The 55,542-nt window shown below is 73.0% G+C and carries 52 protein-coding genes and 3 pseudogenes (1 of these 55 running past the window's edge); 14 read left to right on the plus strand and 41 right to left on the minus strand.

The annotated features are described in order from the left end of the window. Positions 1-174, minus strand: the 5' end (the start) of a protein-coding gene (locus EES41_RS19210) for a CbtA family protein (protein WP_123079637.1). 576 nt of this gene lie to the left of the window's left edge; only the first 174 of its 750 coding nucleotides appear in the window; its start codon is at positions 172-174; the stop codon falls past the left edge of the window. A gap of 56 nt (positions 175-230) precedes the next feature. After that, the gene (locus EES41_RS19215; RefSeq protein WP_037792220.1) at positions 231-446 is read right to left on the minus strand and encodes a CbtB-domain containing protein; all 216 of its coding nucleotides are present in this window, start codon (positions 444-446) and stop codon (positions 231-233) included. 252 nt (positions 447-698) lie between these two features. On the opposite strand from EES41_RS19215, the gene EES41_RS19220 reads away from it, so the two are divergent. Beyond that, positions 699-1,169: a histidine phosphatase family protein gene (locus EES41_RS19220; RefSeq protein WP_123079638.1), complete on the plus strand. Its 471-nt coding sequence runs from the start codon at positions 699-701 to the stop codon at positions 1,167-1,169. A gap of 39 nt (positions 1,170-1,208) precedes the next feature. On the opposite strand, the gene pucL is transcribed toward EES41_RS19220, so the two are convergent. The 5 genes from pucL to EES41_RS19245 form a co-directional block, all read right to left on the minus strand. Further along, positions 1,209-2,126 carry a factor-independent urate hydroxylase gene (pucL, locus tag EES41_RS19225; RefSeq protein ID WP_123079639.1) on the minus strand — a complete coding sequence of 306 codons (918 nt, stop codon included), beginning with the start codon at positions 2,124-2,126 and terminating at the stop codon, positions 1,209-1,211. Between the two features lie 263 nt (positions 2,127-2,389). Further along, positions 2,390-3,742: an aspartate aminotransferase family protein gene (locus tag EES41_RS19230; RefSeq protein WP_123079640.1), complete on the minus strand. Its 1,353-nt coding sequence runs from the start codon at positions 3,740-3,742 to the stop codon at positions 2,390-2,392. An 82-nt stretch (positions 3,743-3,824) separates the two neighbouring features. Continuing rightward, positions 3,825-4,721 (minus strand): SigB/SigF/SigG family RNA polymerase sigma factor, encoded by an 897-nt coding sequence (locus EES41_RS19235; RefSeq protein ID WP_254211501.1) that lies wholly within the window; start codon positions 4,719-4,721, stop codon positions 3,825-3,827. 208 nt (positions 4,722-4,929) lie between these two features. Beyond that, positions 4,930-5,856, minus strand: coding sequence for a PaaX family transcriptional regulator C-terminal domain-containing protein (locus EES41_RS19240; protein WP_254211772.1), 927 nt, complete (start codon positions 5,854-5,856; stop codon positions 4,930-4,932). Between the two features lie 5 nt (positions 5,857-5,861). After that, positions 5,862-6,455 (minus strand): N-acetyltransferase, encoded by a 594-nt coding sequence (locus EES41_RS19245; RefSeq protein ID WP_123079642.1) that lies wholly within the window; start codon positions 6,453-6,455, stop codon positions 5,862-5,864. 65 nt (positions 6,456-6,520) lie between these two features. On the opposite strand from EES41_RS19245, the gene EES41_RS19250 reads away from it, so the two are divergent. Further along, on the plus strand, positions 6,521-7,522 hold the full coding sequence (locus tag EES41_RS19250; protein ID WP_123079643.1) for a S9 family peptidase: 1,002 nt from the start codon (positions 6,521-6,523) through the stop codon (positions 7,520-7,522). Between the two features lie 131 nt (positions 7,523-7,653). Beyond that, positions 7,654-8,061 (plus strand): SHOCT domain-containing protein, encoded by a 408-nt coding sequence (locus EES41_RS19255; RefSeq protein WP_123079644.1) that lies wholly within the window; start codon positions 7,654-7,656, stop codon positions 8,059-8,061. 89 nt (positions 8,062-8,150) lie between these two features. Here EES41_RS19255 and EES41_RS19260 read toward each other — a convergent pair whose 3' ends face one another. The 13 genes and pseudogenes from EES41_RS19260 to EES41_RS19315 form a co-directional block, all read right to left on the minus strand. Next, complete coding sequence (locus tag EES41_RS19260; protein WP_123079645.1) at positions 8,151-9,227, minus strand: CE1758 family FMN-dependent luciferase-like monooxygenase; 1,077 nt, start codon at positions 9,225-9,227, stop codon at positions 8,151-8,153. Positions 9,228-9,286: 59 nt separating this feature from the next. Further along, positions 9,287-9,706 carry a type II 3-dehydroquinate dehydratase gene (gene aroQ, locus EES41_RS42345; RefSeq protein ID WP_214346152.1) on the minus strand — a complete coding sequence of 140 codons (420 nt, stop codon included), beginning with the start codon at positions 9,704-9,706 and terminating at the stop codon, positions 9,287-9,289. A gap of 39 nt (positions 9,707-9,745) precedes the next feature. Further along, a pseudogene (gene aroB / locus EES41_RS19265) lies at positions 9,746-10,855 on the minus strand (3-dehydroquinate synthase); the annotation flags it as partial. Beyond that, complete coding sequence (locus EES41_RS19270; protein WP_174261703.1) at positions 10,852-11,385, minus strand: shikimate kinase; 534 nt, start codon at positions 11,383-11,385, stop codon at positions 10,852-10,854. The pseudogene aroB and the gene EES41_RS19270, both read right to left, overlap by 4 nt. After that, a complete protein-coding gene (aroC, locus tag EES41_RS19275) occupies positions 11,382-12,566 on the minus strand; it encodes a chorismate synthase (RefSeq protein WP_123082565.1) in 1,185 nt (394 codons plus the stop codon). The genes EES41_RS19270 and aroC overlap by 4 nt, the downstream gene beginning before the upstream one ends. A 22-nt stretch (positions 12,567-12,588) precedes the next feature. Then, entirely contained in the window at positions 12,589-13,266 is a 678-nt protein-coding gene (locus EES41_RS19280) for an SDR family NAD(P)-dependent oxidoreductase (RefSeq protein ID WP_164495881.1), read from the minus strand. Beyond that, a complete protein-coding gene (locus EES41_RS19285; protein WP_123079648.1) occupies positions 13,263-14,444 on the minus strand; it encodes a 3-hydroxybenzoate 6-monooxygenase in 1,182 nt (393 codons plus the stop codon). The genes EES41_RS19280 and EES41_RS19285 overlap by 4 nt, the downstream gene beginning before the upstream one ends. Before the next feature lie 6 nt (positions 14,445-14,450). Further along, the gene (aroA, locus tag EES41_RS19290) at positions 14,451-15,734 is read right to left on the minus strand and encodes a 3-phosphoshikimate 1-carboxyvinyltransferase (RefSeq protein ID WP_123082567.1); all 1,284 of its coding nucleotides are present in this window, start codon (positions 15,732-15,734) and stop codon (positions 14,451-14,453) included. 244 nt (positions 15,735-15,978) lie between these two features. After that, positions 15,979-16,326: a hypothetical protein gene (locus EES41_RS19295; RefSeq protein ID WP_123079649.1), complete on the minus strand. Its 348-nt coding sequence runs from the start codon at positions 16,324-16,326 to the stop codon at positions 15,979-15,981. Further along, positions 16,323-18,212, minus strand: a complete 1,890-nt coding sequence (locus tag EES41_RS19300; RefSeq protein ID WP_123079650.1) for an anthranilate synthase family protein — start codon at positions 18,210-18,212, stop codon at positions 16,323-16,325. Before EES41_RS19300 ends, EES41_RS19295 begins: the two co-directional genes overlap by 4 nt. Continuing rightward, positions 18,209-18,853, minus strand: a complete 645-nt coding sequence (locus tag EES41_RS19305; protein WP_123079651.1) for an isochorismatase family protein — start codon at positions 18,851-18,853, stop codon at positions 18,209-18,211. The genes EES41_RS19300 and EES41_RS19305 overlap by 4 nt, the downstream gene beginning before the upstream one ends. A gap of 46 nt (positions 18,854-18,899) precedes the next feature. Next, positions 18,900-19,670, minus strand: a complete 771-nt coding sequence (locus EES41_RS19310) for a 2,3-dihydro-2,3-dihydroxybenzoate dehydrogenase (RefSeq protein WP_123079652.1) — start codon at positions 19,668-19,670, stop codon at positions 18,900-18,902. 17 nt (positions 19,671-19,687) lie between these two features. Beyond that, complete coding sequence (locus EES41_RS19315) at positions 19,688-20,854, minus strand: 3-deoxy-7-phosphoheptulonate synthase (protein WP_164495882.1); 1,167 nt, start codon at positions 20,852-20,854, stop codon at positions 19,688-19,690. Positions 20,855-21,089: 235 nt separating this feature from the next. On the opposite strand from EES41_RS19315, the gene EES41_RS19320 reads away from it, so the two are divergent. Next, positions 21,090-22,061, plus strand: a complete 972-nt coding sequence (locus EES41_RS19320; RefSeq protein ID WP_164495883.1) for a transaldolase family protein — start codon at positions 21,090-21,092, stop codon at positions 22,059-22,061. A gap of 89 nt (positions 22,062-22,150) precedes the next feature. Here EES41_RS19320 and pabB read toward each other — a convergent pair whose 3' ends face one another. Together pabB and EES41_RS19330 are read right to left on the minus strand one after the other, a co-directional pair. Further along, positions 22,151-24,367, minus strand: coding sequence for an aminodeoxychorismate synthase component I (gene pabB / locus EES41_RS19325; protein WP_123079655.1), 2,217 nt, complete (start codon positions 24,365-24,367; stop codon positions 22,151-22,153). A 27-nt stretch (positions 24,368-24,394) separates the two neighbouring features. Continuing rightward, a complete protein-coding gene (locus EES41_RS19330) occupies positions 24,395-25,075 on the minus strand; it encodes a methyltransferase domain-containing protein (RefSeq protein ID WP_254211502.1) in 681 nt (226 codons plus the stop codon). 330 nt (positions 25,076-25,405) lie between these two features. Between EES41_RS19330 and EES41_RS19335 the strand changes: the two genes are divergently transcribed. Beyond that, positions 25,406-27,319 (plus strand): helix-turn-helix domain-containing protein, encoded by a 1,914-nt coding sequence (locus EES41_RS19335; RefSeq protein WP_123079657.1) that lies wholly within the window; start codon positions 25,406-25,408, stop codon positions 27,317-27,319. Here the strand turns inward: EES41_RS19335 and EES41_RS19340 are convergent. Continuing rightward, complete coding sequence (locus EES41_RS19340) at positions 27,295-28,470, minus strand: transposase (protein WP_254211503.1); 1,176 nt, start codon at positions 28,468-28,470, stop codon at positions 27,295-27,297. The genes EES41_RS19335 and EES41_RS19340 overlap by 25 nt on opposite strands. Before the next feature lie 437 nt (positions 28,471-28,907). On the opposite strand from EES41_RS19340, the gene EES41_RS19345 reads away from it, so the two are divergent. Beyond that, positions 28,908-30,416, plus strand: coding sequence for an alpha/beta hydrolase (locus tag EES41_RS19345; protein ID WP_123079658.1), 1,509 nt, complete (start codon positions 28,908-28,910; stop codon positions 30,414-30,416). 676 nt (positions 30,417-31,092) lie between these two features. Next, positions 31,093-31,698 (plus strand): annotated as a pseudogene (locus EES41_RS44210) (sensor histidine kinase); the annotation flags it as partial. An 11-nt stretch (positions 31,699-31,709) separates the two neighbouring features. On the opposite strand, the gene EES41_RS19355 reads toward EES41_RS44210, so the two are convergent. The 12 genes from EES41_RS19355 to EES41_RS19410 all read right to left on the minus strand — a co-directional run bounded on the left by EES41_RS19355 (position 31,710) and on the right by EES41_RS19410 (position 45,188). Then, the gene (locus EES41_RS19355) at positions 31,710-32,471 is read right to left on the minus strand and encodes a bifunctional 2-polyprenyl-6-hydroxyphenol methylase/3-demethylubiquinol 3-O-methyltransferase UbiG (RefSeq protein ID WP_123079660.1); all 762 of its coding nucleotides are present in this window, start codon (positions 32,469-32,471) and stop codon (positions 31,710-31,712) included. 102 nt (positions 32,472-32,573) lie between these two features. Further along, entirely contained in the window at positions 32,574-33,404 is an 831-nt protein-coding gene (locus tag EES41_RS19360) for a response regulator transcription factor (protein ID WP_250568341.1), read from the minus strand. Between the two features lie 149 nt (positions 33,405-33,553). After that, positions 33,554-33,955: a hypothetical protein gene (locus EES41_RS19365; RefSeq protein ID WP_123079661.1), complete on the minus strand. Its 402-nt coding sequence runs from the start codon at positions 33,953-33,955 to the stop codon at positions 33,554-33,556. Between the two features lie 83 nt (positions 33,956-34,038). Next, positions 34,039-35,115, minus strand: a complete 1,077-nt coding sequence (locus tag EES41_RS19370; RefSeq protein WP_254211504.1) for an LLM class flavin-dependent oxidoreductase — start codon at positions 35,113-35,115, stop codon at positions 34,039-34,041. Then, positions 35,112-36,995, minus strand: coding sequence for an ABC transporter ATP-binding protein (locus tag EES41_RS19375; protein ID WP_123079662.1), 1,884 nt, complete (start codon positions 36,993-36,995; stop codon positions 35,112-35,114). Before EES41_RS19375 ends, EES41_RS19370 begins: the two co-directional genes overlap by 4 nt. Beyond that, complete coding sequence (locus EES41_RS19380; protein WP_164495885.1) at positions 36,992-40,321, minus strand: lantibiotic dehydratase; 3,330 nt, start codon at positions 40,319-40,321, stop codon at positions 36,992-36,994. The genes EES41_RS19375 and EES41_RS19380 overlap by 4 nt, the downstream gene beginning before the upstream one ends. Before the next feature lie 124 nt (positions 40,322-40,445). Continuing rightward, the gene (locus EES41_RS19385; RefSeq protein ID WP_123079664.1) at positions 40,446-41,693 is read right to left on the minus strand and encodes a lanthionine synthetase LanC family protein; all 1,248 of its coding nucleotides are present in this window, start codon (positions 41,691-41,693) and stop codon (positions 40,446-40,448) included. Positions 41,694-41,830: 137 nt separating this feature from the next. After that, positions 41,831-42,013, minus strand: a complete 183-nt coding sequence (locus EES41_RS19390) for a hypothetical protein (RefSeq protein WP_037793209.1) — start codon at positions 42,011-42,013, stop codon at positions 41,831-41,833. Positions 42,014-42,178: 165 nt separating this feature from the next. Beyond that, a complete protein-coding gene (locus EES41_RS19395) occupies positions 42,179-42,763 on the minus strand; it encodes a hypothetical protein (protein ID WP_123079665.1) in 585 nt (194 codons plus the stop codon). A 105-nt stretch (positions 42,764-42,868) separates the two neighbouring features. Beyond that, the gene (locus tag EES41_RS19400) at positions 42,869-43,603 is read right to left on the minus strand and encodes a cytochrome b/b6 domain-containing protein (protein ID WP_123079666.1); all 735 of its coding nucleotides are present in this window, start codon (positions 43,601-43,603) and stop codon (positions 42,869-42,871) included. Continuing rightward, positions 43,545-44,210 carry a molybdopterin-dependent oxidoreductase gene (locus EES41_RS19405; RefSeq protein ID WP_250568347.1) on the minus strand — a complete coding sequence of 222 codons (666 nt, stop codon included), beginning with the start codon at positions 44,208-44,210 and terminating at the stop codon, positions 43,545-43,547. Before EES41_RS19405 ends, EES41_RS19400 begins: the two co-directional genes overlap by 59 nt. Before the next feature lie 126 nt (positions 44,211-44,336). Then, positions 44,337-45,188, minus strand: coding sequence for a CAP domain-containing protein (locus EES41_RS19410; protein WP_164495886.1), 852 nt, complete (start codon positions 45,186-45,188; stop codon positions 44,337-44,339). Between the two features lie 252 nt (positions 45,189-45,440). Here EES41_RS19410 and EES41_RS19415 point away from each other — a divergent pair, with 252 nt between their 5' ends. The 4 genes from EES41_RS19415 (at position 45,441) to EES41_RS19430 (ending at position 48,117) form a co-directional block, all read left to right on the plus strand. Further along, a complete protein-coding gene (locus EES41_RS19415; RefSeq protein WP_123079669.1) occupies positions 45,441-45,656 on the plus strand; it encodes a DUF6243 family protein in 216 nt (71 codons plus the stop codon). Positions 45,657-45,745: 89 nt separating this feature from the next. Further along, positions 45,746-45,850 carry a hypothetical protein gene (locus EES41_RS44215; RefSeq protein WP_250569663.1) on the plus strand — a complete coding sequence of 35 codons (105 nt, stop codon included), beginning with the start codon at positions 45,746-45,748 and terminating at the stop codon, positions 45,848-45,850. 314 nt (positions 45,851-46,164) lie between these two features. Further along, positions 46,165-46,614: a hypothetical protein gene (locus tag EES41_RS19425; protein ID WP_123082572.1), complete on the plus strand. Its 450-nt coding sequence runs from the start codon at positions 46,165-46,167 to the stop codon at positions 46,612-46,614. A gap of 717 nt (positions 46,615-47,331) precedes the next feature. Then, positions 47,332-48,117 (plus strand): hemolysin III family protein, encoded by a 786-nt coding sequence (locus tag EES41_RS19430; protein WP_308299843.1) that lies wholly within the window; start codon positions 47,332-47,334, stop codon positions 48,115-48,117. A 67-nt stretch (positions 48,118-48,184) separates the two neighbouring features. Here the strand turns inward: EES41_RS19430 and EES41_RS19435 are convergent, their stop codons facing one another. Further along, positions 48,185-48,544, minus strand: a complete 360-nt coding sequence (locus EES41_RS19435) for a PRC-barrel domain containing protein (protein WP_123079671.1) — start codon at positions 48,542-48,544, stop codon at positions 48,185-48,187. Positions 48,545-49,098: 554 nt separating this feature from the next. On the opposite strand from EES41_RS19435, the gene EES41_RS19440 reads away from it, so the two are divergent. Next, entirely contained in the window at positions 49,099-50,307 is a 1,209-nt protein-coding gene (locus EES41_RS19440; RefSeq protein ID WP_123079672.1) for a PP2C family protein-serine/threonine phosphatase, read from the plus strand. Between the two features lie 116 nt (positions 50,308-50,423). On the opposite strand, the gene EES41_RS19445 is transcribed toward EES41_RS19440, so the two are convergent. Further along, the gene (locus EES41_RS19445) at positions 50,424-50,762 is read right to left on the minus strand and encodes a helix-turn-helix domain-containing protein (protein WP_123079673.1); all 339 of its coding nucleotides are present in this window, start codon (positions 50,760-50,762) and stop codon (positions 50,424-50,426) included. 987 nt (positions 50,763-51,749) lie between these two features. Here EES41_RS19445 and EES41_RS19450 point away from each other — a divergent pair. Further along, positions 51,750-52,141: pseudogene (locus EES41_RS19450) on the plus strand (ATP-binding protein). 48 nt (positions 52,142-52,189) lie between these two features. After that, entirely contained in the window at positions 52,190-52,549 is a 360-nt protein-coding gene (locus tag EES41_RS19455; protein WP_123079674.1) for a hypothetical protein, read from the plus strand. A 105-nt stretch (positions 52,550-52,654) separates the two neighbouring features. Here EES41_RS19455 and EES41_RS19460 read toward each other — a convergent pair whose 3' ends face one another. The 4 genes from EES41_RS19460 to EES41_RS19475 all read right to left on the minus strand — a co-directional run bounded on the left by EES41_RS19460 (position 52,655) and on the right by EES41_RS19475 (position 55,522). Further along, the gene (locus EES41_RS19460) at positions 52,655-52,969 is read right to left on the minus strand and encodes an SCO5918 family protein (protein ID WP_123079675.1); all 315 of its coding nucleotides are present in this window, start codon (positions 52,967-52,969) and stop codon (positions 52,655-52,657) included. 49 nt (positions 52,970-53,018) lie between these two features. Then, positions 53,019-53,423 carry a CBS domain-containing protein gene (locus tag EES41_RS19465; protein ID WP_123079676.1) on the minus strand — a complete coding sequence of 135 codons (405 nt, stop codon included), beginning with the start codon at positions 53,421-53,423 and terminating at the stop codon, positions 53,019-53,021. Positions 53,424-53,468: 45 nt separating this feature from the next. Beyond that, a complete protein-coding gene (locus tag EES41_RS19470; protein ID WP_123079677.1) occupies positions 53,469-55,001 on the minus strand; it encodes a DEAD/DEAH box helicase in 1,533 nt (510 codons plus the stop codon). A 317-nt stretch (positions 55,002-55,318) separates the two neighbouring features. After that, positions 55,319-55,522: a cold-shock protein gene (locus EES41_RS19475; protein WP_008734853.1), complete on the minus strand. Its 204-nt coding sequence runs from the start codon at positions 55,520-55,522 to the stop codon at positions 55,319-55,321. Between the last annotated feature and the right edge of the window lie 20 nt (positions 55,523-55,542).

Here is a 55,542-nt window from a genome sequence, read left to right on the forward strand (position 1 = left end):
GCTGACCGGGGCCATCTCGTCACCGTGGTCGTGGGCGCCGGCCTCCTCGATGGCGATCGCCGCGTCCACCTTGGACTCGCCCAGGAGGTACGCGACGAGGAAGGCGGCCACGCCGGCGGCCAGGCCGGCCAGCATGCCCCGGATGAGCAGGACTCTGGGGGAGATCTGGTTCATGTCTTTCGGTTCCCTTGCGGAAGCAGACTCGGGGGAAAGCGGGGGGCGAGTCGGGATCAGTGGCAGGGGAAGCCGAGCAGGTGGCGGCCGTCGTGCATCCACTCGTGGATGGTGTCGCCCTGGAAGACGGCGGTGGCGCCCTGTTCGGCGCCGACGAGGTACAGCAGAACGAGCATGAGGACCCCGACGAACAGGGCCCAGGGGGCCAGTTCCTTCAGCGAGATCGGCGAGATGGCGGCGGGAGCCGTCGTGGGCACGGCGGAGTGGGCCATGGCAGAACCTCCAGGGGGAACACGCGTCCCGGTCAGTGGTGCTCTTGACGAAGGTGGCGGGTCTGACTTCACCTCCCCGGGCGTGCGGGAGGTTTCACAGTGGCGCGACCGTGCCGGAATCTCACCGGAACTTCCGTCATGCCTTCGTCATGTCGTCCGAGACCGTACCGCGCGGGTCGCCTGAACACCACGGCGTGTGTCCCCCGTCTCACGCCGTGAGCGCGCTGCCGGTGCGCCCTCTACGCTCCCCCCATGTCCTCGCCTGCCTCTTCCGTACGCCTCCGCCTCGTCACGCCCCCGCTCGGCCCGGCCGCCCGCCAGGGGCGGTTCGGGTACGGGCAACCGTGCCCGGGGCACGAGGGGCTGCGCGGCGTGGACACCGGGGCCTGGGCCGGGCGGACCCTGGACGAGGTGGCCGCCGAGGACCCGGAGGGGATCCGGCGCTGGCTCACGGACCCCTCGTACACGCCGCCGGGCGGCGAGTCCGTGGCCGCGCTGACCGCGCGCGTCGGCGCGCACCTGGCCGGGCTGGCCCCCGGCACGCACCGCGCGGTCGTCGAGCAGGCCGTCGTACGGGCGGCCGTGGTGCACGCCCTGGAGCTGCCGGCGGCGGCCTTCTGGAGGCTCGACGTACGGCCCGGCACCGAGACGGCCCTGACCGGGCGCGCCGGGCGCTGGAACCTCCTCGTGGGACAGCCGCAGCCGCAGCCGCAGCAGCCGTAGCCGTAGCCGTAGCGCGGAACGGTCCGGTACGAAGGGGCGTTACGCGACGATCCAGTCGCTCGTGGCGATCACCGGCCGCACGCCGTCCCGGTGGATGGTGCCCTCGATCAGGCCGTACATCCGGTCCGCCGCGAAGTACACCTCGTTGTCGTTCTTCAGGCCGAAGGGCTCCAGATCGACGAGGAAGTGGTGCTTGTTGGGGAGGTTGAGGCGGACCTCGTTGACCCTGGGGCAGTTGTCGAGGACCCGCTCGGCCATCTGGTTCAGGGTCTGCTGGAGCGAGTAGGAGTACGTCTCCGCGAACGCCTCCAGCATGTTCTTGCGGACCTTCTCGTACGCCTGGTCCCAGTCGTACGAGGTGTCGTCCGCGGCGAGCGCCGACTGCGCCCAGCGCGCGGTGACCTTGGTCGCCAGGATGCGGTCGTACGCCTCCTTGAGCGTCGTGTACTCGTCCTTGATGTACCCGTGGAACTCGGAGTTCGTCGAGTTCATCACCGTCAGGTCCTTCAGCCCCGAGATGACCTGGAGGCCGGTCGTCTCGCTGTAGGTGATCTGCGCGGTGCGCACCTCCTGGCCCTTGCGGACGAAGGAGTGCTGCTCCTTGCGCGTGGGGACCGGGATGCGGTCCCACACGTACTCCTCGATGCGGATCTGCGCCTCGCGGATCGGTGCCTGCGAGGAGACGAAGTGCTTGGCCAGCAGGATGCCGAAGGCCTCGGGGGAATCGATGCCGTGCTCCTTGCCGAAGGCGTACACCGTGTTCTTGGTGGTGTCGGTGGGCAGGCAGTTGGCGTTGTCGCCGGTCAGGTGCACGTCGCGGAACTCGCCGCGGAGCGCGACGGAGACGTTGAGGTCGCGGATCTCGTGCCACGAACCGTCGCCGCCCTTGCGCGTGACCTTGACGATGCGGTTCTCGGCCTTGCCGTACTGGTTCTGGGCCAGGACGTGCTTGCTCATGGTGTCTTCCTTCGGGTTCTCGGGAACACGGAGTCCGGTTGTCCGGATCCCGTACGCCCGGCGTCCAGCGCCCGCCCGTGAGAAGGACGTCCCGCTCCCCGCCGTTCGGCCCCGGGGGGCCGCCCCGGGACTGACGTGCATCCCGGTCCGTAGGTGCTGCGTACCGCTCCACGGATTGCAGCACGCACGGGGCGCGATCTCCCCCGCACGGAACATCCGAATACCCGCGCCCGCGGCTTGGGCGACCGCACAGAGCGGCCCGGTCAGACCGCGTGCGCGTCCGCGACCGTCAGGGCCCCGTCGAGGATCTCCAGGCCCTTGGCGACGTCCTCCGGCGTGATGTTGCAGGCCGGGGCGACGTGCAGGCGGTTCCCGGCGACCAGCGGCCACAGGCCGCCCTTCTTGCAGGCGGCCGCGAACTCCGCCATCGGCGCGTTGTCGGCGCCCGCGGCGTTGTACGGGACGAGCGGCTCGCCCGTCTCCCGGTTCCGTACGAGCTCCAGCGCCCAGAACGTGCCGAGCCCCCGGACCTCGCCGACCGAGGGGTGGCGCTCCGCGAGCGCGCGCAGGCCCGGACCCAGCAGTTCCGCGCCGGTGCGGGCGGACTGGGCGACGACGCCCTCCTCCTCCATCACGTTGATCGTCGCGACGGCGGCGGCGCAGGCCAGTACGTGCCCGGAGTACGTCAGCCCGCCCGGGTAGGGCCGCCGGGCGAAGGTCCCGGCGATGGCGGCCGAGATGGCGACGCCCCCGAGCGGGACGTATCCGCTGGTCACGCCCTTGGCGAAGCAGATGAGGTCGGGGGTGACCTCCCAGTTGTCGGCGGCGAACCAGGTGCCGGTGCGCCCGAAGCCGACCATGATCTCGTCCAGGACGAAGACGATCCCGAAGCGGTCGCAGAGCTCGCGGACCCCCGCCAGATAGCCGGCCGGGGGCACGAGCACGCCCGGGGCCCCGCCGACGGTCTCCAGGATGATCGCGGCGATGGACTGCGGGCCCTCGAAGACGATGGTGTCCTCAAGGTGGCGCAGGGCGCGGGCGCACTCCTCGGCCTCGGTGGTGGCGTGGAAGGGCGAGCGGTACAGGTACGGGCCCCAGAAGCGCACGACCCCGGCGGTCGCGCTGTCGTTGCCGAAGCGGCGGGCGTCACCGGTCAGGTTGATCGCGGTGGACGTGGCGCCGTGGTACGAGCGGTACGCGGAGAGCACCTTGGGGCGGCCGGTGTGCAGGCGGGCCATGCGGACGGCGTTCTCGACGGCCTCGGCGCCGGCGTTGGTGAAGAAGATCTTGTCGAGGTCGCCGGGGGTGCGTTCGGCGATCAGGCGGGCGGCCTCGGAGCGGACGTCCACGGCGAAGCCGGGGGCGACGGTGCACAGCTTCCCGGCCTGCTCGGCGATGGCCGCGGCGACCTTGGGGTGCTGGTAGCCGATGTTCGTGTAGACGAGGGCGCTGGAGAAGTCGAGGTAGCGCTTGCCCTCGTAGTCCCAGAAGTACGAACCCGCGGCCCCGGCCACGGCGAGCGGGTCGATGAGCTCCTGGGCCGACCAGGAGTGGAAGACATGCTTGCGGTCGGCGTCTTTGACGTCGGCGAGGGCGGCAGCGGCTTCTGCGTTCATATGCTGAGGATAATTGTCCAGGATGTGGACGCCGGGCGGGCGGGCGGGCGGGCGGAGTGGAGCCCCGCGCGCTTCGGTCAGGTCAGCGGTGCGCCACCGGAGCGGCGGCGCCGGCGGCGGCGGCCTCTGCGGCCTCAGGGACATCGGTGGTCTCGGGGTCCGGCTCCGGCGGGTCCTCGTGCTCCGGATCGGTGAGCAGACCGGTGCGCAGCCGCGCCAGCGTCCGGCTGAGCAGCCGGGAGACGTGCATCTGGGACAGCCCCAGCCGGTCGCCGATCTCGGCCTGCGTCAGCTCCTGCCCGAACCGCAGCGAGAGCAGGGTGCGCTCGCGGTCGGGCAGGGCGGCCAGGATCGGCTTGAGGGACTCCAGGCACTCGATCCGGTCGTACGCGGGCTCCTCCTCGCCGATCGCGGGCGCGCCCGAGTACGAGGCGAGGTCGCCCTCCTCCTGGGAGGGCGCGTCCAGGGAGCGCGCGGAGTAGCCGTGCGCCGCCTTCTGGCCCTCGGCGAGCTCCTCGGGGCTCACGTGCAGCCGCCCGGCCAGCTCGGCGTCCGACGGAGGACGGCCGAGGTCCTGTTCCAGGGCGTCGTGCGCCTTGGCGGCGTCGATCCGCAGCTCCTGGAGTCTGCGGGGGACCTTGACGGCCCAGCTGGTGTCGCGGAAGAACCTCTTGATCTCGCCGGTGATCGTGGGCATCGCGAACGAGGTGAATTCCACCCCGCGGCCGGGGTCGAACCGGTTGATGGCCTTGATCAGGCCGATCGTCCCGACCTGGACTATGTCCTCCATCGGCTCGCTCCGCGCGCGGAACCGGCGGGCGGCGTAGCGCACGAGGCTGAGGTTGAGCTCGACGAGGGTGTTGCGGACGTACGAGTACTCCGGCGAGCCCTCGTGCAGCTCGGCGAGTCTGCGGAACAGAGTCGCGGACAGGGCCCTGGCTTCGCCGGTGTCGACGGCTGTGAGGTCTGTTCTGTTCATCGCTCTGCGCTCCTCCGACGGGTGGTCCCGGGCTGGGGCCGTCGTCGCGCTGTCCAGGGGGATATACCCGGCCTGGCCCCGCCGTACCCGGCCGGATTCTGTGGCGGGCCCGGCCGGGGGCGCGTTCGCGCAGGCCAGGGCCGTCCCCGTGGCCCAGGCGGACTCTTCCCGGACCTTGCCTCGCCCGGCAAGGTCCGGAGGAGACGGCCTAGCGGACCGCCTCCGCGTACAGGCGGAACAGGCGCGGGCCGTTCCCGGGGGCGGTGGCGCGCAGGTGGTCCCAGGCGGCGGCCGCGCGGGCCCGGGCCGCCGCGGCGGGCCAGGGGCGGGGGAGGAGCTCCGGGGGGAGCAGCGGGTCCGGCAGCATCGCCTCGGAAAACGCCGCGGCGAGCGCGATGGCTCGGCTCATCGGAGATTCCGCTTCTGCCCCGGGCCGGGCTCGCTCCGCCGGGCCCGCCGGCTCCCCCGGGGCCGACAGGACGGCCTCCGCGAGGCGGCTCACCGCTTCGTAGCGGGCCGCGATCCGCGGCAGCGGCCAGAGCCGGGCCGCCAGGGCCGCGGGGTCCGTGGTCCCGCCCGAGTCCAGGTCACGGCTGGTCAGGCAGGTGAGTGCGGAGCTCACGCCCAGGGAGTCCGCCGCGCCCCGGACGTACGGGGCGATCGGGTTCGGGGTCACGTACAGCCCGCCCTGGAGCGGGGCCGCGCCCAGGCCGGTCAGGGTGTCGCGCAGGGCGTCGCGGGCCGTCCGCGCGGATTCCGGTACGGCGAAGGCGAACAGGTGCCAGACCCCGTCCCAGGGCTCCAGCCCCCGGTCCTGCCGGTAGGCGTGCCGTACGAAGTCCACCTCGGGCGTGGCCGGCAGGCCGGGGCCGGCGGCGCCGCTCAGGCGCAGCAGCGAGCGCCGCCCCCGCCCCTCCAGGGTGAAGCGGCCCTCCGCCACCAGCCGCTTCACACAGAGCCGGACCTGCTGGTCGGTCATGCCGAGCGCGCCCGCGACCTCGTACAGTTCGGCGCCGTCCACCGTGCCGTCCTCCCGGACCAGCGCGTGGACCACGAGCCGGGTGGGGATCACCGGGTCCGCCGGGGTCACGGGGTCCGCCGGGTCCGCCGAGGTCACCGGGTCCGCCGGGGTCATCGGGGTCATCGGGCCTTCACCGCCTTGTGCATCGTCGTCACGGCCCCGAATCCCAGCACGTCCCGCAGCCAGGGCGTGCGGCGCACCGCGACCTCCCGGTAGCCGTGCCGTTCGTACAGGGCCCGGGCGCGCGGGTTCTCGGCGACCACGTCGAGCCGGACGCGCCGGCAGTGCTGCTCGGCGGCGACGGTGTCGATCTCGCCGAGCAGCAGCCCGCCGATGCCGAGGCCGCGCGCCGCCGGGTCCACGGCGATGCCGTCCATGACGAGTTCGCCGCGCGCCGGGGTGCGCTCCAGCAGGGCCAGCAGGAACACCCGGTACAGGCCTCTGAACTGCCCGTACGCCGCCCTGACGGCGGCCGCGTCGCCGCCGACCAGGCCGCGCCCGGCGAGCTGGTAGCCGGCCACGCCCACCACCCGGCCGGTTTCGTCCAGCGCCGTCACGGCCCGGTCGTGGTGCAGGTGCGCCGCGATGAACCGGCGCCCGGCCCCGGCCGGGCCGAGCGCGGCGCCCAGCTTCGCGCCGAAGGCCTCCCAGTACAGCTCGGCCACCCGCTCCTCGGCGCCCTCGGGCACTCCGCGCCTCAATGTCGTCGTCATAAGGACGAGTCTAATACGTTCATTCTCTGTACGATCGTTCCAAGTTCGAACGAAATGGAGCCGACATGCCCCGCAGACTGCGCACCGCCCTGCTTCTCGTCCTGGCCACCGCCCTGGTCCTCACCGGTGTCGTCCTCTGGCAGAACAGCTACGACCTGCGCGAACAGCGGGTCACCGTGCGCGCCGCCGGACACGACCTCGGCGGGGTGCTCGCCACGCCCGAGCGCGGGCGGGGCCCCTTCGGCCTGGTGGTGTTCGTCCACGGCGACGGTCCCGCCGACGCCACCCACGACGGCTTCTACCGGCCGTACTGGGAGGCCTTCGCCCGCGCCGGGTACGCCTCGCTCTCCCTCGACAAGCCCGCCGACTGGCTCGGCCAGAGCATGGACGACCGGGCCCGCGAGACCCTCGACGCGATCGCCTGGGCCCGGACCCGGCCCGAGGTCGACGGCGGCCGGATCGGCCTGTGGGGCGCCAGCCAGGCCGGCTGGGTGCTGCCCAAGGTGGCGGCGGCCGCCCCGGCCCCCGGGGTGCGCTTCGTCATCGCGGCCGGCGCGGCGGTGAACTGGCTGCGCCAGGGCGAGTACAACCTCCGGGCCGAACTCCGCGCCGAGGGGGCCGGCCCGGAGCGCACGGCCACCGCCCTCGCCCGGCGGGAGGCCACGCTGGCGCTACTGCGGCGCGGGGCGACGTACGAGGAGTACCGGGCCGGGCCGGACGCGGACCGGGAACTCACCCCGGAGCGCTGGGCGTTCATCAGCCGGAACCACACCGCCGACGCGAGCGCCGATCTGCGGGCGATGCCGCGCGTACCGGTGCTGCTGCTCTCGGGGGCCGACGACCTGAACGTGGACGGGGCCGAGACGGAGTCCGTCTACCGGGAGTTGCTCGCCCCCGGGACGCTGACGGTGCGGCGCTATCCGGGGACGACGCACGCCCTGGTCCGGACGCCGGTCGAGCGCTCGGGCTGGCGGCTGCCCCTCACCGCGCTGTTCGCACCGCGCGCCCTGTTCCCGCCGGGGCTCCTCGACGACCAGCGCCGCTTCCTCGACGGTGCGGCCCGCTGACACCCACCGGGGCCGCGCGCCCGGACCCCGCACGGCCCCGGGACCGTCCAGTGGCGATCTTGGGTGCTCGCTGCCATGGTGATCACGTCGGCTGACACCCAAGCGAGGAAACGAGCGGCAGGAGTGCAGCGATGGACAGTTCTGTCTATCTGGCCTACGACTACCCGGTGCTGGGTGCGTTCTGGACCGTGATGTGGATCTTCCTCTGGGTCCTGTGGTTGATCCTGTTGTTCCGGATCATCGTGGACATCTTCCGGGACCACGAGATGAACGGCTGGATCAAGGCGCTCTGGCTCCTGTTCATCATCCTCATCCCCTTCCTCGGCGCACTGGTCTACGTGATCGTCCGGGGCCGGGACATGGGCAAGCGGGAGTTCAAGCACGCGCAGGATCAGCAGCAGGCCTTCAGCTCCTACATCCGCGAGACGGCCAAGTCCGGCTCGCCGACGGAGGAGTTGGAGCGGCTCTCGCAGCTCAAGGCGAAGGGCGTGCTCACCGAGGAGGAGTTCCAGCAGGCCAAGCAGAAGCTGCTCGCCTGACCGGTACGGCCCGGGCCGGTCCGGATGCCCCCCGGCACCCGGACCGGCCCCCGGCCGCACACCCCGAGCGCGCCGCGCCCGCCGCGCACTCAGTCGCGGGGCACCGCCGGGTGGACGGGGGCGTCGGGAACGCCCGGGCGCCGGATGGACTCCATCTCCTTGCGCAGCACCGGGACCACCTCGGTGCCCAGGATCTCGATCTGCTCCAGCGCCGCCTCCAGCGGCATCCCGCCGTGGTCCACGTGGAAGAGCTGGCGCTGGTAGTCCCCGTAGATCTCGCGGAACTCCAGCGTCTTCTCGATGGCGTGCTGCGGACTGCCGACGGTCAGCGGCGTCCGCGCGGCGACCTCCTCCAGGGCGGGACCGCCCCCGTAGACGGGGGAGTTGTTGTAGTACGGGCGGAACCCGTTGATCGCGTCCTGCGAGCGCGGCTTGATGAACGTCTGGCCGCCGAGGCCCACGACAGCCTGCTCCGGGGCGCCGTGCCCGTGGTGCGCGTACCGCTCGCGGTAGAACTCGACCAGTGGCTTGTAGTGGCCGGTGGGCGCGAAGATGTTGTTGACGAAGAACCCGTCCCCGTAGAAGGCGGCCTTCTCGGCGACCTCCGGCGAGCGCACCGAACCGTGCCAGACGAAGGGCGGTACGCCGTCCAGCGGGCGCGGCGTGGACGTGAAGTTCTGCAACGGCGTGCGGAACTCGCCCTGCCAGGTCACGCGCTCCCGCCGCCACAGGGTGTGGAGGAGCGCGTAGTTCTCGGCGGCGAGCGGGATCGCGTCGCGGTGGTCCTGCCCGAACCACGGGTAGACGGACGGAGTGTTGCCGCGGCCCGTCATCAGGTCCAGCCGGCCCTCGGCCAGGTGCTGGAGCAGCGCGTAGTCCTCGGCGATCTTCACCGGGTCGTTGGTGGTGATCAGGGTCGTGGAGGTGGACAGGAGCAGCCGCTCCGTGCGCGCCGCGATGTTCGCGAGGAGCACCGCGGGGGCCGAGGGCACGAACGGCGGGTTGTGGTGCTCGCCGGTCGCGAAGACGTCGAGCCCGACCTCCTCCGCCTTCAGGGCCATCGCGGTCATCATGCGGATGCGCTCGTTCTCGGTCGGCCGGCGGCCGCTGACCGGATCGACCGTGACGTCCCCGATCGTGAAGATGCCGAACTGTACTGCCGTCATTGCCTGTTCCTGTTCTCCTGCGGTGAGGTGCGGTGGGGGTGGGTGCGGGCGCGCGGCGGTCAGCCCGCCGCGATCGCGTGCAGGGCCAGCCGGTACGAGCCGATGCCCAGCCCGGCGATGGTGCCGCCGGCGACGGCGGAGACCACCGAGTGGTGCCGGAACGGCTCGCGGGCGTGCGGCTGGGAGAGGTGGACCTCGATCAGCTGCGCCGTGCGCTGCGCCACCGCGTCCCGCACCGCGTACGAGTAGTGGGTGAACGCCGCCGGGTTCAGTACGACGGGCACCTCGCGGTCCGCCGCCTCGTGGAGCCAGCGCACCAGCTGGCCCTCGTCGTCGGTCTGGCGCACGTCCACGTCGAGCCCGAGTTCCTTGCCCAGGGTCCGGCACTCCTCGACGAGGCCCGCGTAGGTGGTGGTCCCGTAGATCCCCGGTTCGCGCGAGCCGAGGCGCCCCAGGTTGGGGCCGTTGAGGACCAGCACCGGCCGGGGATCCGCGGCGGCGGCGCCGGTGTGCGGGAGGGCGATCGCCGCGTGGGCGGCCGCCAGCAGCTCGGGCGCCGGGTCCGCGAGGACGGCGGGCCGGCCGGTCCCGTCGAGGACGATGAAGCGGAGCGTGTCGCCGCGCGCCTTCTTGTCCAGCCGCATGGTGTCCAGCAGCGCGGCCCAGCGGTCGCCCCGGTAGCCGGTGGGCAGGCCCACGGAGCTCAGGACCTCGCGGTGGCGCCGCACCTCGTCGGCCGACAGCCGGCCGTCCAGACGGGCGAGTTCGGCGGCGAAGACCAGGCCCACCGCGACGGCCTCGCCGTGCCGCCAGGTGTAGCGCTCGTTCTTCTCGATGGCGTGCGCGAGGGTGTGGCCGTAGTTGAGGACCTCGCGCGGGCCGGACTCCCTGAGGTCGCCCGAGACCACGTCGGCCTTGACCCGGACGGACCGCACGATCAGCTCGGCGAGGTGGGTTCCGGAGGGGGTGCGCGCGCCCGCCGGGTCGGCCTCGATCAGGTCGAGGATCACCGGGTCGGCGATGAAGCCCGCCTTGATGATCTCGGCGAGGCCGCTGACGTGGTCGTCCTCGGGCAGCGTGTCCAGCGCCGCGAGGTCGCAGAGCACCCCGGCCGGAGGGTGGAAGGCGCCGACGAGGTTCTTGCCCTCGGCGGTGTTGATGCCGGTCTTCCCGCCGACCGCCGCGTCCACCATGGCCAGCACGGTCGTCGGGACGGCGATCCAGCGCACCCCGCGCAGCCAGGACGCCGCGACGAAGCCCGCCAGGTCGGTGGTCGCCCCGCCGCCCACGCCGATCACCACGTCGGTACGGGTGAACCCGGCGCGGCCGAGCGCCTCCCAGCAGTCCGCCGCCACCGCGGCGGTCTTCGCCGCCTCGGCGTCCGGGACCCGCAGGGCGAGCGTCTCGTAGCCGAGCTCCTCGGCCCGGGCGCGCAGGGCGTCGGCGGTGTCCGTCAGCGCCCGCGGGTGCAGGATCGCGACGCGGCGGGCGCGCGGCCCGATCAGCCGGTGCAGCCCGTCCCGATCGGCGAGGACGCCCCGGCCGACCAGCACCTCGTAGGGCTCGGTGCCCGGGCCGGCGCCGACCCGGATGCGTGTCGTGCTCCGCTGCCCGGTGGGGCCGGTCATGCCGTCACTCCTCGTTCGGTGTCCACTGCCACGGCCGCGGCGACGGTCCGCGCGACCTGCTCGGGGGTGCGCCCGTCCGTCCGTACGACGAACCGCGCGACCTCCAGGTACAGCGCGCGGCGCTCGTCCTGGAGCTCCTGCCAGCGCCGCTCGGGGTTCGCCGCCAGCAGCGGGCGGCCCGTGTCCGAGCCGATCCGGCGCATGGCCTCCGCGAGGTCCACGTCGAGGAAGATCACCGGCAGCCCGGCCAGCAGGGCGCGGCTGCCCCCGTGCCCGACGGCTCCGCCGCCGAGGGCGAGGACCCCCGGGAACGCGGCGACGGCGCGGGCCACCGCCTCGTGTTCCAGCTCGCGGAAGCGCGGCTCGCCGTCCTCGGTGACGATCTCGGAGACCGAGCGGCCGGTCCGGTGCACCACGTCCTGGTCGGTGTCGAGGAAGGGGACGCCGAGGCGTTCGGCGAGCAGCGCGCCCACCGTGGACTTGCCGACGCCCATCGGGCCGACCAGGACGATCAGCGGGCCGCGGCTCACCGGATGCGCAGGTGTTCGAGGTAGGACCGGACGTTGCGGCGGGTCTCCTCGACCGAGTCGCCGCCGAACTTCTCGATCACGGCGTCGGCCAGTACCAGCGCGACCATGGCCTCGGCGACGATGCCGGCGGCCGGGACGGCGCAGACGTCGGAGCGCTGGTGGTGGGCCACCGTCGCCTCGCCGGTCGCCACGTCCACCGTCGCGAGGGCCTTCGGCACGGTCGCGATCGGCTTCATCGCGGCCCGCACGCGCAGCAGTTCACCCGTGGTCAGACCGCCCTCGGTGCCGCCGGAGCGGCCGGAGGTCCGCCGGATGCCCTCGGGGGTGGAGACGATCTCGTCGTGCGCACGCGAACCGGGCACGCGGGCCAGCTCGAAGCCGTCGCCTACCTCGACGCCCTTGATCGCCTGGATGCCCATCAGCGCAGCGGCCAGCCGGGCGTCCAGCCGCCGGTCCCAGTGGACGTGCGAGCCGAGGCCGACGGGGAGTCCGTACGCCAGCACCTCCACCACGCCCCCCAGGGTGTCGCCGTCCTTGTGGGCCTGGTCGATCTCCGCGACCATCGCCTTCGACGCGTCGGCGTCCAGGCAGCGCGCCGGGTCCGCATCCAGCGCCTCCACGTCGGCGGGGGTCGGGTAGACGCCGTACGGGGCCTTCGCGGCGGCCAGTTCGACCACGTGCGAGACGATCTCGACGCCCGCGACCTCCTTCAGGAAGGACCGGGCCACCGCGCCCAGGGCCACCCGGGCCGCGGTCTCGCGGGCGCTGGCGCGCTCCAGGACCGGGCGGGCCTCGTCGAAGCCGTACTTCTGCATCCCGGCGAGGTCGGCGTGACCGGGCCGCGGGCGCGTCAGCGGGGCGCCCCGGCCGGTGTCCTTGAGCAGCGAGGGGTCGACCGGGTCGGCCGACATGACGGTCTCCCACTTCGGCCACTCGCTGTTGCCCACGGTGACCGCGACGGGGGAGCCGAGGGAGAGCCCGTGCCGGACCCCGCCCTGGAAGGTGACGAGGTCCTGCTCGAACTTCATCCGGGCGCCCCGGCCGTAGCCGAGCCGGCGCCGGGCCAGGTGGCCGGCCACCAGCTCGGTGGTGACCGGGACCCCGGCCGGAAGCCCCTCCAGGACGGCGACCAGCGCCGGCCCGTGGGACTCTCCGGCGGTCAGCCAACGCAACCTGCTCAGCACTTCGCACAGCTCCTTGTCGTCAGTCGTTCTCGTCGGCGCACAGCAGCAGCACCTGCTCCGCGAGCTCCTCGTCGGAGCCGGAACCGGAGCCGGAACCGGTCCGGGGGCCGGCCAGGGAGATCCGGACGCCCAGCGCCGCGGACTCGTGGGCGGCGGTGGCGGTCAGCGTGGCCAGCGCCGCCGAGTAACCGGCGTACGCACCCGGGCCGATGAGCCGCTCGGTACACGCCGTGGCGCGGACGGTGTTCACGATGACGCCGCGGCCGAGCGCCGTCATCGGGGCGAGTTCGTGCCGCATCGCCGTGAACAGCCCGGTGAGGTGGGCGGCGAAGGCAGCCGCCCAGTCGACCTCGACGCGCCCGGTCCCGGTCCCGGTCGCGGTGCCGGGGTCCCGCGGACCGGTGACGCTCGCGTCGTTGAACACGAAGTCCGGAACGCCGAACCGCTCCACCGCCGCCGACACCATCCGGGCGGCGGCGTCCGAGCCGTCGCGCACCACGTCCGCCACGACGGAAGCCGCCTGCCCGCCGGCGGCACGGACCAGCAGGGCCGTGCCGGCCAGCCGCTCCCCGTCCGGTCCGGCGACCAGCACGGCCGCGCCCTCGCGGGCGAACGCGAGCGCCGTGGCCCGGCTGACGCCGTCACCGGGGCCGCAGACCAGCGCGACCCGGCCGGCGAAGCGTCCGGTGGCCGTCACCGGAGCTTCTCGCCGTGCAGCCAGGCGACCTTGTCGTACATCTCCCCGGCCGTCAGGCCCGACAGCATCGCGTTGCGTGCGCGCGCGTCCTCGCCCGCCGGGTGGTAGAGCTGCCGCCCCATCTCCCGGGCCACCAGCTGGGTCCGCGCGGTGCGTTCGCGGCGCTCCGCCCCGTACTTCTCCAGGCGCTGTACGAAGTCCTCGGCGGCGCAGTCCAGCGCGTCGGCGATCACCACCGCGTCCTCCAGGGCCTGGCAGGCGCCCTGCGCCGCGTACTGGAGCATCGGGTGCGCGGCGTCGCCCAGGAGCGCCACCCGGCCGTCCGTCCACACGTCGACCGGGTCGCGGTCGCACAGCACCCAGGCCTTCCAGTCCCGGCCGAGCTCCAGCAGCCGCCGGGCGGTGTCGCCCAGCTCCGGGAACTCGTTCAGCACGTGCGCGCGGGCGGCCGGCCTGCCGACGACGGCCTCCCGCGCCGCGTCGTCGCGGGTCGCGGCCAGGTTCAGGAACGCGCCGCCGCCGATCGGGTAGTGGACGAAGTGCCACTTGGGCCCCGCCCACAGCGTCACGGTGTTCCACCGCAGCTCCTCGGGCACCAGCTCCATCGGGATCACCGAGCGGTAGATGGTGTGCCCGGAGACCCGCGGCTCGCCGTCGCGGACCAGCCTGCGGCGTACGGCCGAGCGGATGCCGTCGGCGCCGATGAGCGCGTCGCCGGTGATCCGCTCACCGCTCGCGAGGACGGCGGTCACCCCGTCCGGGCCGCGGCCGCCGTTCTCGTACGAGACGACCGGGCTGTTTCCGCGCAGCTGGATCAGCGGGTGGGCGCGGCAGCCCTCCAGCAGCGGCTCGTACACGTCGGAGCGCTGCACGACGGCGTACGGGTTGCCGAACCGGGCGCGGTATTCGCCGGTCAGCGGCATGGAGGCGACGCGCTCGCCGGTGGTGCCGTCCATGAAGCGCAGTTCGTCGATGTACACGGCCCGGGAGCGGACCTGGGCGCCGACGCCGAGCAGGTCGAGGGCGTGGAAGGCGTTGGGGCCGAGCTGGATGCCGGCGCCGAGTTCGGTGAAGTCGTTCCGGCGTTCCAGGACGGTCACCCGGTGGCCGTGACCGGCGATGCCGAGGGCCGCCGCGAGTCCGCCGATGCCGCCACCGGCGATGAGTATGTTCGCCATCGTGGTTCAGATCCCTTGTGGTGTCGCGGCGCCGGGGAAGAGCCGGCGCAGTTCGTCGTGGAAGCCGGGGAAGGTCTTGGCCACGCAGGCCGGGTCGTCGAGGGTGATGCCGCCGGTGCGCAGGCCGAGGACGGAGAAGGCCATCGCGATCCGGTGGTCGCGGTGGCAGGCGATCTCGGCGGGCCGGGGGGCGCCGGGGTGGACGGTGATCCGCTCCGGGCCCTCCTCGGTGTGGATGCCGAGGGCGCGCAGGTTGCGGGCGACGGCCTCGATCCGGTCGGACTCCTTGAGGCGGGCGTGCCCGATGCCGGTGACGGTGACCGGGCCGTCCGCGAGCGGGGCGATGGCCGCGAGCGTCATGAAGGTGTCGGAGATGTTGCCCATGTCCACGTCGAAGCCGCCGGTGAGGCGCCCGTCGGGGCGGCCGGTGACGGTGGTCGCGGATTCGGTGATCTCCACGTCGGCTCCGGTGCGGCGCAGTACCTCGACGAAGCCGAGGTCGCCCTGGGAGCTGCCGGTGCCGAGGCCGGGGACGGTGACGCGGCGCCCGGTGACGGCGGCCGCCGCGAAGAAGTAGGAGGCGGTGGAGGCGTCGGGCTCGATGGTGAGGTCGGCGGCGGTGTAGCCGCCGGGGTGCACGGTGATGGCGCCGTCGCCGTGCTCCTCGGTGAGGGCCCCGAAGTGGCGCATCAGGGCGAGCGTCATGTCGATGTACGGGCGGCTGACCAGGCTCCGGGCGCGGACGGTCAGCGGGGCGCTCATCAGGGGGGCCGACAGCAGCAGTCCGGTGAGGTACTGGCTGCTGAAGGAGGAGTCGAGGGTGATGTCCCCGCCGGTCAGCCCGTCGGCGGTGACGGTGAGCGGCAGCGCGCCGCCGGGGCCGGTGGTCACCTCGGCGCCCAGGGCGGTCAGGGCGTCGGCGAGGGGGCGCAGCGGGCGGGCGCGGAGCTGGTCGGTGCCGTCGAAGACGAACCGGCCCTTGCCGGTGGCGGCGAACGGCGGCAGGAAGCGGGCGGCGGTGCCGGCGTCGGCGCACCACACGCGGGCGTCGTCGGAGGCGTCGGCGGCGTCGGCATCGGCGGCGGCGACGGGGCCGCGGCCGGTGCCGGTGACCTCCCAGGCGTCGCCGGTTTCGGTGATGCGGACGCCGAGGCCGGTGAGCGCGGTGCGGAAGGCGAGGGTGTCGTCGCTGACCAGGGGCGCCCGCAGCCGGGTGACCCCGGTGGCCGCGGCGGCCAGCAGCAGGGCCCGGTTGGTGATGCTCTTGGAGCCGGGCACCCGCGCGGTCAGCGGGGCGGGGCCGTCGGTCCTTCGCGAGGGGGTGCGCACGGCGTGGTGCTCCTTGGTGGGAGGGGGATGTACGGGTGGTGGTGGGAGCGGCGATGACCACCCTGCAACGGGCGGCCCGGCGGCGGGCAGCGCCCGCCGGGCACTTCGTCAGGTGCCCGGCACTGCGTCACAACGCCCGGCCGGCCCGAGCCCGGCCCGCCCGCCGGGCCCCGGGCGGGGGCGGCGGCGGGCGGGGCCCGGCGGATCAGGACGTGGCGCCGGCCGGGGAGAGGGCCGGGCCCAGGCCGGACAGCTCGGGCCGGGTGAAGAGGCCCTCGACGGTGGCTTCCACGTCGAAGAGGGTGCGCTGGACGGGAGGGCGGCCGATGAGCTCCGCCGCGCGGGCCGGCAGCGGCGCGGCGGCGGCCTCGGCGGACTCCCACAGGAGCACCGCTCCCCACCGCTCGGTCTCCGGGTCGGCGATCCAGAACTTCAGCCGCAGGCCCTCGACCCCGGCGAACCGGTCGACGGCCTCGTCCCGCAGGAACGCGCGCAGCGAGTCGATGGTCTGGCCCGATCCCGCCAGGTCCCACCAGACGACGGCGGCCTTCACCGGGCACGCTCCCGGAGCAGCCCGGTGAGGGCCTCCCCGACGATGCGCGGGCCGTCCTCGGTGAGGACCGCCTCCGGGTGGAACTGCATGGAGCGGAAGCCCCAGCCGCGCAGGGCGTGCACCTCGCCGGTCTCCGGGTCCCGGCTGATCTCGATCACGCCGACGTCGCTGTCGGCCTTCTCGCTGTCGCTGCGCGAGGCGAACGTGTTGTAGAAGCCGACGCGTTCGCGCCGTCCGAACAGGTCGATCTCGCGCTGCACGCCCTGGTTGGGCTGTTCGCGGCGGACCAGTTCGAGGCCGAGCCGCGCGCTGAGCACCTGGTGGCTCAGGCAGACGGCCAGGAAGGGCCGTTCCTGCCGGAGCAGGGTGTCGACGGCCTCCCGCAGGTGCGCGATCTTCGGGTGGTCGCAGTCGCGCGGGTCGCCGGGGCCGGGGCCCATGACGACGAGGTCGTACGGCTCGAAGGCGTACGGCTCGTCGAAGCGGCGGACGGTCACCTCGGCGCCGAAGGAACGCAGCAGGTGCTCGATCATCGCGGTGAAGGTGTCCTCGGCGTCGACGATGAGCACCTTGCGGCCGACGAGTCCGGGCAGCGGGTCCTCCCGGGTGGCGTCGTCGGCCAGCCAGAACGCGGAGATGGTCTCGTTGCGCTTGCCGAGCGCGGCGCGGACGCCGGGGTGGTCGGCGAACCGGGCCGGGCCGCTCTCGCCGAGGACGGCCAGCAGGCCGGCCGCCTTGGCGCGGGTCTCGGCGACCTCGGAGAGCGGGTCGGAGTTGCGGACCAGGGTGGCGCCCACGCCGATCTCCATGCGGCCGCCGGCGTCGATGTCGGCGGTGCGGATGAGGATCGCGGAGTCCAGGGTGCGCTCCCCGTCGCCGTCCTGGCCGATGAGCGCGAGCACGCCGCTGTAGTAGCCGCGGCCGCCGGGCTCGTACCGTTTGATCACCTGGCTGGCGCTCTCCAGCGGGGAGCCGGTGACCGTCGGCGCGAACAGGGTCTCGTGCAGGACCTCGCGCGGGTCGCGGTCGGTGCGGCCCTCGATGAAGTACTCGGTGTGCGCGAGGCGGGCCATCTCCTTGAGGTAGGGGCCGACGACGCGGCCGCCGCTCTCGCAGATCCGGGCCATCATCTTCAGTTCCTCGTCGACGACCATGTACAGCTCGTCGCACTCCTTGGTGTCGGCGAGGAAGTCGAGGACGCCGGAGAGGGTGGGACCGGAGGCCGGGTAGCGGTAGGTGCCGCTGATGGGGTTCATCACGGCCCGGCCGCGGGTGACGCTGACGTGCCGCTCCGGGGAGGCGCCGACGAGGGTGCGCTCGCCGGTGTGGACGATGAACGTCCAGTACGCGCCCTGCTCCCGCTCCAGGAGGCGGCGGAAGAAGCGCAGCGCCGAGTCCACGCCGTAGTCGGAGATATCGGCGACGAAGGAGCGCTTCATGACGAAGTTGGCGCCCGCGCCGGTGCCGATCTCGTCGGCGATGACCTTGCGGACGGTGGCCGCGTAGGCGTCGTCGTCGATGTCGAAGCCGCCGCCCGGCTCCAGGTGCACGGGCGCGTTGGGGATCCGCCACAGCACCTCGGCCAGCGGCAGGGTCCGCTGCTCGGCGATGGTCATCGCGAGCAGCGGAGCCCCGTCGTCGGGCGCCTCGTAGCCGCGTTCGGCGATCTGCCGGTACGGCACGAGGGCCAGTACGTCCTGATGGGTGCGGCCCTCGGCGGCCGGGCCGGTGCGCTGCGGGAGCGGGATGCCGGCCAGCGTCGCGACTTCGGAGATCTCGCCGACGTACAGGTCGATCTGGTCGGCGCCGGTGCTCTCGGGCCGGTGCACGAGGGCGAAGGCCCCGGGCAGCTCGCCCAGCACCCTGCCCAGCAGGTCGTCCGTCATGAGCGCTCCTTCGCGCCGTCCGGAGCCGTCCCGGGTTCCGGGAGGGCGCCGAGCAGCGCCTTGGTGGAGGTGAGAGTCGCGCAGCGGGCCGCCGCGTACTCAAGGGCCATGCGGTGGTCGGCCCAGGTGAAGTCGGCGATGGCGTCGCCGACGAGGAAGGGCTGGATGTCGTGGCTGAAGGCGTCGACGCAGGTCATCAGCACGCCGACGTGCGCGTACACGCCGATGACGATCAGCTGGTCGCGCCCGGCGGCCCGCATGCGTTCCAGCAGGTCGGTGTGGTGAAAGGCGCTGTAGCGCCACTTGGTGAACACCCAGTCGCCCTCGGCGGGCGCCACCGGTGCCACGACCCGGCGGTGTTCGGGGCTCGGCTTCATGCCGGGGCCCCAGAAGTCCTTCAGCAGCCCGCGCTGCCGCGGGGTCATGCCGCCGGGCTGCGCGGTGTAGGCGACCGGGATGCCGAGGGCGGCGCAGCGGTCGCGCAGCAGGGCGGCGTGCGCCACCAGGTCGGTGACGGGCTGTTCGCCCGCCGGGAAGGGGGCGAGGAAGAACTCCTGCATGTCGTGCAGGAGCAGGACGGCGCGGTCCGGGTCGACCGTCCAGTTCGCCGGCCCGGTGGGCAGGTCGCCCTCGGCCGGCATCGGATACGCGTCGATCGCGGGGATGTACCTGGGGGGTGTTCCGGTATCAGACACCGAGCGCCGCACCGCCGTCCACTGTGAGGTCGTGCATCGTGATGTGCGAGGCCTCGTCGGAGAGCAGGAAGACGACGGCGTCGGCGACGTCCTGCGGCTGGGCCAGCTTGCCCAGCGGGATCCCGACCCGGAAGGTCTCGGGGTTGCCCTCGATGGAGACCCGCGCGTGGGACTCGTCCTCCCACATCGAGGTCAGCATCGGGGTGTCGGTGGAACCCGGCGCCACCAGGTTGGCGCGGATGCCGTACTTGGCGATCTCCAGGCCGAGGCACTTGGTGAACATGGTCGCGGCGGCCTTGGAGGCGGCGTACGCGGACATCTCGGCGCGGGCCGTGCCCGCGGCGTTGGAGGCGACGGTCACCAGGGCGCCGCTCTCGCGCGTCACCATGCGGTTGACGACGGCGCGCGACATGAAGAACACGCCGGTGGTGTTGACGGCGAAGGTGACGGCCCATTCCTCGTCGCTGAGGGAGCGAGCCGCGCCCATGCGCAGCACGCCGGCCGCGTTGACGAGGTAGTCGATGGGGCCGAGGGCGGATTCGACCTCGGCCACCACCTCGTCGACCTCGGAGCTGAGGGTGACGTCGGCGGGGAACGCGGTGACGTCCAGCCCGTCCTCGACGGCGGCCTTGGCGGCCTCGCGCAGCCGTTCGGCGTTCAGGTCGACCGCGGCGACCCGGACCCCGCGGGACGCGAGCGCGCGGACGACGGCCTCGCCGATGCCGCCGGCGGCGCCGGTGACCAGAGCGGTCTTTCCTTGCATGATCGTTCGATCCCTTCTCAGCCGCGCCAGGCGGAAGCGACCTCGACGGCCTGCTCCGGGTTGAGGCGCGGGTCGCAGAAACTGGTGTACTTCTCGCCCAGTTCGCCGACCCGCGAGGCGTTCGCGACGCATTCGTGCACCGGGTCGGGGGTGGTTTCCAGGTGCAGTCCGGCGGCGACGCCGCCGTTGTCGTTGACGGAGGCCTGGAACTCCTCGACCTCGCGGACGACGGTCTCGATGAACCGGGTCTTGTAGCCGCCGGCGCTCACCGTGTTGCCGTGCATCGGGTCGCACATCCAGATCACCGGGTATCCGGCGTCGCTCACCGCGCGGGCCAGTCCCGGCAGCCGCTCGGCGGCCGCTCCGGCGCCCATGCGGGAGATCAGCGTCAGCCGGCCCGGCTCCCGCTGCGGGTCGAGCCGCTCGCACAGGGCGAGCAGCTGCTCGGGGGTGGTCTTCGGGCCGACCTTGGTGGCGACCGGGTTGGCCAGCTCGGCGAAGAACGCGACGTGCGCGCCGTCGAGCTCGCGGGTGCGCTCGCCGATCCACGGCCAGTGCGTCGAGGTCAGCAGGGTGCTGCCGTCGGGTTCGGTGCGCAGCATCGGGCCCTCGTAGTCGAGCAGCAGGGCCTCGTGGCTGGTCCATACGGGCGGCTCGGCGGCGCTGCGGGCCGAGGTGCCGTACCAGCCGAGCAGCTCCATGATGTCGCGGGCCGCGCGGTAGCCCTCGTAGAGCCGGCCCGGGTCGGGGCGGCGCAGGACGGGGTCGGGCTCAGGGCTGTTGACCATGTGGCCCCGGTAGACCGGCAGTTCCACGCCGGCCACGATCTCGGTCGGGCTGGAGCGCGGCTTGCCGAACTGGCCGGCGAGCCGGCCCACGCGCAGTACGGGCTTGAAGGAGCGGGACTTCATGACGGCCGCGAGCGAGTCCAGGAGCGCGGCCTTGCGCGCCACGTGGCCCCGGGTGGACTCGGCGGGGTCCTCGGCGCAGTCCCCGCTCTGGACGATCTGGACGTTCCCGGCGGCGGCCTGGGCGAGCAGGGCGCGCAGGGCGCGCACGTCCTCGCCGCGGACGAGGGCGGGCGCGGCCGAGAGTGAGTCGCGTACGTCGTCCAGATTGGCCTGATCGGGCCAGTGCGGCTGCTGGCCCGCGGCTAGCGATCTCCAGAGTGCTTTGTCGTGCACGTGGTACCTCCCGATGCGAACCTGCCGACGTGGATGCACGAGGAGTCTGGGAAGGGGCCGGAGCGGCGAACCACCGGCGGCGCGCCACTTCGTCAGGTGGGGGTCACTTGGTCAAGTCACGTTCAGTGGCGTGAAAATGCGGTGGAATCCCTCGGAGAGCGTATGAATTGGGCCGACCTGACAAGGACCTGTTCGTATTCTGTTCATGATTGAAACGCCCTCCTACGCTCGCGGCATGCTGAGTCAACCGGCCGTCAGGCTGCTCAAGCGGCTTGCTTCCGAAGGGGTTTCGCCCTGGCTGGTCGCGGCCACCGGGGAGGAATTCCTTCCGGATCGCCCGTCCCATTCCGCGACGACGGAACTCCTGCACGGGGCCGTGGCGCCCGTTCTCGACCGGGACACCGTCCGCCGGGCGTGCGACGCCTTGTGGAATGCCTTCGTGGAAAGCGGCGGCGGGGAGGGCCGGGTTTCCGTTCCGGTCGATCCCTGGCTCGTGCACGACGCGGAGTCCCTGGTGTCGGCCGCGCGTTCCGTTCACGACGAGGTGGGGCGCCCGAATCTGCTCGTGCGCATTCCGGCGACCCGCGCCGGGCTCGTGGCGCTGGAGGAATGCCTCTCCCTGGGCATCAGCGTGGACGCGGACCTGATTTTCGGCGTGGAGCGGTACGAGGAGGTACTCGCGGCCTATCTGTCCGGGATGGAGCGGGCGCTTTCGCGGGGCCTGCGGCTCCGGCAGATCTCGGCCGTGACCTCGGTGCCGGTCGGGATGCTCGACGCGGAGGTCAACTCCCGGCTCGCGGCCCTGCCGCTGCGGGGCGCGGCGGTCGCCGGGGCCCGCGACACGGCCGCGCTGGCGGTGGCCCGGCTGCTGTACCGGGCGCGGGAGAAGCGGCTCGAAGGCGAGTGGTGGCGGGTCCTCAGGGCGGCCGGGGCGACGCCGCCGGGGCTGCTGTGGACCGAGGCGCGGCCCCGGCACGTCAGCTCGCTGGTGGGGTGGAACACGGGGCTGGCCGCCACCCGGAAGGTCCTGGAGGCGGCTGCCGCGACCGAGCAGCTGCGCGGGGACACCCTGCTGAACGCGCACGCGGAAGCCCGCCGGGCGCTGGACGCGCTCGACGGGCTGGGGATCCGGATCGGCGAGGTGGCCCGGGAGCTGGAGGCGGGCGAACTGGACCGCCTCCAGCGGGCCTGGACCCTGCGGTCCTGACCGGGCGGGTTGCCCCGGCCGGGCGGCCCGGGCGGGCCGACTGGGGCGGCCGGGACCGGTCGGGACCGGTCGGCCGGGGATCGGGCCCGTCAGGCCTCGGCCTTCGCCGGCTGCGGGCGGCGGCCGGGGAAGGGGCCGCCGGTCAGGGAGAGCAGGGCGCCGGCCTTGACGGCGGTCTCCTCGAACTCGGCCTCGGCGTCGGAGAGGGCGATGACGGCCCCGCCCACGCCGTAGCGGACCTTGTCCTCGGTTACGAGGGCGGTACGGATGACGATGCTGAGGTCGGCGGCCCCGGAGAGCGAGAAGTAGCCGATGGCCCCGGAGTAGACCCCGCGCGGCCCCCCTTCGAGCCGGTCGATGATCCGCATCGTCCGCTCCTTGGGCGCGCCCGTCATGGACCCGCCGGGGAAGGCGGCCCGCACGCAGTCGACGGCGCCCCGGCCGGCGCGCAGCCGGGCCCGTACGGTGCTCACCAGCTGGTGGGCGTGGGCGTTGGTCTCGACGCGGAAGACGTCCGTGGCCTCGACGGATCCGGGCTCGGCGCAGCGCCCGAGGTCGTTGCGGACCAGGTCGACGATCATCAGGTTCTCGGCGTGGTCCTTCTCGTCGGTGAGCAGGTCCGCGACGAGGGCCTCGTCCTCGGCGGGGGTGGCGCCGCGCGGCCGGGTGCCCTTGATCGGCCTGGACTCGACGAGCCCGTCGCGGCCGATGCGCAGGAACCGCTCGGGCGAGGTGCTCAGCACGCCGAGGCCGTCGAACTGGAGCAGGGCGCCGAAGGGGGCCGGGCTGGTGCGGCGCAGGCGCAGGTAGCCGGTCCACGGGTCCATGCGGCCGCGGACCTCGGCCAGGTTGGTGAGGCAGACCTCGTAGGTCTCGCCGGCCGCGATCTCCTCCTGGCAGGCGTCGACGAGCCGCAGGTACGCCTCGCGGTCGTGGCGCAGCCGGATCTCGCCGGGCAGGACGGGCGCGGCCGCCGGCGCGGTGGCGGCGGGGCGGGGCCGGGGGAGGCCGGCGAGGCGCTCCAGCCCGGCGGCCATGGCGGTCAGCCGGTCGCGGGCGGCGGCCTCCGAGGCGGGACCGGCGGGACCGGCGGGACCGGTGCCGGGACCGTCGTCGTCGGCGGACCGCTCGGCCAGTGCCAGCAGGTAGCTGGTCCCGGTGGCGTGGTCGAGGACGAGGGCCCGGTCGGTGAAGACCATCGCCGCGTCGGGGTCCTCGGAGTGGTGGGCGAGCTCGCCGCCGCACTCGGCCTTCAGCTCGTAGCCGAGGTAGCCGGTCCAGCCCAGCGCGAAGTCGAAGGGCAGCTCGGGGACCTCGGTGTCGAGGGAGCGCAGGTCCTGGTCGATCCAGTCCAGGAAGGGGCCCGCGCTGATCTCGGTGCCGGTCACCGAGTCCACCCGGACGGTGCCGCTCCACACGTCGGCGCGGGCCACCCGGGCGAGCGGGCCCGTCGCGTCGCCCATCACCGAGAAGCGGCCGTCGCCGGAGTCGGGGCGGCTGCTGTCGAGCCAGAAGGCGTACGGGTTGCCGCGGAAGAGCCGGTCGTAGGCGACCTCGTCGTCCCAGCGGGTGGGCAGCTCCTCGACGAGGACCCGGAGCCGGCGCGCGCCGGAGGGCAGCCCGGCCCGTACGTCGTCCCGTATGTCGTCCCGTGCGCCCGGACGTACGCCGGCGGGTACGGCGGCGGCCACCGGGGCCGCCGGGGCGGCTCGGCGGCGGGACGGGCGCCGCAGGCGGCCGCTCAGCTCGGCGAAGTTCCGCAGCAGGGCCACGCCGTGCCGCGCGCTGATCGACTCGGGGTGGAACTGCACGCCCCACATCGGCCGGTCCCGGTGGCGCAAACCCATCAGTACCCCGTCCGGGGTCCAGGCCGTGGCCTCCAGCTCGGCGGGCAGGTCGCTCACCGCGAGCGAGTGGTAGCGGACCACCTCCATCGGCGACGGGATCCCGCTGAACAGGCCCTCCCCGTCGTGCCAGACGGGCGAGATCCGGCCATGCATCGGCTCCGGCGCGCGCCCCACCCGGGCGCCGTGGAGCAGGCCGATCGCCTGGTGCCCGAGGCAGATCCCGAGCAGCGGCAGCCCGCCGTGCTCGATGACCTCCCGGGAGATCCCGAGGTCGGCGTCGCGCGCGGGGGTCCCCGGCCCCGGCGAGACGATGACGTTGTCGAACTCCGCCAGCCGGCGCGGCGTCCAGAGCGGGTCGTCGTTGCTGACGACCTCGGGCTCGCGGCCGCCCGCCTCGGTGATCTGGTGGAAGAGGTTGTAGGTGAACGAGTCGTGGTTGTCGATCAGAAGCGTGCGCATGAATCCCCCCTGGTTGACGCGCGTCCGCTACCGCCCGCGGGCGGGCCGGATCTCGATCAGCATGTGCTCGACCATGTCCTGTCCGTACTCGCCCTCGCGCACCCGCTCGCTGCGCAGCGTCCGCAGCTCGCGGCCGCTCTCGTCGGCGATCCGGTGCAGCGCGGGCAGGTCGCCGCGGTCGCTGAAGTGCAGCAGCGCCGAACCGGTGGGGGTCAGCCAGCGCGGGGCCTGCTCCAGGTAGCGGCGGTGGGCGCGGTAGCCGGTGTCGACGTAGGCGCGCTCGTGGACCGACTCGTACTCGTACGAGTCGGGTGCCATCACGTAGTTGGAGCTCCAGAAGACGGTGTCGAACCGGTCGTTTTCGGCCAGGCCGGAGAACAGGTCGCTGTGGACCGCGCTGAGCCGGCCGTCCACCCCGTGGCGCTCGGCGTTGACGGCCGTGTTCTCCACCGCGCGGGGGCTGATGTCGGATCCGACCACCCGATCAAATCCGGCCAGTGCCGCCATTACCGTGGTAACTCCCGAACCGCAGCCGATTTCCAGGAAAGAGCCGGTCGGCCGCGCGGTGGTGGGCTCGTTCAGTCCGAGGAATTCCAGCGCGATACCGGTGGACGGGGAGAATACGGGCGCGAACACCTCATCCAGCAGATCCCACTCCCGTCCGCACATCGTGAAGAGCTTCGGCCGGTCGGGCCGCGTCAAGGACATACGGCTGCGGTGGATGGAGCGTTCGAAACTCTGGACCTGCGTCATCGGACCCCCGTCACAAACGTCGGTGCGGCGTCCGAAACCGGCGCCGCCCCAAAGGTTTAACGCGGGAAGGCCTTCCGCCAGAAGGTGGTCCGGCAACAGCATCGGTCACAGCGGGTGGTGCCCCAGGCACACTCCGCCCCAACTGACCTGCCGGTCTTCCTTTTGCGGATTGTTGACCTCCGCAGCCGGACCGCACTACGTTCGCGGCGGGGGAATGACGGGATGTGCCTTGAGGGGGGCCGTTTGATGCCGGAAGGCCGAAAGCCATACGCCGAAGTGTCCGAAATGCTGGAGCTGCTGGCTCGGGAGGCGCATACGGAAGAGTTCGAGCGGCTGGTCCGCTCGGCCCGTGAAGCCGGCGCGGACGAAACCGAGATCGCCCGGCTGACCAGGGCGAAGGACCTTTCGCTGAGCATCCGGTCCCTGTTCGCCCGCCGCCAGCAGCGCGAGGCCGGGCTGAGCGCGCTGGTCGACACCGCGCGGGACCTGACCCTCCCGTACAACCTGGACACCCTGCTGAAGGTGATCACCCGGCGGGCCCGGCTGCTGCTGGGGCTCGACATGTCCTGGGTGACGTTCCACGCCTTCGACGAGGGCGTCTCGTACGTCCGCGCCGCCGACGGCCACACCTCCGCGATCACGGTGGGTTTCGGCGTCCCGATGGGGGGCGGCGTCGGCAGACAGGCCCACCAGCGCTCCGCGCCGTTCTGGACGGCCGACTACCTCCGGGACGAAAGCTTCCTCCACTCCGAGCCCATCGACGACGTGGTGCGCGCCGAGGGCCTGCACGCCCTGATGGCGATCCCGCTGCGCCAGGAGGACACCGAGCTCGGCAACCTGTACGTCGCCGGCCGCGGCATCCGGCACTTCGACCCCGACGAGCTCTCTCTGATGAGCTCGCTCGCCGACCTCGCCGCCGTGGCCATCGAGAAGACCCGGCTGCTGGACCAGGTCCGCAACGAGGTGGCCGGCCTGGAGCTCAACACCTCCCGGGCCATGAGCTCCTCCGCCGCCGAACATCATCTGCGCCGCGTCCACGGCGAGCTGATCGACGTGGTGCTGGAGGGCGGCGGTCTGCCCGCCCTCGCCGGCGAGGCGGCCGGCCTGCTCGGCGGGCCCGTGCTGATACGGGACCAGGCCGGCCGGGACCTCTACACCAGCGGCGAGTTCCCCGCCCTGGACGAGGCCGAGATCCGCGCCGCCAGCCTGGACGCCCACACCGAGCGCCGCCCGGTCACCTCGGCGGGCGGCGCCTGGATCGTCCCGGCCGTCGCCGGCCAGGAGATGCTCGGCACGCTGCTGCTGGCCCCGGGCGCGCGCACCGAGGCCAAGGCCGACGCCGCGTACTGGAACCAGCTCCTCGTGACGGTGGCCCAGGTCACCGCCCTGGTGCTGCTGATGCAGCGCAGCGCGGCCGCCGCCGAGGGCCAGGTCCGCGACGAACTCTTCAACGACCTCCTCAAGGGCAACGGTTCGGCCGCCAAACTCGCCGAACGCGCCCGCCGCCTCGGGGTCGACCTGAACGGCCCGCACGTGGTGATCGTCGCCCGCCCCGAGGGCGGCTCGCTGGGCCGGGCGGTCATCTGGGCGTCCTCGTACGCCCATCAGCTGTCGGGACTCAAGAGCGTCGAGGGCGGCTGCATCGTCCTGATGCTGCCCGGCACCGACGCGGGCGCGGCGGCCCGCGCCGTCTCCGACGAGCTGTCGACGGCCCTGGGACACGCGGTGACCGTGGGCACGGCCGGCCCGGTCAAGGACCTGACCGGCATCAGCGGCACGTACCAGGAGGCCCGCTGCTGCCTCGACGCCCTCACCGCGCTCGGCGGCACCGGCGGTACGGCCTCCCCGCGCGAGCTGGGGTTCCTCGGACTGCTGCTCTCCGACAGCCCCAACACGGGCCAGTTCATCAACAGCACCATCGGGCCGGTCCTGGAGTACGACGCCCAGCAGCGCACCGAGCTCGCCCGCACCCTGGAGGCGTACTTCGCCTCGGCCGGCAGCCCGACGCGCGCGGCCGAGAGCCTGCACGTGCACCCCAACACCGTCTCCCGGCGCCTGGAGCGGATCAGCGAACTGCTGGGCCCCGACTGGCTGGAACCCGCCCAGGCGCTGGAGGTGCAGCTGGCGCTCCAGATGCAGCGCACCCGCCGCGCGCTGCTCAGCCGGCGCCACGATCAGGCCGGCCACGCCATCGGCTGAGGCCGCTGATCGCGGTACTCGCTGGACAGCGCGTGCGCGGCGGAGGCGAGCGTGGTGTGCCGGTGCCAGCCACCGAAGGAGCGGCCCTCGAAGTCCACGATGCCGACGCGGGTCGCCACCTCGGCGAAGTCGGTCTCGACGCGGTGGGTGAGCTTCGCCAGGCGCAGCAGCGCGCCCCACGGCAGGTCGGTCATGTCGGTGATCCAGCACTGCCGCGGCCAGCCGTTGGTGCCCGTCCACTCGCCGAGCAGCAGCAGCGGCCGCTGCACCCCGGGCAGCCGCACCTGGACGCCGGCGACCAGGCTCGTCCGGCTCGCCAGGCCCTCCGGGTCGGACCAGGTCACCGGGCGGCGCAGCGTCCGTACCATCCGCAGCAGCTGGTGCGCGGAGGTCGGGCGGCTGTCGTTGCCGAGGACGGCCGGGGTCGCGGGCACCACGGCCGTGGTGCCCCGCACGGAGGCCAGGTAGGGCAGCCGGGCGACGCCGAGGGAGCGGGCCAGGGCGGTCGGGCTGATGTCCGGGAGGTCGACGACGACCGGGCGCGGGCTGCCGCCGCCGCCCGTCCAGGTCCGCACCTCGGCCAGGGCGCCGGTCACGCACTCCAGGGGGGTCGCGGCGAGGTGCGCGTCCTGCGGCAGCGGGGCGGGGCCGAGCCGGTCGGTGTCCCGCCAGTCCTCGCAGAGCATGAGCCGCCAGTTGACGGGGCTGCTCGTCTCCTCGTTGGCGGCCCACACCCCGAACGCCTCCTGGCTGTTGACGACCTGGCCGAGGCTGGGCACGAACCGGCGCGCGACGCCCACCGAGTGGCGGCCCGCCTTGGGTATGACCACCGGGTGCACCACCCAGGCCCGGGGGCGCAGCGAACGCTCCAGGTAGCGGGCGAGGGTGGCGCGCACGGGACCCCAGTCCCAGGTGGAGGACGAGATGAAGTGGTGCAGGCTCTGCTCGGCCGCGCGGTCCCCGACGTGGGTGGCGATGTTCCGCATGGACTTGCGGCCGCCCGCGGACAGCAGCCCGCGCAGGTACAGCTCGCCCTTGCGCCGCTGGTCGCTGCGCGGCAGCGGTGCGAAGATCTCCGCGCACAGCCGGCCGAGGGCGTCGTCCGGAACCCGGTGGCCGACCTGCTCCTCGTAGACGAGCCGCATCTCCATGTGTCCCCCGTACGTCGTGCCGTCGCCCCGCTGTTTCCACGGGCCTCCACCGTGCTTTCCGGGGCGGCGGCTTGCCCAGGTGCGCCGGCCACACACCTGGGCGGACGAGCGCGCGTCCGGCCACCCGGACCCCCCGCGGGGAACGCGGGCCGGACCCCGCCGGGCGGTCCGTACGCCCCCGCCCGCCTGCGCGGACGCCCCGGAGGAGCGGCCCGCACGGCCCGGCCGCCGGATCCGCCGCCGGATGGTGGCGGGACCACACCCGCGGACCCCGCGAAGGGTGACCCCACCACCGCGCGGCAGGTCACGCGCGCCCGCCCGCCGGGGCGGTCGTGGGTGGGGTGGGGCGCGGGTGGGGCGCGGGTGGGGCTAACCCCCGGCACCCGCCTAGGGGCAGCCGGTTGGGCAGGTGACGGACACTCAACAACGATGTGGGCATGCCGACTTACCGCCGCAAGGCCGCTCTCCTCGCCCTCTCCGTCGTCTCCGTCGCGACGGCCCTCACCGGCGCCGGCGCCCCGCTCGCCCGGGCCGCGCCCGGCGCTCCGGCGCCCTCCCTGGAGTGGAAGCCGTGCGCCCGGCCCGGCGGCCCCGCCGCCCAGGAATGCGCCGAGCTTCCCGTACCTCTCGACTACGCGGACCCGGACGGCCCCCGGATCACGCTCGCCGTGTCCCGGCTGCGCAGCGACCGGCCCGCCGCGCGGCGCGGCACCCTGCTGGTGATCCCCGGCGGCCCGGGCGGCTCCGGCGTCCAGCGCCTGACCCAGAAGGGGAACGCCCTGTCCCGGGAGATGGCGGGCGCCTACGACATCGTCGCCCTGGACCCGCGCGGCATCGGCGGCTCCACCAAGGCGAGCTGCGGCCTGGACCCGGCGGACCGGCAGCTGGTCACCCTCCGCTCCTGGGCCGGCCCCGACGGGGAGACCGCCGAGAACGCCGCCCGGGCCCGCCGGGTCGCCGACGCCTGCGCCCGCGAGGGGGGCCCGGTGCTGCGCGGCTTCACCACGGCCAACGAGGTCCGCGACATCGACCGCTTCCGGCAGGCGCTGGGCGAGCGGAAGCTGTCCGCGTGGGGCGTCTCGTACGGCACCTACGTGGGCGCCGTGTACGCGCAGACCTACCCCCAGCACACCGACCGCTGGGTCCTGGACAGCAGCGGCGACCCCGACCCGCGGCGCGTGGCCCGCGGCTGGCTCGCGAACATGTCCCAGGCGGCCGACGACCGCTTCCCGGACTTCGCGGCCTGGGCGGCCGACCCGGCCCGGGACGCCGAGGGCCTGCGCCTGGCCGAACACCCCGAACAGGTCAGGCCGCTGCTCCTGGAACTCGCCGCGCGGCTGGACCGGGAGCCGAAGGAATCGGACGTCGCGGGCACCCCGCTGACCGGCAACCGGCTCCGCCAGGCACTCCAGAGCGCCCTCTACGGCGACGCCCTCTTCCCGGGGCTGGCCCGCCTGGTCCGCGCGGCCCAGGACCCGGCGGCCCGGCCGACGCTCCCGCCCGAGCTGGCCCAGCCGATGCCGGACACCGACGCGGCCGTCATGGTCGGCGTCATCTGCAACGACGTGCGCTGGCCGCTGGGCGCCGCCGGGTACGAGGAGGCCGTCGCGGCAGACCGGGCCGCGCACCCGCTGACGGCGGGGATGCCGGCGAACGTCACCCCGTGCTCCTTCTGGAAGGACCGGACGAGTGAGGAACCGACCCGGATCACCGACCGGGGCCCGTCCAACATCCTGATGATCCAGAACCTCCGGGACCCCTCCACCCCGTACTTCGGCGCGCTGAAGATGCGCCGGGCCCTCGGCGACCGAGCCCGCCTGGTCACCGTCGACCACGGCGGCCACGGCGTCTACCTCGCGGGCGGCAACGCCTGCGGCGACCGCGCCGTGACCCACTACCTCACCACGGGCACCCGCCCCCAACAGGACACGTACTGCGCCCCCTGACACCGGGGGAGTTCGCGACCTGACGGGTGCGGGCCGTGGTTGTCAGGGGGCTCGGGGATACTGCGAGAGGCAAGCAGCGGCCCCAGACCTGTGAGACATGAGGGAACACCACATGAGCACGGCCATGTCCGGACCCGTCACGGCAGCACCGTCCGCGCCCGGGGGATGGCCACGCAGGGTAGTGGTCGGGGACGTGCTCATCACCGCCGTGGCCGCCCTGGAGCTGCTCACGCTGCACGGGCAGCTCGACCGTACCGCCGCGCTCGTGTGTCCGCCCGCGCTGATCGCGCTCATGCTGCGGCGCCGGTGGCCCGTGACGGTGCTGCTGGCCACGCTGCCGTCGATGGCCACCGGGTTCCTGTGGCTCGCGCCCATGGCGGCCATGTACACCGTAGCCTCCTGCGCCGTCCGCCGCCGGGTGGTCGTGGGCGCCGGGTCGGCGCTGTTCGCGGCGACGCTGTGGGCCGGCTACACCGTCGGGGCCGAGGCCATGACCTGGAGCGACCACCTGATCGTCGTCCAGGTGGCGCTCATGTTCAGCCTCGGCCCCGCCGGTCTGGGGCTGCTCGCCCGGACCCGGTCCGAGCTGCGGGCCCACGTCGCCGAGCTGTCCGCGTCGCAGGCGCGCGGCCGGCGCCTGGAGGCCGAGCGGGCCGTCGCCCGGGAGCGCACGCGGATGGCCCGCGAGATGCACGACACCGTCTCGTACCACCTCGGCCTCATCGCCGCCCAGTCCGGGGCCCTGTGGAGCACCGCCCCCGACGACACGGTCCGCGAGGACGCCGAGACGATACGCCGCCACAGCGCCGACGCCCTGGCGGAGCTGCGCGACATCGTCGGCGTCCTGCGCCACGCCGCCGGCCGGGGCGACGAGGGCGACCCCGCCCGGCTGGCCAACCTGGGCGAGCTGGTCCGCGAGGCCCGGCTGGACGCGGTCCTCGACCTCGATCTCGGCCTCCCCGACGGCCGCGGCTGCGGCCCCGAGGTCGAGCAGGCCGCGTACCGCACCGTCCAGGAGGCCCTGACCAACGTACGCAAGTACGCCCTTGGTTCCCGTATCGACATCCGCGTCGGGCCGTCCGCCACCGGCGACGCCCTCCTCGTCGAGGTCCGCAACGGTCCCGTTCCGCAGGCTCCCGTCCCGGAGGTTCCCGTCCGCTCCGGCACACCGGTCGGCGGCGGCGGCTTCGGCCTCACCGGCCTGGCCGAGCGCACCGCCCTCGTCGGCGGCACCTTCCGCGCGGGCGCCACCCCGGACGGCGGCTTCGCCGTCCGCGCCGAACTGCCGCTCGGTCAGCGGCAGCCGGCCCAGGGGGAGTCCGGGTCCGCCTCGTACACCGATACGTGCCGCAGGCTCGACGAGGTGTACGGGGTGCCCGCCCAGTCCTCCGTGCGCTCCACGAGCCGCAGCCCCGACAGTTCGGCCAGCAGGTCGATCTCGAAGGGGAAGGCGTAGCGCAGCAGGTGCTCCCGGGTCTCCGGGGCGCCGCCGTCGATGATCGTGTGGGTCGACAGCATGAGCTGCTGCGAGCGGTCCACGGTCAGCGTGTCCAGCATGATCGACCGCTCGTCCAGGTGGCGCATGGAGTGGTCCGGCTTCTCCATGTGGTGGTACGGGGCCGGGTCGAAGGCCTCCAGTACGAAGCGGCCGCCGGGAGCCAGCTGCTCGCGGGCCAGCCGCAGGCAGCCGAGCTGCTGCTCCTTGGTGACGGCCACGAAGAACGTGTTCAGCACCAGGGTCACGGTGTCGAAGGTCCGCCCCGTGCCCTCCTGCGTGAAGTCGCCGAGCCGCGCGGTCACCGTGCCTTCCGGATCCCGCGCGCGCAGCTCGGCGAGCATGGGCTCGGAGCCGTCGATCCCGTGCACCGTGAAGCCGTGCCCGGCGAGCGGTACGGCGATCCGGCCGGTGCCGACGCCGAGTTCGAGGACGCTGCCGCCGGGCGGGGTGAGCGCCGCGACGAACGCGACCGCCTGCTCGGTGTCGTGGTCGATCGGGTACATGCGGTCGTACACGCTCGCCAGCTTCTGGTCGTACAGGGCGTTGCCGAGGGTCATGCGGGCGCTCACTCCAAACGGGGTGCCGGTGGGGCACGGTCGGTCGGTACGGGGCCGGCCCCGCCGCCGCCCGGCCCCGGCCTGCGGGACCTCGGCCGCGCCTCAGCGGGTACCGGTGCCGGCCAGGGCCGGCGGCCGCGGCCGGCCCGGAGGGGACGCGGCGCGGTAAGTGGTGCGGTGGCCGGTGCGGTGCGTGGCGCGATGGGTCGCGACCACGGCGGCCTGCACGCGGTTGGCCAGGCCCAGCTTGGCCAGGATGGCGCTGACGTGCTCCTTGGTCGTGGACGCGCTCAGCAGCAGCCGGCGGCCGATGTCGGCGTTGGTCAGGCCCTCCGCGAGCAGGTCCAGCACCTGGCGCTCCCGGTCGGTGAGCGAATCCAGGCGGGCTTCCAGTCCGGCGTCCAGGCCCGGGTTCAGACCCGGGTCCAGGCCGGCGTCCGGCCCCGGGTCCAGCTCGTCGTACCCCGGGCCGCCGCTGCCGTACGAGGGCCCGCTGCCGTACGACGGTCCGCCGCCGTACGACGGTCCGGTGCCGAGGTAGCCGCCCACCACGATCCGGGCCGCCTGCGGCGACAGCACCGTGCCGCCGGAGGCCAGCACCCGTACCGCGTGCACGAGTTCCTGCGGCGTCGCGTCCTTGAGCAGGAAGCCCTTGGCCCCGGAGCCCAGCGCGGCCGCGATGTCCTCGTCGGCCAGGAACGTCGTCAGGATCGCCACGGCCGGCGGATCCGTCAGCGCGCCGAGACCGGCCAGGACGGCGAAGCCGTCCACCTCCGGCATGCGCAGGTCGAGCAACACCACGTCCGGACGGTGGAGTTCGATCGCCCCCAGCGCGGCCGGCCCGTCACAGGCGACCGGTACGTCGATGTCCGGTTCGCTCTCCAGAATGCGCTGCATGCACGAGCGCAGCAGGACTTCGTCGTCGACAATCATTACGCGGATCATCACGCCCCCTTGTGGCGGCCACCCCGTTTGGCCGCACTTCGGCCAAGGTATCAACCAGGTAAAATGGGGTTGAAGTCCAGGGGTGTGGCTGGGGGGAACGCGAGGTACCGCTCAGGGGAAGCGCTGCCAGTGCCGGCTCAGGCGCCCGCTCCGATCGACTCCTCGATGAGCGCGACCATCGCGGAATCCCAGGTCAGGACCAGCAGTTCGGCCTTCTCACCGTGCGCGGTCGTGCAGGTCAGGGCCGTTCCGCCGCGGCCCCCGCCGGTCGCCGCCACGGCCGGACCGGCCAGCCGCAGCGCGCTCGCCCCGGGTCCGTCCAGGACCGCTCCGGAGCGCCCCAGCGTGAGCTTCCCGGGCTGCATCCCGCTCGCCCGGCCGGCGGTGGCGCCCGTACGGAAACGGCACCGCAGCGTCACCGGTTCGCCGCGCCGGAACGCGGCGACGCGGCGCGCGCAGCGGGCCCGGTCGAGGCCCTTGCCGCCTATCCACAGCGTCAGGTCCATCAGGGAATGCAGCGCGAATTCCAGCAGCAGCATGTGATCGTTCGCTCCTCAACTCAGACGACTCGGGGATGACACGTGCGGACACGGGTCATGGGTCATGGGTCACGGGATACGGGTCACGGGTGCGGGCCGCCCGCCCGGTCGCGTACCGCCTCGACGATGGCCCGTACGTCGGCCAGTGCCGCCTCGGGGCCCTCGGTCAGCAGGACCCCGGCGCAGCTCAGCGCGATCTCCGTCGCCCCCGCCTCACCGTAACCGGTGAGTTGGGCGGCGACCTCCTCAGGTGTCCCGTACGCGAAGACACCGCCGTCGACCAGCGCGCCCGCGCCCGCCCACGGATCCGACACGTCCACGTCGAGCCCGGCCGAGCGCAGCATGGCCGCGTAGTGCTCCCCGCTCAAGTGCGGTGCGTGCGCGGCGAACGCCAGCTTCCTGGGATCGCGGCCCGGCCTGCGCACCGCGCACGGCACGATCGCCGTCACCCCCGGCACCGGCCGCCCGCGGGACCCGGCGCCCCGCGCCAGAGCCGGCACGATCGCCTCCCTCAGGTGGCCGGCCGGGGTCAGCAGCGTGATCGCCACGTCCGCGATCTGCCCCGCCGTGTGCGCCATCCGCGGCCGCAGCACGCCCACGCCGAGCGACACCCGCGGGCAGGGCGCGGCCGCCGCCGCGTGCGGCAGCGGCAGGGGTCCGCCGTCGAGCCGTACGTAGCGCCCCCGGAAGTCCTCGACCGCCTCGCCGTCCAGCAGCCGCCGCACCACGGCCAGGTACTCGGCGACGGCCGTGAGCGGGCTCTCGTACGGCTCCCCGCGCAGCGCCGCCACGAAGTCCGGGTCCCCGGCGCCGAACCCGGCCACCACCGGCCGCCCGGTCAGCAGCGCCACGGACCGCGCCTGCACGGCCGCGTCCAGGGGGTGGCGCAGCGCGGTCAGCGCGACGCTGGTTCCGGCGGGCACCCGGATGCCGCGTCCCGCGAGGTGGGCGAACGCCTGGTGGGTGTCGACGACCAGCGACTGGCCCAGGTACAGGCGCTCCAGCGCCAGGTCCCGTACGGTCTCGCCGAAGGCGGCGAGCTCGTCGAGGTCGGAGGCCATCAGCGGGTACATCAGGGACAGCGGCGGTACGGGCGTCGCAGGCGGCACGGGCGTCACGGGGATCCTCTCCTTGGACATCGGGGTCGGGCTCGGGTTCATGCGAGGTCCTCGGGCCGTTCGGCGGGCCCCGTACCCGACGGCGTCAGGTACGCGTCGGCCTGGAGCCGGAAGAGCCGGGCGTACGTTCCTCCGAGGGCCAGCAGTTCCCCGTGCGTGCCCTCCTCGATGAGCGAGCCGCCGTCCAGCACGAGGATCTTGTCCGCGACCCGCACGGTCGAGAACCGGTGCGAGACCACCAGTGACGTGGCCCGGGAACAGATGGTCTTCAGGCGGCCGAAGATGTCGGCCTCCGCCTCCGGGTCGATCGCGGCGGTCGGCTCGTCGAGGATCGCGATCGGCGCGTCCCGCAGGAACGCCCGGGCCAGCGCGATCTTCTGCCACTGCCCGCCGGACAGCTGCCGGCCGCCCTCGAAGTGCCGGCCCAGCACGGTGTCGTACGTCCCCTCGAACCCGTCGACGAACACGTCGGCGCCGCTCGCCGCGGCGGCCGCGCGGATGCGGTCGGTGTCGTCGAGCTCCTCGACCCGCCCGAAGCCGATGTTGTGGCGCACCGGCATCTCGTAGCGGATGAAGTCCTGGAAGACGACGCCGATGTTGCGCTGGAGGTCGGTGGTGTCGTACTCCTCGATCGGCACCCCGTCGATGAGGATCCGGCCCGAGGTGGGCTCGTAGAGCCGGGTCAGCAGCTTGACGACCGTGCTCTTGCCGGCGCCGTTCGCGCCGACGAGCGCGCAGCAGGTGCCGGCGGGGACGAAGCAGCTGAAGCGGTCCAGGGCGACGGTCTCGGTGCCCGGGTAGTGGAAGGTGACGTCCTGGAACTCGATGCCGTGGGTGAGGCGTCGCGGGAACGGCCGGGTGCCGCCGGTGACGCTCCCCTCGGGCAGCGAGAGGTAGTCGAAGAGGTTCCCGGTGAACAGGGTGTTCTGGTAGAGGGTGGCGACGCCGAGCAGCAGGCCGCCGGCCGCCACGTGCACGGCGCCGAGCGCCTGGAGGTAGCCGGCCAGCTCGCCGAGGCGGCCCGTCGAGGCGGTCGACTTGAGGGCGAAGACCAGCGCGCCGGCCGAGCCGGCCACGCTGACCAGCCCCAGGACCGCCGACCAGCCGTGCCGGCGCCGCGCCAGGCCCCGGTCCACCCGGAAGAACTCCTGGACCAGCGCCCGGTAGCGGTCCACGAGGTACGGGCCGAGCTGGTACAGCTTCACCTCCTTGTAGGAGGAGTCCGTCGTCGTCAGGTCCTGGTAGTAGAAGGCCCGGCGGCGGTCCTGCGCGCGGTGGTACTCGACGGCGTACCCCTCCTTGCTGAACACGATGTGCGCGGCGAGCGCGGGCACCGGGGCGAGCAGGATGACGACCGCGAGCCAGGCGTTCCACGAGAACAGCACCGAGCTGACCATCACGAGCGACGCCAGCGAGGTGAGCGTGCGCAGCATCTCCTCGAACACCTCGAAGGCCGTCCCGCCGCCGCTCTCGCGCAGGGCGCGCTGCAGCCGGTCGTACGCCTCGGGGTCCTCGTACGAGCTGAGGTCCATCCGGGTGCCCTTGACCATGACCTGCTCGCCGATCGCGGCCCCGAACTCCAGCTGGAGCAGGGAGTTCAGGTACTGCGCGACCGACGACAGGACGTGCTCGCCGACCGCGACCGCGACCATCCCGGCGGCGGCCCGGGTGAGCCGGTCACCGGCGCCCGGAACGCCCTCGACGGCGTCGGCGACGGCCTGCACCGCGTCGGCGGTGAGCCAGATCCCGGCGGCCGGAACGGCGGCGGTCAGCAGGGTGAGCAGCGCCAGGGCGCTCACCCGCAGCGGGCTGAGCCCCCAGAAGGAGCGCAGCACCAGCCACCAGTAGCGCAGGTCCCGGGAAAGCCGGCGGTGCGTCTGCGTCTGTGCCGGTGCCTGCGTCGGCGTCTGCTCGGCGCTCACTGGGGCCTCCCGCGCAGGCAGTTCAGTACGTGGCCCCACACCAGGTAGCAGCGGTTCTCGGCGGGCCGGTCCATCGGCAGCAGCCGGTTCACCTGCATGTGCGCGAGGCTGGCCAGGATGGCGTCCCGGCCGCCCCACAGGGTCCCGGCGGCCTCCGCCCCGGCGACGGCCAGCGCGGCGCGGCGTACGGCCGGGGCCTGCGCGTCGAGGACGGCGGCCAGGCGCTCGTGATGGGCGCGGCCGAGCGGGTGCGGCCGGCGCTCCCACGGCTGGAGCAGTTCGCACAGGTAGTCGCGGTCCTTGCGGTACCGCTCGCGGGCCTCCGCGTCCTGCGCGGGACGGGGCATGGCGGCCAGCCGCTCGCGGATGCCGAGTCCCCACTGGGCGTACAGCGCGTCCACGGCGGCGATGACCACGGCCTCGGGTTCCAGGCCGGGCTCCCCGTCCCACAGGAGGCGCAGCAGTTGGCAGGAGACGTCCGAGTTCGCTGCGAAGAGCTCCTCGACGGCGTCGTGGACGGCCGGGCCGCCGTAACGGCTGATCTCCGGGTGGTAGGTGGCCACTTCGAGGCGCTCGGCGAGGCCGCGCCGGACCAGCCCCTCACCCCAGGCGAGCAGCGCGGGGAGCGCGGGCAGCGCGGGCAGGGCCGTACCGGGGGCCGCGGCGGGCGCCTCCGTACGGACGCGGATGCGCAGGTGGGCGTCGGGGTCGGCGTACCGGATGTAGAACCACCGGTCCGGATCGGCGCCCGCCTCCCGCAACTGGGGCAGCAGGGCCGGGAGTTCGGTCGCGGCGATCTCGTCGTGGAGGTCCCTGGCCGCGTACAGCTTGAGGTACGACCACGCGGAGCCGGGCAGATGGGCGGGGTGCGCCGCCGGCGCGGCCTTGCGCCGGATCTCCTCGGGGGCGAGGCCGGAGCCGCTCTGACGGGCGGCCTCCCGGGCGGTCTCCCGGGCCCCGGTGGCGATCAGCGGGATGACGACCTCCGAGAGGTGGCCGCGCCCCGAGCCGTCCCGCAGCCAGGCGGCGTCCGGTCCGGGCAGCGCCTCGTGGAGGGTGACCCGGCCGGACCCCGACCCGGAGCGGGACCCGGCCCCGCTGCCCAGCTCGGCGAGGAGTTCGTCCACGCAGAGCGGATGGTCGAGGTCGAGGAGCAGCCGGTTGTCGTCGTCCGCGAGGTAGACGTACCGGGGCACCCCCCAGTCGCGCCGCCAGCGGGCCACCTCGTCCGCCGAGCGCGGCACCGGCACCGGCCCGCCCGCCGCGGGGGCGGCCTGCGCCCCCGCCGGGTACAGGTTCCACTCGGCAGCGCGTACGACGACCCGGCCGCGGACGACGCGCGGCAGGTGCGGGGCGCCCTCGACGGGGCCCCAGCCGAAACCGGAGGGGGTGGCGTACCGGGCCCGGGAGACCTCCAGCAGGAAGCGGCAGACGTTGGGCGCGCCGTACGGGCTGAGCATGTGGTTCTGGACGACGACGAGTTCGCGCCCGAGCCGCGCCGAGTAGAGGCGCAGGCCCTCGTCGGCCGCGCCGACGTGGATGTCGGCGAGGTCGATGACCTGCTCCGGGGCGGCCGTCGGCGCGACGTTGACCGGGATCTCGTACGCGTGCACCGCCGGCCGGATCGCCACGTTCGCGCCGCGCCCGTTGGCGGGCAGGTACGCCAGCTCGGCGACGACGACGTCCGGTTCCAGGGCCTCGCGGGCACGGGCGTAGGCGCGCAGCCGATCGGTGGCGTCCGGGCCGAGCAGGTGGCCGAACCGCCCGAAGGTACGACCGCCCTCGCCGAGGCCGTCGGGGTTGAGGACGGCGCGCCACTCGCCCCGGTCGATGGCCTCGGGGCCGTCCGCGGCGATCTGGACGTACGCGTCGAGGCCCGGGCAGTCGGGGCGCCCGGAAAGGCCCGCGGCGTCCGCGGAATCCGGGGCGTCCGGGGCGTTCGGGGGCAGCAGCCGGCGGAGCACCTCGTCGGTCAGCTCGACCTCGCCGGCGCCGCGCCGCCACGCGTCGGCCGCGAGGGCGACGAGCGCCCGGGTGGTGTGCGGGTCGTCCTCGGCGGCGTGCTGGTTCATGACCATGGCGCGCGGCGGGGTCAGGTAGCCGCCCGGCGCGTCCAGGCCGCGCTCGGCGCCGAGCAGGTCGAGGACGGGGACGAGGGCGTCGGCGCCGTACCGCTCCATGAACGCCTGGTGGTACGCGCCCAGGTGGTCGTACCCGGCGGGCGCGGCCCGGCCCAGCTCGGCCAGGCAGCCGACGGCCTCGGCGACCTCGGCGGCGATCTGCTGGTTCAGGGCGGGCGCGGCGAGGTCGAGGGCGGAGTCCACCTGCGACGGCTGGCCCTTGTGGAGGGGTACGAGGGCCAGCTGGGCGGCGCGGAGCCGGCGGAGGGCGTCGGTGTCGCCGTACGGCGCCCGGCCGGTCAGCCCGACGATCTCGCGGAGCGCGGCCACCGCCGGGTGGTCGACTCCGGCGGCGGTGAGCCGGTCGAGGACGTACGCCTCGGGGCGCGGCTCGGTGACGGGCGGCCGCAGGTCGGTGACGAGCAGGCCCAGCCCGACCAGCTCGGTGACGAACGCGCTGATCCGCTCCCGGCCGGCCGCAGGGAACTCCCCGGCCAGCTCGGTGACCAGCGTGGCGTACGGGACCGGCGCGGCGGGCGGGGCGAGTGCGCGGATCCGGGCGAGGGGAGCGGTGTGGCGGACGCGTACGGCGCGGCGGTCGGAGGCGTCGCCGTGCACTCCGGAGGAGGGCAGTACGAGCCGGTCGCCCACCCGGTGGGCCATGGCGTTGACGGACACGCCGAGCCGGGCCAGCGACCGGGGGTCCTCCTCCAGGCGCTGCACCAGGGCGAGCAGCCAGGCCGTGTCGGCCCGTACGTGGGCCTCGCCGAGCGCGGCCCGGCCGAGGCGGGCGGTGGTGGTGCCCCCGAAGGTGCCGAGGGCGACGCCGGAGAAGGCGCCGAAGGGGGTGGGGCGGGTGCTCATCCGGGTGAGGTAGCGCAGGGCACGGGAGTGCACCCGCCGCGCCTCCTTGCCCGAGCCTGCGCCCGAGCCCGAGCCTGCGCCCGAGCCCGAGCCCGAGCCTGCGCCTGCGCCTGCGCCCGAGCCCGACCCGGGCGCCGAGCCGTCGAGCTTCGCCAGCCCGTCGAGCAGCCCGCTCCCGGCGGCGACGAGCCCGTGCCGGACCCGGGGGTCGTCGGCGAGGGCGCGCAGCAGCCGGGCCCGGGTGCGCTCGCGGTCGGCCCCGTCGAGGGCGTCCCGCCAGACGTCGACGGGCAGGGCCGGCGCGCGCAGGAGGTGGAAGTCGAGGGCGTGGTACCGCTGCATGGGGCGGGTCGGTTCCTTGCGGGTCTCGGGAAGGGAACGGTCGGGGCGGTCGGGGTCACCGGGGGTCACCGGGGGTCACCGGCGTCACCGGAGAAGCACCGGGGTCACCGGAGAGGCACCGGGCTCACCGGGGGAACAGCACGCTCCACCAACCGGGCCGGTGGCCGGTGGCGAGGGCGCGCAGGGTGAGCGCGATGCCGGCGGCTCCGGTGAGCAGCCCGGGGTTGTCGACGACGTGCCCGGTGGTCTCGTGGTCGCGGTAGAGCAGCGGCAGTCCGGGGTCGGCGGCGTCCACCAGCCGCAGGGCGAGGCCCGGCAGGGCGCTGGCGGCCCCGGCGCTGCCGTGCGCGGCGAACTCGTGGGCGAGCGCGGCGATCCCGGCGAGCCCGTGGCACACGGTCGGCGAGCGCGGCACGTCCCCGCCGGCGACCCGGTCGAGCAGCCCGTCGAGCGCGGCGAACGCCCGCGCCTCCAGGCCCGGATCGCCGGTCGCGCGGGCGACGGCCAGCAGCCCGGCGGCGACGCCCCCGGTGCCGTGGCACCAGGCGGGCGCGGCCTCGGCGCCGTCGGCCGGCACGACCCGCGACCACCGCAGCCCGCCCCCGCCCCCGCCCCCGCCGCGCCCGGGTCCCGTGCCACCGTCACCGACGGCCAGCAGCCACCCGGTCAGCTCGTCCAGGGCGGCGCGCTGCCCCGGCACCCGCCGGTCCCGGCGCCACGCGGCGGCGAGGGCGGCCGCGATCCCGGCGGCGCCGTGCGCCATGCCGGTGTCGAGCCGGCCGCCCACGGCCCGGTTCCCGTCGGCGGCGACCCACACGAGGTGGCGCAGGCACCGCTCCAGGGCCTCCTCGACGAGCGGGGTCGAGGGCGCGGCCGCACAGAGCTGTACGGCGATCCCGGCGGCTCCGTACACCAGGTCGTAGTGGTGGTCGGCGACGGCGCCGGGCACCCTCGGCCAGTCGGCGTCGATCACCTGCCGGGCCAGCTGTTCGTGGAGCCGCCCGAGACTGGGGAGGAAGCGCGGCTCGTCGCGGGACACGTCCTGGAGGGCGAAGGCGAGCCCGGCGGTCCCGTCGAACAGACCGGGGTGGTGCAGCGGGCTCTGCCCGGTGGCGGCGAAAGCGGCCCGCGTGAAGGCGCGGGCGCGGCCCTGCCCCTCCTCCCGCCCGGCGGCGTGCCGGTGCAGGAGGGCGAGGCCGGCGTGCCCCTCGCTGAGGGAGGCGCCGGCCCAGAAGGACACGTCGCTCTGGCGGGCGGCGCGTACGGCGGCGGCGTCGGCGCGCGCCGGGGTGTCGAGGCGCTCGGCGATCAGGCCGGCCACGGCTTCGGCCCGGGCGGCGAGCCCGGCCGGAAGGGACGGTACGACGGTCATGGATGGCCTAGCGGGCTTCGGTGCGTGCGGTGCATGGGGCGCCGGGGCGGATCCTCGGGGGAGGCCCCTCGGGGGAGGCCCCCCGGCCGGGAAACGGCCGGGGAACCCACCACTCGACGCGAACGGCGCGGGTGTGGTCAGCACTTGCCGTTCGTACGGACGGCGGCGCAGGCCGCGGTCATCTTGATCGTCTGCTTGATCGTCTGCTTCACGACGGCCTTGCTGACGATGCGCGAGGCGATGCTCGCGGCGGGGGACAGCTGGGTCTCGGCCGGGTCGGCGGAAACGGTCACGCGGGCGTCGAGGTGGAACTCGTCCATCGGTACTGCACCTTTCATCTCACACAAGGGGCCGCCCCCCGTGTCGGAACACCGGAAGGCGTTCCGGTGGCGGCCCGGAAATGAAATTACCGACGGGCGAGAGGCGGCAGTACCCGCCGAATTTCCTTTTCCCACCCCGCCGTTCGGCGGCCGCGGGCCCGCCGGTCAGCGGGACTGGAGGGCGTCCAGCCCGACGGCCATGCACAGGGCGAGGACCCGGTCGAGCGAGGGGTCCTGGACGCGGATCACGTAGCGGTCCCGGATGCCCCACTTCCGCTCGACGGACAGGACGGGCTCGTCCTCCCGCACGAAGTCGAAGTGGTAGACGAACGGCACGGGCGGTACGGGGATCACGGGGACGACGAAGTCGAGCACCTCCCACCCGCGCCGCGCGAGGGCGACCCCGAGCCGCCGTTCCTTGCCGACGGCGGCGGCCTCGTCCCCCTGCGTCAGGTGCCAGGTGGAGCGTATGAGGGACGCCTTGACGTCCTTGCGGAAGGTGCCGATCGTCTCCCCGCCGGGCCGGGTGACGTCGTAGGTGGCCCCGAAGTCGATGACCTGCCGGGCCTTGAACCCCCCGAGCTTGCGGGTCCGGTCCTCACCGCTCCAGAGGGTCAGTTCCTCCTTCAGCGCGAGCCGCTTCTGCTCGGCGAACGCGAGGACCTCCCCGCCGTCCGGCGTCGTGACCGTGTAGCGGTTGACCAGCGGGGTGATCTTCTGGGTCATCAGGTATTCGTTCAGGTGCTCCATACGGGAACCCTAGGCAGCCCGGGGTTCCCCCTCACTACGCCTGAGGGCGGAACGCACCCCCGCCGACCGGCGGGTACACCCCCGCCGACCGGCGCCCGGCCTGCCCTAGCCGTCACCCCGGCCGGAGCCGTCACCCCGGCCGGCTCCGGCCCCGGCTCCGGCTCCGGCCCCGGCCCCGGATCCCGCGTCCAGCCACAGCGGATGCTCCCGCGCCGCCCAGGACCGCGCGACCGACCCGGTGCGCATGCCCCGGCGTGCCTCCGGATCGGCGAGCGCCCGTCCGATGTGCCCGGCCAGCACCACGCCGATCGCCAGGGCCAGCCAGTCGTGCACGAAGGTGGCGCTGGTGCGCCACACCAGCGGCGCCAGGTGCGTGAACCACATCAGCAGCCCGGTCGCCAGCATCACCAGGACGGCGCCCGCGATCCACGACGCGTAGAGCTTCTGCCCGGCGTTGAACTTCCCCGCGGGCCGGGACGCCCGCCGGCGGTCCCGTCGCCGGGCCGCGCGCAGCCACGTCCGGTCGTGCGGCCCGAAGCGGTTCAGCCTGCGCAGATCCGCCCGGAACGCGGGGGACCCCAGCCCGAGCAGAAAGGGCGCGGGCAACAGGATCCCGGCCCATTCGTGCACGGTCACGACGAGCCCCCGACGCCCGACGAGTTCGGCGACCTGCGGTACGTACAGGGCGGCCGCGGTCGCCACGCACAGCAGCGCCAGAGCGGCCGTCGTACGGTGCGTCCAGCGCTCGGCCCGGCTGAACCTCCGTACCCGCGCGCCCGGTTCAGACGGTGGGGGCGTCGCCGCGGCCGTTGGACCGGCCGACCCAGGCGTCGACGTCATAGCCGCGCTCCTCCCAGTAGCCGGGGCGCACCTCGGAGGTGACGGTGATCCCGGAGATCCATTTCGCCGACTTGTAGAAGTACATCGGAGCGACGTAGAGCCGGACCGGGCCGCCGTGCGAGTGGCTGACGGGCTCGTCCCGCATCCGCAGACAGACGAGGACGTCGTCGCGCCGGGCCTGCGGGAGGGTGAGGCTCTCGCTGTACGCGCCGTCGAAGCAGGTGAAGCGGATCGCCCGGGCCTCGGGACGCACCCCGGCGGCGTCCAGCAGGAGCGACAGCCTGACGCCGGAGAAGGCGGTCGCGGGCACGCGCCAGCCGGTGACGCACTGCACGTCCCGTACGACACGGGTCTGCGGCAGCGCGCGCAGCGCGTCGAGGCCGTACGTCGCGGGGCGCTCGACGAGCCCGTCCACGGTGAGCCGGTAATCGCCCTCGGCCCGCCGCGGCACGGAGGAGGCGACGGAGTAGTAGCGGAACCCGCCCCCGTTGGGGAGCAGCCCGGTGAGGCCGGTGGGGTCCTTGTCCGAGGCGGCCCCGAGGAGGGCCTCCGTCCCGCGCTGCACGTACGGCGCGGCGACGAGCCCCCCGGCGCCGAGCCCGAGCATGCCGAGCACCACACGGCGCCCGACGGGGGCGCCCTCGCTGTCGGGATGGTCTGTCGTCACGCCCCGAGTCGAACACCACGCGCCACGAAAGACCAGCGAAACCGCCGCGACGTCAGACTTCCGTCATCACCTGCCGTCGGAGAAGTTGTGCACGCCCCACCAGCCCGAGGAGTCGTGGTAGAGGCCCACGCCGACCTCGGTGAAGTCCGGACTGACCTGCGCCTTGTAGTGGCCGGGGCTGTGGCGCCACATCGACTGGAACTTCTCGGCGGCTTCCTGGGCGGTCATCGAGGCATCGCTGAACCAGACGATGTTCTCGCCGGTCCAGGTCCGCGTGCCGGTCTTCAGGTAGGCGCGTTCCTCGGACGAGGAGTGGGAGAACCCGCTCGTCCGCATGTGCTCGGCCCACTTGCGGGCGAAGTCGCTGAGGTCCTGCCTGAGCGCGAGCGGAGGCCGGCCGACGGCGGCCCGCTCGTCGTTGAGCAGCTGCAGGGACAGCGACTGGGCGGTCCGGACGTCCTGCGTAGAGGTACGGCCTCCGGGCACCTTGGGGTCCGGCCCCGTCGGCCCGTTCCCCGGCGTGCTGCGCGTCGGCGAGGCGGCGGCCTTGGAAGAGCGTGCGTGCGCGGAGGCCGACGCGGAGGCTCTCGGACTGGCCGTCGCCGCGGCGGCAGTGACGGAGACGGACGGGCCAGGGCTGACGGGGGCGGCCGGGCCAGGGCTGACGGGGGCAGACGCGGTGCCGGCCGACGGCGCACCGCCCACCACCACGGGATCCGGCCGACCGGCGAGTGCGGAGGGCGACCCCGCGACCGCTATCCGCTCAGGCGTCGCACCGGACAGGAGCGCGTAGGCACCCCCGCCCCCGGCGAGCAGCACCACGGCAGCCGCCGCCGCGAGCACCGGCGCCTTGCGACGCCCCTTCCGGTGCCCCCGGCCCACCCGCCCGAGCCGGTCCTCAGCGTTGTGATCCTGCATCGCATCTCCTCGAAGCCGACGGCCCACCTGGCCTGACACAGAGGGAGACTCCCGGGCCCCGCGGAGATAACACCTTCTTGCCGGGACCCGGCGAAGGGCTTGGTGCGCGGGCCCGACGGAACCGGGTAACGTCTTTGTCATGTTCTTCCAGACGCCGATTTACGGAGTGAGGGCGTGACGGGCCCCCGCTGACGCCCTTCGACGTCGCCACGCCCGCCCCCGCCCATCACTTCACACTTACCGGGAGAACCCATGACCGACAGCAAGAACATCAACAACCCCGTGGGCCAGGGCGGCGGCCAGCGCAAGAAGCTGTCCCGCGCCGAACGCCAGAACAACGGCCCGCACCGCAACCTCGACCGCCAGGGCGCCGCCGACCAGAAGGCGGAGCTGGTGCGCAAAATGCGCGAGAAGACCGCCACGCCCGAGGCCCCCGAGCAGCCGAGCGACGCCCCCACCCAAAGCTGACACCCCCCCGCCACACGGCCAGGGCCCGGACCGCAACACGCGCTCCGGGCCCTTTTTGCCTGACGCGGAGACCCGCCCCGGCCAGCCGCCTGGTTGCGGAAACCGCCTTCGACGGCGCTACGCGCACGTACGATCGCGACCCGGCAGGCCGCCTCACGGCCCGGACGGCACCCTCGACGCGCTCGGGCGCATGACCACCCAGCACGACGAATCCACCGGTGACGTCACGACCCACGCCTACGGCGCGAGCGGCGCCCTGCTTCCGCGCGGCCAACGCGGAAGCAGTACTGACCCTTGATGCAGCGCGCGAGGTGTGGAGGCCGGTGATCATCGAGCGCGTCGACCCGAACGCGGTGCACCCTGATTCGACAGCCGGACGGACACGGGCGGATCAATTCAGAAGGCGAATGAATTCTTCGCGGAACAGAAATGAACTAGGGGCGTCAGTTCCCCCGACTTGACTCCAGGAGAGGTCGGAGCGCGTGCGTAACGGGAGATGCAAGAACAAATGACCGCGATCGAACGTCTATGGGAAGACTTTGAGCTGCCCATCAAGGATGCACTCCACTATGCCGACGGGCACTCCTGGGATGTCGCCCTCGACTCCGCCGCGCCGAGGGGTTTCACGGTGCTCGCCCCCTTCGATCTCGATGAAGTGCTGGAAGGCGACCCGTCGTGGGTCTCTTCGGTCGATGGGCTCGCCTCTGTAGACCTGGGAGAGAAGGGGCTGCTGTGGGGTGGCGAGGGTTCGCACGGGTCGGAAGGGTTCATCGCGCGCCTGACCGTTGACCGCGCGCCAATTTGGGCGATGTTCTTCACGAAGTCCAATCCGTTTGATCGGATTCGACTGTCAGGAAACGTCGCCACCTTCAGCTCGACCTCGGGGCTGGAGATCGAACTCGACATCGACGATCCGCAGACCCCAATTCTGGGCCCGGATCGAGCGCTGGCCGGGTGACTGGCACCGCCGCGGCCGCCTCCTCGTAGAGGACTTCTTCCGTTCCTCGCCGGTGGGTGCGAGGCGCTGCCGGGCGCCCACGGTCCGATGCGCCCCGAGACACAGGCCGAGCTCCTACAGAAGGAGGTGGCCGCCGTCCTCGTCGGTGATGGTGCGCGAGGCCCGAGCGGGACTGGGCAACGAAGAAGGCCCAGGTCGTTGACCCGGGCCTTCGTTCAAGAGCGGATGACGGGAAGCGAACCCGCGCTACAAGCTTGGGAATCATCCGGCACCGGGCTATGTATGTGCGGCTTGACCTGCGGGAATGTCTCGCATTCGTGCGGTGTCCGCCGTTCCTGGTGCCCCCATGTTGACCGCTGCTCACCGCCTCTACTGGCACGTTATGGCACGGTCCCTCGTCACATCCCCAGCCGGAAAGGAGGGCGGATGCGTGGGAGCGGAACTCGGGCAGCATCGGCGGTCCTTGAACGTAGGAGAGCGGAGAGGCCCGTTCGGAGGACCCTGATCGTTCCCATGGCCCGCCGACTTACACGGCTTCCACGGCCCCAGTTGGTGGCAGGCCCCCAGGACCGAAACCATGGGCGGCTGAACAGGCCACCTCCGGAGGTGCTGGCCCGGTGGTCCGAGGCAGACCTCGGACCATGCTGCTGCGGGGGCTCCTAGCATGAGCACATGGTTGCCAGTGACGCCCAGCAGTCCGAGGCAGGAAGGGAAGCAGTGTCCCGCGACGACATCGAAACCGGTGGTGTGTCTTCCGCACCGACGGTCGGAGGGAACGAGGCAAGTGGCCCTCCCTCCGGATCGCACCGTGAGAAGGCCCCCGAGGACTCCCACCCGGTTGCCGACCTGGTCGAGCGGGCGGCCGAGCTGGTCGAACCGATCAAGCCGAAGCTACGGGGCTGGCTTCACGCCGGCATGGTCCCCGCATCGCTGGGCGCGGGTATCGTCCTCATCTGCCTGGCAGGGACACCGCAGGCAGTTTTGGCCTGCACCGTCTACTCCGTCACCGCCTGGCTGCTGTTCGGGACGAGCGCCGTCTACCACCTCGGCACCTGGGGACCGCTCGGTGAGGCCGTTCTGCGCCGCCTCGACCACGCGAACATCTTTCTGATCATCGCCGGCACCTGCACCCCGCTCGCCGTGCTCCTTCTTCACCCTGACCAGCGGTCCGTCCTGCTGTGGATCGTGTGGACGGGCGCTCTGGCCGGCATCGCCTTCCGTGTCCTGTGGGTCGGAGCTCCCCGCTGGCTGTACACCCCCTGCTACCTGGCCCTGGGCTGGGCACCGGTGCGATACCTGCCCGACTTCCTGGACAGTGGCGGGGCGGCCGTACTCGCCTTGATCGTGACCGGCGGGCTGCTCTACAGCGCGGGCGCGGTTGTGTACGCCCTCCAGCGCCCCGACCCCTCGCCCCGCTGGTTCGGCTTCCACGAGGTCTTCCACGCCCTGACCGTGGCAGCCTTCGCCGCGCACTACATCGCCATCTCCATCGCCGTCTACTGACCACGGCAATGTTCTGGCCCGGGGCTGCTGTCGGCGTGGAGCGGGCGAGTTGCCGACCGGCTTCGGGTCAGGGTGCGAGGGGGTGGCGGAGGGAGAGGTAGTAGTTGCCGACGGTGGACAGGTAGCGGTGGTCAGCCGTTTCGCTGTCGGTGGTGAACCGGGGAGCGGCTTTGATCTCTTCCCGGGTCCCTGCCACCTTTACCGTCCGTGTTTCTGTGTCGATCCCGGCGACGGCGCCGGCCGGGATCAGAATGCTCTTGCCGAACACCCACACGCCGGTGTCGACGACCAGGTGCTGCCTGCCGGGCTGGTCCTGCTGGCGGTCCACGTGCCCGATGACTCCGTCAGCCGCCTCCGCCGTGGACCCCACCAGCGACTGCCGGGACGTGCAACCGCTGTCCTGCGCGTACATCCACACACCGCTCACAACCCCGTCTCCTCATCCTCGGCTCGAAGGCGGCGGCCACAGCCACACCGCTGACTTGACTCGTCCATCCCCATGCCCTGGTGCTGACCGCGCAACCGAGTCCTCAGAGGATTCCGGACGTGCGCACGACGCCGGCAGCCGTGCGGCGGTTTGCGAAGTCGAGAGGTGAGGCACGCTGCCCGGTTGCGTCTCACCAGGGCATACGCACTGATTCCGCCAACGTCCCCCGTATGGGGCCGGTGCGCTGTTCGGGTGAACCAGTCAGGCAGTACGGCTTGCACGGGCGGCAGCAGACCCCCGGCGTACGGGTGCTCGGGCAGGGTTGAGAACCGGTCGGCCCAGCGGGTCCCTCGGATGCACGGAGCAGCCTTCGACGAGGCAGTAGTGGACGACCGCAAGGCCTTGGGCGCTCCGGAAACAGGGGCAGGGAGCAGTTCTCGTGGCGAGGCCGGATTCCACGATGTCGGAGGAGGAGAGGAGCGGCCATGCCACCAACTGAGGAGCGGGACACAGACGCCCGTCGGGGGCGCGCCGGCTGCGAGCGGCAGACGGAGATGGACCTGGCCGGCGCGCTCGCGGCGGCGGAAGCCGCTTCCCCGGTCGAGTCCCTTGACGTTGTCGCGCGGATGCTCCGGGACCGCCTGCACGCTGCCACGGTCTCGTTCCTGATCGTCGACTTCACCGGATCTTCGGTGGTACGGCTGGGTGCGGCAGGCGACGTCGAGTCCGGCGAGCCACCCCAGCGCATCTCTCTGCCCGGCACTCTCTACGGGGACGTGGTGCGCACACAGCGGCCGGCCGTGCAGCGGGAGGGCACTGGACCGGTCAGGGTCGTGGCGCCCGTGACCAACCGCGGTGACGCGATCGGGCTGCTGGAGCTCTTCCTCCCCGATCGCCCCGATGAGGACGCGATGAGGCAGATCGGTGCGACCGCGCACGCCTTGGCCTACATCGTCATCGCGAACCGGTCCTTCACCGACGTCTACCAGTGGGGCCGCCGTACTCGGCCCCTGAACCTGGCGGCAGAAATCCAGCACCGGCTCCTTCCCGCCTCGCTGGCATGTGAGGCGGCCCAGTTCACGGTCGCCGGAGCGCTGGAACCGGCGACGCACGTCGGCGGCGACACCTTCGACTACGTCGTCGACCGCGACACCATGCAGCTCTCCGTCACCGATGCCATGGGCCACGACGTGGAAGCCGCGCTCCTCGCCACCCTGGCCGTGGGCGCCCTCCGCAGGGCCAGACGTGCCGGCGCCGAGCTCGAAGAGCAGGCTCTCGCCGCCAACCAGGCGGTCGTCGACAACGGCAGGCAGGGCTTCGTCACCGGGCAGCTGCTGCACGTCAGCCTGCTCGACGGGACCACCCAGTTCATCAACGCGGGGCACCCCTGGCCGCTGCGTCTGCGACACGGAACGGCTGACGAGATGGTTCCCGAGGTGGACCTACCCTTCGGTGTCCGTCCCCGTACCGCCTACCGTGTGCAGCGGCTGGACCTGCAACCGGGGGACCGGCTCGTGATGCTCACCGACGGCATGCTGGAGCGCCGCGCTGTGCATGTCGACCTGCCTTCGCTGATCGTGCGCACAGCCGATCTCCACCCCCGCGAGGCCTCCCGGGCCCTGGTCGCAGCGGTGCTGCACGCCCACGGCGGCCGCCTCCAGGACGACGCCACTGTCATGTGCCTGGACTGGCACGGCACCCATCAGGCCACGCGCAGCGCTGACGCCGGAGCGGACCTCACAGAAGCATCAGCGCCTGAATAGCACTCCGCCCACAATCCAGCTCGCAGCCACGATCCGACGATGACGACCGAAGCGGGGCGGTTGCGCGAGCGCCGCCCCGGGCCTGCCCCCGCCGATGCCGGCGGGCACGCTCCACCTCAGGCCGAAGGCGGCGGCGCGGATGATTCGGCGGCGCGGCGGTATTCGGCGTTGATGCGCTGGGCTTCCTCGAGCTGGTCCTCAAGGATGATGATGCGGCAGGCGGCCTCGATCGGGGTGCCCTGGTCGACGAGTTCCCGCGCTCTGGCGGCGATACGCAGCTGGTAGCGGGAGTAGCGGCGGTGGCCGCCCTCGGAGCGGAGCGGGGTGATCAGGCGGGCCTCGCCGAGGGCGCGGAGGAAGCCCTGGGTGGTGCCGAGCATCTCGGCGGCCCGGCCCATGGTGTAGGCGGGGTAGTCGTCGTCGTCGAGACGGCCGAACGAGTCGTCTGCTGTCATTGAACCTCTCTCATGGAACGCATGGAGGGGCCCTGGTGCCGTACGGCACCAGGGCCCCGAAGGAACTACTACACCATCTGTCGGCCCTGATACTGCGCCGACCCTGTGTTTCCGCCGACCCGGCCGAGATGCTGCCGGGAATGCGGGGATCGCGGTTGCTTGACCGGAGACCACCTCACTATCGATGTCCTGCGGTACCCGGGCTCAGACTTCCGCCCGGGCGATCCTGATGGTGCTCGGCTCCTCCGTTCTTCCCTCGGTGATCAACTGCTTACTGCCGGTACTGCTCTACTGCGTACTACTGGTGGCCTGACCCAGCGCCACTCTTCGGCAGCCAGCCCCGTTGCCCGTCCTGCGTCTGCTCTGGCTTAGAACCCCACTGCCGAACTTCCCGGTGCGCGCGCCCGCAGCCGACGCCTTCACCGAGGTGCTGCTCACTTGCTTCACTGCTGGGTACTGCGCACTGCACTTACGGGTACTGCCACTGCGTTAACTGCGGCACTGCTGACGGCGGCCCCTGATCACTGCGAGCCACCCGGTCCGGTCGTCAGTCCCGTCGCCGTCCTGCAACAACCCTGGCTTCGACACTCCACCACCGCACCGTCCTGCGAACTGCAACTACGGGTACTGCTGCCCGGCAGTTCGTCTCTGCCAGGCCCTGCTGTCTCTCTGGGCTACGAGAGAAACCATAACCACGTCACCATCCAATGTCTACTCCGGCCGTCATAGATTTTCGTGCCCGTCGGGGAGAGCTAGACCCTCACGGTCGGCTCAGGGTGTGCAGGGCCGCCTGCACAGCAGGTCAGGGGCCCGGGAGGGCGCACCCGAGCGCGTGAGGTCCCCCGCGTCTCACCGATTGGCGGCGCGCTTCGACTGCCCTTCGATCGCTTCCTGGAGACCTGAGTCGGGTTGGCGCGCAGCGGGGTGGGGCACAGGGGTCAGGAAGGCAGGGGCCGGATGTGGACGATCCAGAGACCAGGTGACCTGATGAACACGATGGCCGAGAGCGTTGCAACGGTGCTTTCCACGACGGCTGTTGAAGAGGCACGCGAGCCGCGCGAACCTTCCTCGACCGTCTCCGTCGGCCGGCGATGGCCACAGAAGCAGCGGACACCGTGATCTTGGTCGTGTCCGAGCTCGCCACGACCGCCGTGCGCCACGGCGGGGGCACCTGCACCTTGGGACTGACGGCCCATGAGGAGAGCATCGAGGTGGCCGTCCACGACTCCAGCCCGCACGCGCCGCGTATGCGCACCCCTGACCTGCACGGCGGTTCCGGTGGATTCGGCTGGCCCATGGTCAACCGTCTCGCCCGAGCGACCGCGGTCACCCGTCGGGCCTCCGGCGGGAAGACGGTCAGCGCTCTTCTCGACCGGTAGTGCTACCGGTCGAAAGGACGGGGCGATCGGTGCATAAAATCGGCTCTCATGTCGAAGCCTGACGAGCTGCTCGTTGACGTTGCCACCCTGGTGGAGTCCGGGCAGAGCAATCAGATGTCCCTGACCGTGGTCACCTCCGGTGCTGTCATCACCGGTCGGCTTGCTCCCGAAGCCGTATGGAGGCAGCGGGTGTCGGAGGTGCTGACGGATTCCGCCCGTCTGGGCGAGTTCTCCGCGATCTTCACCGCCAGGACACCCCAGGAGGGGCCACCCACTCACCTGCACTTCCATGTGGCCCGCATTCTCCAGGGCACGGTGGGGATCCCGGAGACGGGTGGGATGTACCGCGTCTCGATCGCGGATGTCAGCGCCTGGACCGTGGGCGACTTCAGCTATTCCGACCACTGAACCGGCCCTGCGCAAGAAGCCCTGGGTACGCGAAAAGGGCCCGGCCGGCACATGCCGGTCGGGCCCCTTTTCGCTCATCGGGTGGCGGCATCGCCGGGCCATCCGTCAGGCGGTCACAGGAGTGCCGAGCATCGCGGAGGCCCGCGGGAGGGGGCTGAGCAGGCGCGTGGGCACGGCGGTCCGGGGAAGGCCGCCGCGGCAGGTGAAGCCGAGCTGGGTCATGGCGCGGAGGACTTCGCCGGCGCTGAAGTCACGGCGGTCCTGGCGGGTGATGACCTGGCCGACCTGCTTGACGGGGTAGGTGCGGCGGCCGATGATCACTGACTCGCCGATGACCTGCTCGGGCTTGACGCCCTTCATCGATTCCAGGACACCGCTTTTGGTCAGGTCGAACGGGAAACGGGCGATGACACAGCGCATGGATGCCTCACAGGGTGAAGGGGGAACGGTCCGACCACGGTGCGGTGGTTCAGCGGCTGAGGGCGAGGACGCCCAGGGCGCTGCCTTGTTCGTCCACGACGGGCAGGGCGGTGAGCCTGCGGTATCGCATCGCGTAGTCGGCCTCGGCCATCGCCGTCATGGGCGAGGTGAACGGCCCGCGGTCGCCGAGGACATCGCGCAGACGGATCCGGTCCGTGTACGCCGCGCTGTCGCGGACGGTGGTGAGCTGGGCACGGGTGACCAGCCCGGTGCACAGGCCGTCCTCGTCGCAGACGAGCAGATGGTCCGCGCGGGCGCCGGCCATGACGGCCAGGGCCACCTCGACGGTCATGTCGTCGCCAATCTGTGGACCGGCCGCTTCCATGGCGTCGTCCACCGTCCGGTGGACAAGGTCGGCATGCGCGGAGCGGGGCTGCATCTGGACCAGCGTCAATAGGTGCCTCCTGCAGAGGTGAGTAAGTTTCCGGATCACTGGTTCTCAGGCCGCTGCGTCGAAGGCGGTCTGTCGCAGGCTCGCGCGCCGGGCAGCCGACATGGGCCCGCGTCGACCGCGGGAGGCCGTGCTGCGCTTGGGCCGCTCGGATACCGGTGCGGTGATGGTGACCGGGATGCCGGAGGGTGCCTGGGCGCCGGTGATGCGGTTCAGGGCCTCGTCGCCCGAGCGGACCTGGGTGGTCTGCGGGGTGATGCCGGCGGCCGTCATCAAGCGGGCCATCTCGCGGCGCTGGTTGGGGGTGACGAGGGTGACGACGCTGCCGGACTCTCCGGCGCGGGCGGTGCGGCCGCCGCGGTGGAGGTAGTCCTTGTGGTCGGTCGGCGGGTCCACGTTGACGACGAGGTCGAGGTTGTCGACGTGGATGCCGCGCGCCGCCACGTTCGTGGCGACCAGCACGGTGACGTGTCCGGTCTTGAACTGGGCGAGGGTGCGGGTCCGCTGCGGCTGGGACTTCCCGCCGTGCAGGGCCGCGGCGCGGACCCCGCTGCTCAGGAGGTCCTGGGTGAGGCGGTCCACGGCGTGCTTGGTGTCCAGGAACATGATCACCCGGCCGTCGCGGGCCGCGATCTCCGTCGTCGTCCGCTGCTTGTCGGCGCCGTGGACGTGCAGGACGTGGTGCTCCATCGTGGTCACCGCGCCCTGCGAGGGGTCGACGGAGTGCACGACCGGGTCGGTCAGGTAGCGGCGGACCAGCAGGTCGACGTTGCGGTCGAGGGTGGCGGAGAACAGCATTCGCTGGCCCTCGGGACGTACCTGGTCGAGGAGGGCGGTGACCTGCGGCATGAAGCCCATGTCGGCCATCTGGTCGGCCTCGTCGAGGACGGTGATGGCGACCTGGTTCAGGCGGCAGTCACCGCGGTCGATGAGGTCCTTGAGGCGGCCGGGAGTGGCGACGACCACTTCGGCTCCGGCGCGCAGCGCACCGGCCTGGCGGTGGATCGGCATGCCGCCGACCACGGTGGCCAGGCGCAGCTTGACCGCCCGGGCGTAGGGGGTGAGCGCGGCGGTGACCTGCTGGGCGAGCTCTCGCGTCGGTACGAGGATCAGCGCGAGCGGCTGACCCGACTCGGCGCTCTGGCCGGCCGTACGGGCCAGCAGCGCGAGGCCGAAGGCCAGGGTCTTGCCGGAGCCGGTACGGCCGCGGCCGAGGACGTCACGGCCCGCGAGGGTGTTGGGCAGCGTCGCGGCCTGGATCGGGAACGGCGTGGCCATGCCCTCACGGGTGAGCGTGGTGAGCAGCTGGGCCGGCATGTCGAGGTCGGCGAAGGCCTCGACGGCGGGCAGCGCGGGGGTGATCGTCTTCGGCGGTGCGAACTCGCCCTGGATCGCGGCGGGCCGGCGGCCGTATCCGCCCGAGCGGCTCGGACCTCCGGAACGGCTCGGGGCTCCGGAGCGGCTCGGGGTCGACGAGCCGAAGCGACTGCCCCGCCCCGAACCGGCGCCGGTGCCGAAAGCGGGGCCGCCGGTGCGGCCGCGGGTGCGAGAAGAGCGCTCGTTCGTACGTGTGGGGTTCATGCGGAACCTTCCTTGATACGGCACGTATCAAGGAATTCCCGCAGCGTAGGAGCGGCGCAGGGAATTGCGAGAACGGGCCGAATGGAATGCGATAGCGATCTGGCGGACAGGAATCTGTTCGGGCTCAGACGCTGAAATGAGGTGGCGTCATGTAGGCGCGACAACCAAGAAACGAAATCGGGTACAGCTCCGAGAGGGCCAGTCGGCCGGATCTCTCAATGCTTGATACCGCGGGTCAACGCACCGCGGGGAAATGCGTGCAGCTGGGGCCCGCACCCCGAGGGATGCGGGCCCCAGCTGCAGAATGCGTGTCAGCGTCAGGCGGGAACGATGTTCTCGGCCGTCGGGCCCTTCTGGCCCTGCGCGATGTCGAAGGTGACCTTCTGGCCCTCGTTCAGCTCGCGGAAGCCCTGGGCGGCGATGTTCGAGTAGTGGGCGAACACGTCAGCGCCGCCACCGTCCTGCTCGATGAAGCCGAAACCCTTTTCCGCGTTGAACCACTTAACGGTACCAGCGGCCATGTCATATCTCCTTTGGGGCA

Source organism: Streptomyces sp. ADI95-16 (assembly GCF_003721495.1).
In the GTDB taxonomy this organism is placed as follows: Bacteria; Actinomycetota; Actinomycetes; order Streptomycetales; family Streptomycetaceae; genus Streptomyces; species Streptomyces goshikiensis.

What these genes read in the sequence shown, in the direction of transcription:
- EES41_RS19215 (WP_037792220.1), bottom strand. Translation starts at nt 446, where the DNA reads ATGGCCCACTCCGCCGTGCCCACGACGGCTCCCGCCGCCATCTCGCCG.
- EES41_RS19220 (WP_123079638.1), top strand. Translation starts at nt 699, where the DNA reads ATGTCCTCGCCTGCCTCTTCCGTACGCCTCCGCCTCGTCACGCCCCCG.
- pucL (WP_123079639.1), bottom strand. Translation starts at nt 2,126, where the DNA reads ATGAGCAAGCACGTCCTGGCCCAGAACCAGTACGGCAAGGCCGAGAAC.
- EES41_RS19230 (WP_123079640.1), bottom strand. Translation starts at nt 3,742, where the DNA reads ATGAACGCAGAAGCCGCTGCCGCCCTCGCCGACGTCAAAGACGCCGAC.
- EES41_RS19235 (WP_254211501.1), bottom strand. Translation starts at nt 4,721, where the DNA reads ATGAACAGAACAGACCTCACAGCCGTCGACACCGGCGAAGCCAGGGCC.
- EES41_RS19240 (WP_254211772.1), bottom strand. Translation starts at nt 5,856, where the DNA reads ATGACCCCGGCGGACCCGGTGACCTCGGCGGACCCGGCGGACCCCGTG.
- EES41_RS19245 (WP_123079642.1), bottom strand. Translation starts at nt 6,455, where the DNA reads ATGACGACGACATTGAGGCGCGGAGTGCCCGAGGGCGCCGAGGAGCGG.
- EES41_RS19250 (WP_123079643.1), top strand. Translation starts at nt 6,521, where the DNA reads ATGCCCCGCAGACTGCGCACCGCCCTGCTTCTCGTCCTGGCCACCGCC.
- EES41_RS19255 (WP_123079644.1), top strand. Translation starts at nt 7,654, where the DNA reads ATGGACAGTTCTGTCTATCTGGCCTACGACTACCCGGTGCTGGGTGCG.
- EES41_RS19260 (WP_123079645.1), bottom strand. Translation starts at nt 9,227, where the DNA reads ATGACGGCAGTACAGTTCGGCATCTTCACGATCGGGGACGTCACGGTC.
- EES41_RS19285 (WP_123079648.1), bottom strand. Translation starts at nt 14,444, where the DNA reads ATGGCGAACATACTCATCGCCGGTGGCGGCATCGGCGGACTCGCGGCG.
- EES41_RS19300 (WP_123079650.1), bottom strand. Translation starts at nt 18,212, where the DNA reads ATGACGGACGACCTGCTGGGCAGGGTGCTGGGCGAGCTGCCCGGGGCC.
- EES41_RS19305 (WP_123079651.1), bottom strand. Translation starts at nt 18,853, where the DNA reads ATGCCGGCCGAGGGCGACCTGCCCACCGGGCCGGCGAACTGGACGGTC.
- EES41_RS19310 (WP_123079652.1), bottom strand. Translation starts at nt 19,670, where the DNA reads ATGCAAGGAAAGACCGCTCTGGTCACCGGCGCCGCCGGCGGCATCGGC.
- EES41_RS19320 (WP_164495883.1), top strand. Translation starts at nt 21,090, where the DNA reads ATGCTGAGTCAACCGGCCGTCAGGCTGCTCAAGCGGCTTGCTTCCGAA.
- pabB (WP_123079655.1), bottom strand. Translation starts at nt 24,367, where the DNA reads ATGCGCACGCTTCTGATCGACAACCACGACTCGTTCACCTACAACCTC.
- EES41_RS19330 (WP_254211502.1), bottom strand. Translation starts at nt 25,075, where the DNA reads ATGTCCTTGACGCGGCCCGACCGGCCGAAGCTCTTCACGATGTGCGGA.
- EES41_RS19335 (WP_123079657.1), top strand. Translation starts at nt 25,406, where the DNA reads ATGCTGGAGCTGCTGGCTCGGGAGGCGCATACGGAAGAGTTCGAGCGG.
- EES41_RS19340 (WP_254211503.1), bottom strand. Translation starts at nt 28,470, where the DNA reads ATGGAGATGCGGCTCGTCTACGAGGAGCAGGTCGGCCACCGGGTTCCG.
- EES41_RS19345 (WP_123079658.1), top strand. Translation starts at nt 28,908, where the DNA reads ATGCCGACTTACCGCCGCAAGGCCGCTCTCCTCGCCCTCTCCGTCGTC.
- EES41_RS19355 (WP_123079660.1), bottom strand. Translation starts at nt 32,471, where the DNA reads ATGACCCTCGGCAACGCCCTGTACGACCAGAAGCTGGCGAGCGTGTAC.
- EES41_RS19360 (WP_250568341.1), bottom strand. Translation starts at nt 33,404, where the DNA reads ATGATTGTCGACGACGAAGTCCTGCTGCGCTCGTGCATGCAGCGCATT.
- EES41_RS19365 (WP_123079661.1), bottom strand. Translation starts at nt 33,955, where the DNA reads ATGCTGCTGCTGGAATTCGCGCTGCATTCCCTGATGGACCTGACGCTG.
- EES41_RS19370 (WP_254211504.1), bottom strand. Translation starts at nt 35,115, where the DNA reads ATGAACCCGAGCCCGACCCCGATGTCCAAGGAGAGGATCCCCGTGACG.
- EES41_RS19380 (WP_164495885.1), bottom strand. Translation starts at nt 40,321, where the DNA reads ATGCAGCGGTACCACGCCCTCGACTTCCACCTCCTGCGCGCGCCGGCC.
- EES41_RS19385 (WP_123079664.1), bottom strand. Translation starts at nt 41,693, where the DNA reads ATGACCGTCGTACCGTCCCTTCCGGCCGGGCTCGCCGCCCGGGCCGAA.
- EES41_RS19390 (WP_037793209.1), bottom strand. Translation starts at nt 42,013, where the DNA reads ATGGACGAGTTCCACCTCGACGCCCGCGTGACCGTTTCCGCCGACCCG.
- EES41_RS19395 (WP_123079665.1), bottom strand. Translation starts at nt 42,763, where the DNA reads ATGGAGCACCTGAACGAATACCTGATGACCCAGAAGATCACCCCGCTG.
- EES41_RS19400 (WP_123079666.1), bottom strand. Translation starts at nt 43,603, where the DNA reads ATGACGTCGACGCCTGGGTCGGCCGGTCCAACGGCCGCGGCGACGCCC.
- EES41_RS19405 (WP_250568347.1), bottom strand. Translation starts at nt 44,210, where the DNA reads ATGCTCGGGCTCGGCGCCGGGGGGCTCGTCGCCGCGCCGTACGTGCAG.
- EES41_RS19410 (WP_164495886.1), bottom strand. Translation starts at nt 45,188, where the DNA reads ATGCAGGATCACAACGCTGAGGACCGGCTCGGGCGGGTGGGCCGGGGG.
- EES41_RS19415 (WP_123079669.1), top strand. Translation starts at nt 45,441, where the DNA reads ATGACCGACAGCAAGAACATCAACAACCCCGTGGGCCAGGGCGGCGGC.
- EES41_RS19425 (WP_123082572.1), top strand. Translation starts at nt 46,165, where the DNA reads ATGACCGCGATCGAACGTCTATGGGAAGACTTTGAGCTGCCCATCAAG.
- EES41_RS19440 (WP_123079672.1), top strand. Translation starts at nt 49,099, where the DNA reads ATGGACCTGGCCGGCGCGCTCGCGGCGGCGGAAGCCGCTTCCCCGGTC.
- EES41_RS19445 (WP_123079673.1), bottom strand. Translation starts at nt 50,762, where the DNA reads ATGACAGCAGACGACTCGTTCGGCCGTCTCGACGACGACGACTACCCC.
- EES41_RS19455 (WP_123079674.1), top strand. Translation starts at nt 52,190, where the DNA reads ATGTCGAAGCCTGACGAGCTGCTCGTTGACGTTGCCACCCTGGTGGAG.
- EES41_RS19460 (WP_123079675.1), bottom strand. Translation starts at nt 52,969, where the DNA reads ATGCGCTGTGTCATCGCCCGTTTCCCGTTCGACCTGACCAAAAGCGGT.
- EES41_RS19470 (WP_123079677.1), bottom strand. Translation starts at nt 55,001, where the DNA reads ATGAACCCCACACGTACGAACGAGCGCTCTTCTCGCACCCGCGGCCGC.
- EES41_RS19475 (WP_008734853.1), bottom strand. Translation starts at nt 55,522, where the DNA reads ATGGCCGCTGGTACCGTTAAGTGGTTCAACGCGGAAAAGGGTTTCGGC.